The following is a 41210-nucleotide window of genomic DNA, read 5'->3' on the forward strand; positions in this document are numbered from 1 at the left end:
CACCGCCCCCGTCACCACCGCCAGAGCTCACCGTTCCACCCTGAAAAATAACGCGACCGTTAGTGTCCAAATAGTCAATGCGATCCTGCTCGGTGACAATCACCGTCGGCGTTCGTTGTCCACTGAGCACGCTATCAATCCAGTCTGCGTAATCCGCAATTTCAGTGTACGCTGCGGTCACTGCTGAAGTCGCATCACCGCACTCAGCAGGGCCAAAACTGGTGATCCCTACCTGCTTGAACATGCCGTTATCATTCCAGTAAATTGGTCCTCCAGAATCACCCTGGCATGTTCCTGCTTTCAAACCATTAACAATAGAAGTCGCACCACTAAAACAAATTTGCTTATCTGTTAGGAAGTTACCGTTGGTAAAGTTGCTAGCGCAGGTCGCGTTGGAGACCCAGAATAGGTCTGCACGTTGCAAAATACTGGTGCCGCTTACTCCCGACTCTACATCTCCATGCCCTAACGCAACGAATGAGGCCAGTCGGCTTCTATATTGACTCGACTCTGTAGACGTAGCACGCGAAACCGAGCTTCCCCCGACACAGAGCTCTCTAGACGAATAATTGCAATGTCATTGGGGAGCAGTTTAGTGATATTGTTTTCAAAGTTAGGGTGGAAGAACACCGCTTCAGCACGCTGTTTTTCAGCGTTAAGAAATTGGTTCTCGTTCTCCAGACCGACAACAGCACTGGTAAACAATACAGCGCCTTCGTCATAACTATTAAAGCTCGATAGACAATGTCCCGCAGTCATCACATGGCGGCTATCGAGCAGCGTACCCGCACAGTACGCACCCGAGGAATAACGTCCGTCGTACTCCAACGAATCTATAAAAAGGCTAACGAAAGAGGGAAAGTCTGAGATCGAAGCGTTGGTGCCATTCACAATCATTGGGGCGATATCAACTTTTGGGGCCATCTCACCTTCAGAATTAACATCAACTTCTGCTTGCACTAAACTCGCCACCAAACCTAGCGGCAGCACCAATGTTGTCAGTAACCATGGTTTCACGTTTAGATTCATTCGGAATCTCCTTTTCTGAATAATCTGTGGGAGTTAACGTGATTTAGCTCTCACTTTCAGTATAGAGTGTTACGAACGATCTCGTCGGTTCGATTAGGTGTGTCTTAACAATGAGTCAATGATGATCAACAACGCCGAGCAAATAGCTCGGCGTTATCTCTAAAGAAAATTTCTTGTTAAAACTAACTAGCGCTCAGCCTTCGTCTCGACCAACCAACATAAGCAAGCAACGCTGTGAAGATCCAAGGTAAGCTTCCGCCGCCACCGTCACCATTCTCGTCTAACGTGTTGGGTTTTGGTGATACTTTTTCACCAAACTCAACACGCTCTTCCTCTGTAAGCTGGTAAGTTGGCTCCTCGCGCTCAGCTAACACACTTTCAATCCAATCGTAGTGCTGTGACACTTCGGTAAACACAGAAGTTACCGGAAGATCAGGGTCGCCACATTTTGAAGGGCCAAAGCTGGTGATCCCAACTTGCACTAAATGTCCGTTATCGTTCCAGTACACCGGTCCGCCGGAATCTCCTTGGCAAGTACCACCATTCAACTGAGTTACGTCACTATAGCGGCCAGAAAAACAGATATAGTCATCGCGTACGCCGTTCAAACCGAAAATATCGCATTGGCTATTGCTAACATAGTTGAGTGCCACCTCAAGTAGCTGCGTAGAATCATCTTCGTGAGAACGGGTATCACCATGCCCTACTGCCACAAAGCTTGCTGGCTGGTAGCGATAATCGCTTTGGGTAACGTAGCTGACAGGTTCGCCAAGTGAGGCTGGCGTTTCTAATTTCAAAATCGCAATGTCATTGCGCCAAAGATAATCTTCTCCGTCTCGGTAATCTGGGTGGAGATAGATTTCAGCAACGCGTAATCGCTCGGCACTGGCGGCATTATCGGTATTCTGAAGCTTGGTTACCGCAACAGTAAACAATTGGTTCCAGCGAGCGGCATTATCATTTCCGTAAAAACAATGCGCTGCGGTCAATACATAGTCTTGACTGAGTAAAGTACCCCCACAAAGCGGCCCTTCAAGCGAGTAATCGGTATAGGCAACGGGATCGGAAAATAAAGACACAAATGAACGATAGTCATCGATATCGGCCACATTTCCATTAACGATGTAAGGTGCTAAAGACGTACTATTTTCACTAGCCGTCATTGAATCTGCGTTAGACTGAAGTGAGAAAAAACTGGTCGATAAAACCGCAGCCACGATTGCACTACGGGTAAATAAACATCGAAACACGAAACGATACTCCTTGTTATGTGTGTCGTGAGGCTGCATATAGCGCAGCATTCCATATCTAGATGCAATAGTAACGTCCTTATTAACCACGTTTTTTTGCACTTCTCACAGCATGACAAAATTCATACAAAAAAGCACCACTGGATGACAGTGGTGCTTTGGGGTGACTCTCAGATTTAAAAAATTAAACCTAGCCGTCAATCTACACTGAAGCTCAATTAACCTCGGTAATAGCGTTGAGGCACAAACGGCATTTTCTCTACCGTCATAGCAAGCTTCTTACCGCGTACTTCTGCAAACACTTCCGTGCCAATTGCCGCAAACTCAGTCTTCACGTAACCCATAGATACAGGTTTTCCAGCCGTTGGACCGGCTGTACCACTGGTTACGATACCAATCTCGTTGTCGTCAGTATCAAACAGCCTCGCACCTTCGCGCACTGGCGCTTTAGTTTGACCAATCAGACCAATACGCTTGCGAGCCACATCTTTAGTTTCGATTTGGTTTAGAACGATATCTGCACCAGGGAAGCCACCTGCGCGCTCGCCGTCATGACGACGTACTTTCTGAATGCCCCACAGTAGGCTTGCTTCAACTGGCGTAGTCGTTGTGTCTAGATCATGACCGTACAAGCACAGACCACACTCAAGACGCAGCGAGTCACGAGCACCAAGGCCGATCCACTCTACTTCTTCATATTCTGTTAGTGCTTGAGCAAGCGCTTCGGCATTTTCAGACGGCACTGAGATTTCGTAACCATCTTCACCCGTATAACCAGAGCGGCTAACAATGCACTCAACGCCATTGATATCCAATTTACGAACGTCCATAAACAGCATCTCAGCCACGTCAGGCTGAATACGAGCCAAAACCTCAGCCGCTTTAGGCCCTTGCAGCGCGAGCAGAGCGCGATCTTCGATCACTTCCATCTCGACACCTTCATCAAGGTGCGCTTGAAGGTGAGCAATATCTTGCTCTTTACATGCCGCGTTGACGACAACAAACAGATGATCGCCTAGGTTTGCCACCATAAGATCGTCCATGATGCCGCCTTGCTCATTAGTAAAGAACGCATAACGCTGCTTACCCGCAGGTAGGTCAATAATATCGACAGGAACCAATGTTTCGAGGATTTTAGCGGCGTTTGCACCGTGCAGACGAATTTGTCCCATGTGCGACACGTCAAACAATCCAGCAGCATCACGACAGTGAAGGTGCTCCTTCTTAACACCCAATGGGTATTGAACTGGCATATCGTAGCCAGCAAATGGCACCATCTTAGCGCCAACACTTACGTGTAATGCATGCAAAGGTGTTTTCAATAGATCTTGGGTTGCTTGTTCTTGAGCCATTGTAATCTCCATTGGGTTGGACCACATTTCAGCGAGTCCTGCTCCTGTTGTAAGGTGAGTGGTTCACTATCGTTATCTGCGCAAGTTTACTGACTTGCACACGCTCGATGGATTCAATCAGTATCCATTAAATGAGTAACCTGATGGTGAAGAGTTCACCACCAGGAAACCATGTTTCCTATAGTGAACAAGGATGCGGGTATTTTTCTCATTTAACAAGATACAAACACCGCAAAATGTGACATTTAACATCCCATTCACAGAATTAAAGTCAATAAAAAAGCGCTATTTCGACGAGTTTACCGTCAAAACCGCGCTACTTCAGAGCATATTCACAACAAAGCAAACGTTTGCTTTCATTATAAGAAACTCAACCAACTGATGATTATTTCGCCGTCACCCAAAGAATATGGCGTCTTCTTCACTGGTTGAGATAAGCATGTGGCCCATATTTGCATCGTAGTAAACACTGTCCCCTTCATTCATGGACATCGGTTCATAGAACTCGGAAAAAAAGGTCACTTGACCCGACAGAATCAGCAAAAACTCTTCGCCATCATGCCTTACCCAATCGCTGTATTCTTCAAAAGCGCGAGCTCTCACCGTGCTTTTGAATGGCATCATCTTTTTATTCGATAATTGTGTTGCCAGTAGCTCGTGCTCATAGGTTGGAGTTGGGTGGGGTTTTCCCTCTCCACGCTTAGTAAAATCACGGCGACCTGTAGCCACTTTTTTCTTAGGTGGTTCAAAGAGTTGCGGCATGTCTATATGCAGGCCTGATGCCAGTTTTTGCATCGCCTGAAAGGTTGGTGAGATCTGCTCGTTTTCAATCTTGCTCAGTGTCGAGCGCGCAAGCCCTGTTCGCTGGCTCGCTTCCTCAAGCGTGAGTCCCATCTTAGATCGAATGTCCTTGATGCGTTCACCCAGTTTAAGAGGCTCGATATTTTCGTCCACTGACTCACGAGCCAGCGTTAGGGACGGATACTCATCATAGATGTCTTCTGACATGCGTTCCTTCTTTTTCATGACTTCCTGTTTTGCAAATTCATTGTTGCATGAAGCGACTTCTATATTAAAGACCAAGTATAAAAATAAAGCGTGCTCTCGGTAACATTTTCGGAAACCGTGTTTCCTATAGGAAATTTCTGATTGATTGTTTGAGCTGACAGAGGTATGTTATCGGCTTGTTAGATGAAGAGATGCACTTGCGCGCTGGTGAGCCAACGGACACCCCCTACTCGACAGCCCGTTTACTGAATGATTTTCGTCCTACTTATTGGGACATATTCGCGCCGCTGTTTTGAACAGTTTACCTGTTCTTACAGTACTAAGACACGACGCAATCGACACCATGAAAAACACAAACGTCGATTGAACAATGGAAGGTTTACCGCCATGAATGCTCAGTACTCAAAAAGCTATCCAAATCACAGCCTAGAAAACTTCTTCTCAACCAATTTGTCTGCGACAGACGATGCTGTGTTCACCGGAATCCAATCAGAGTTCGCTCGCCAGAATGACCAGATCGAGCTAATTGCTTCTGAAAACATTGTTTCTAAAGCAGTTATGCAAGCACAAGGCACTTGCCTAACCAATAAATACGCAGAAGGTTACCCTAACCGTCGTTACTACGGTGGTTGTGAGCACGTTGATACCGTCGAAGCTATCGCTATCGAACGCGCTAAATCTCTTTTTAAGTGCGAATACGCAAACGTTCAACCGCACTCTGGTGCTCAAGCCAACGGCGCAGTAAAACTGGCGCTACTTCAACCTGGCGACACTATCATGGGCATGTCTCTTGATGCTGGTGGTCACCTTACACACGGCGCTCGCCCTGCGCTTTCTGGTAAATGGTTTAACGCCGTTCAATACGGTGTGGACAAAGAAACCCTAGAGATTAACTATGATGACGTACGCGCTCTAGCAATTGAACATAAGCCAAAAATGATCATCGCTGGCGGCAGTGCGATTCCACGCGTTATCGACTTTGCTAAATTCCGTGAAATCGCGGACGAAGTTGGCGCGATCCTAATGGTCGACATGGCGCACATCGCAGGTCTGATTGCGACTGGCGCACACCCTAGTCCATTACCGCACGCACACGTTGTTACTACAACAACACACAAAACACTGCGTGGCCCTCGTGGTGGCATGATTCTGACGAATCACGAAGACATCATTAAGAAAATCAACTCAGCGGTATTCCCTGGCCTTCAAGGCGGTCCGCTGATGCACGTAATTGCAGCAAAAGCAGTCGCGTTCGGTGAGGCGCTTGGCCCACAATTTTCAACGTATATCGATTCAGTGATCGCGAACGCAAAAGTACTTTCTGAAGTATTGCAAACTCGCGGTTGCGACATCGTGACTGGTGGCACTGACACTCATCTTATGCTGGTTGACCTACGTCCAAAAGGACTTAAAGGCAATAAAGCGGAAGAAGCCCTAGAGCGTGCAGGCATCACATGTAACAAAAACGGCATCCCGTTCGACACAGAAAAACCTATGATTACTTCTGGTATTCGTTTAGGGACGCCAGCTGGAACCACCCGTGGTTTTGGCACCGAAGAATTTAAACTCATTGGTGAGTGGATTGGTGACGTGTTAGACGGCCTAGTGGAAAGCCCAGAAGGCAATCCAGAGATCGAGAAACGCGTACGTAAAGAAGTGAAGGCGCTGTGCGCTCGCTTCCCACTCTACACTTAAAGAACAAAACATCCTTAATTTTTGGAGATAAAGCAATGGACAACACTTTGAAGTTTTCTGACAGCCACGAATGGGTACGCGACAACGGCGACGGTACTGTGACTATCGGTATTTCAGAGCACGCTCAAGAAATGCTAGGTGACGTAGTATTCGTTGACCTACCAGAAGTAGAAGACGAAATCGAAGCAGGCGAAAGCTTCTCTCTAGTTGAGTCTGTAAAAGCAGCGTCTGACATCTACGCGCCAGTAACTGGTGAAATCGTTGAAATCAACGAGGAACTAGAAGACAGCCCAGAGCTTATCAACGAAGAGTCTTACGAAGGTGGCTGGATTGTTAAGGTGAAAATGTCTGATGCTTCTGAGCTAGACAACCTTAAGAGCGCTGAAGAATACCTAGCGTCTATCGAAGACGAATAAGCAATACGTACTATAAGCTGCCCGCGGTTGGGCAGCTTATTTTTTAAAGGTCTCGCAGAAGATCTTTGAGAAGGTAAGGGAACCATGACTGAATTACTCAACAGCCTAAGCACACAAAATGAATTTGTTGCTCGCCACAATGGGCCAAACAAATCTGACCAACAGAAAATGCTGGACGCGATTAACGTTCTAAACCTAGACACGCTTATCGACGAGACTGTTCCAGCGCAAATCCGCCTAGAACAACCGATGACGCTGGATGCTCCGATGAGCGAAGCGGACATGCTGGTAGAAATGAAAAAGTTCGCGGATTTGAACCAAGTAAAACGCACATTTATCGGTCAGGGTTACTACAACACCTTCACACCAAATGTGATTCTGCGAAACGTACTGGAGAACCCAGGTTGGTACACAGCGTACACGCCATATCAGCCTGAGATCTCACAAGGTCGTCTTGAGTCATTGCTGAACTACCAGCAAATGGTCATGGACCTAACGGGCATGGAGATTGCGAACGCGTCTCTGCTTGATGAAGCGACTGCAGCAGCCGAAGCGATGACGCTGTGTAAGCGTGCTGGTAAGAGCAAGAGCAAGGTGTTCTTCGTAGCAGATGACGTTCATCCGCAAACACTGGAAGTGGTGAAAACTCGTGCTGAGTTCATCGGCTTTGAAGTTCAGGTAGGTTCTTTAGAATCTCTGCCAGAGCAAGATGTATTTGGCGCGCTCGTTCAATACCCAGGCACAACAGGTGAAGTTCGCGACCTAACGGACATCATCGCTGCGGCTCAAGCAAACAAGACGCTTGTTACTGTTGCCACTGACCTACTCGCTTCTGCACTGCTTAAGCCAGCGGGTGAGATGGGCGCAGACGTGGTTATCGGCTCTGCACAACGCTTTGGTGTACCAATGGGCTACGGCGGTCCACACGCTGCATTCATGGCAACCAAAGATAAGCACAAACGTACTATGCCAGGTCGTGTTATCGGTGTATCTATCGATACCAACGGCAACCAAGCACTGCGTATGGCAATGCAGACTCGCGAGCAACATATCCGCCGCGAGAAAGCGACATCGAACATTTGTACTGCGCAGGCGCTGCTAGCTAACATGGCGGCGTTCTACGCGGTATACCACGGTGAGGAAGGTCTTAAGACTATCGCTCGCCGCACGCACCACATGACGGCAATTCTAGCGGCTGGACTAACGAAAGCTGGCTATGAATTGGCGCATAACAGCTTCTTCGATACCATCACCGTTAACACTGGTGACAACACAGACAAGCTAGTTCAAAAAGCGCTAGCGTCTGACATCAACCTTCGTCAGTTAGAAGGTCAAATTGGTATCAGCTTCGATGAAACCACTACTATCGAAGACATCAACGTACTATTTGCTGTGTTTGAAGTAAAAGAAAGCGTTGAAACTCTATATACAGAAATTGCTGATAACGAGTTTGCAGCGATTCCTGAAAGCTGCCGTCGTACCTCTCGATACCTAACTCACCCTGTGTTTAACACTCACCACAGTGAAACACAGATGATGCGTTACCTAAAACAGCTAGAGAACAAAGACTTCTCACTCACGCACGGCATGATCCCGCTTGGCAGCTGCACTATGAAGCTAAACGCTGCCGCAGAGATGATCCCGGTAACGTGGCCAGAATTTGGTTCCATCCACCCATTCGCACCACTTGATCAAGCAGCAGGCTACACAGCCCTAGCGGATGACCTTAAGAAGAAGCTGTGCGAAATCACAGGCTACGATGAGTTCTCACTTCAGCCTAACTCAGGCGCATCAGGTGAGTACGCTGGCCTAATCGCAATCCAGCGCTACCACGAAAGCCGTGGCGAAGGTCACCGTAACGTGTGTCTGATCCCAAGCTCTGCGCACGGTACTAACCCTGCAACGGCGTCTATGGTGTCAATGAAAGTGGTTGTCGTTAAGTGTGACGACAACGGCAACATCGATACTGATGACCTAGCAGCGAAAATTGAAAAGCACCGTGACAACCTATCAAGCATCATGATCACCTACCCTTCTACGCACGGCGTATACGAAGAGCATGTGAAAGAAGTATGCGAAATGGTTCATGAAGCTGGCGGGCAGGTTTACCTAGATGGTGCAAACATGAACGCTCAGGTTGGCCTAACGAACCCAGGCTTCATCGGTTCAGACGTATCGCACCTTAACCTACACAAAACCTTCTGTATCCCACACGGTGGTGGCGGTCCAGGTATGGGTCCTATCGGTGTGAAATCACACCTAGCGCCATTCCTACCAGGTCACATCGAGAACGGTGTTGAAGGCGAAGACTACGCAGTGTCTGCTGCTGATCTTGGAAGCGCTTCAATCCTACCAATCTCGTGGGCATACATCGCGATGATGGGTGAAGCAGGCCTAACAGATGCAACCAAAGTCGCTATCCTAAACGCGAACTACGTGATGGAGCGTCTACTTCCGCACTACCCTGTTCTTTACCGTGGCACCAACGGCCGCGTAGCACACGAATGCATTATCGACATTCGTCCACTGAAAGAAGAAACAGGCATCAGCGAAGAAGACATCGCTAAGCGTCTAATGGACTACGGCTTCCACGCACCAACCATGTCGTTCCCGGTAGCGGGCACACTTATGGTTGAGCCTACCGAGTCTGAAGATCTGGAAGAGCTAGACCGTTTCTGTGAAGCGATGATCGCTATCCGCGAAGAAATGACTCAAGTGAAAGACGGCGTATGGCCACTAGACAACAACCCACTAGTGAACGCACCACACACGCAAGTAGACCTTTCTAAAGAGGAATGGGACCGCCCATACTCTCGCGAACTCGGCTGCTTCCCATCTGCTCATCAGAGAACATGGAAGTACTGGCCAACGGTTAACCGTGTAGACAACGTTTACGGTGACCGTAATCTGATTTGTTCTTGTCCTTCGATTGAGAACTATGAAGATTAATGAAGTTGGTTAACTTCTAGAAATTGAAAAGCGAGCCTGAATGGTTCGCTTTTTTTGTTTTTGGGGTAAACAAAGAGTCTCAAATACACAACGAATCCGATGCAATCATCAGCTATCAATCTCACTTAAACATTGCATCATCTTGCCATGTAAACCCGACTGCAGTGTGTCCCAATTAAACTGGTTGATATGCTCAATAGCATATAATGCTTTTTCAGAATCTTTTGGCTTCTTGTTGGATCCGCCAATAGTCAGGTGGCGTGTCTTCCCAGTGCTGAGAATCAAGCCCTCTCAAGTAGCCGTAGCAATACAGATACTGCATATAGCCTGCATTAAACGGTTTATCCGGTTGACCCTTAGGAATTAAATGTGGCAGGTAGCTATGGTGGAAATCGCTCTCCGTTTCCTGAGCTTGTCGATAGATTTGGGCAATATTGTCGCGGCGTTGGTACTTGATCATAGTTTGTATAGAACGCCCCATAATATTAGTAAATGAAGGTGTTGTATCGCTCCACTTTGCACCTAAACGAGTGTTACTGATTACCCATACTTTACTATTGATTTGAGTTTCTTCTGTAACCTCAAGCTGTTCAATCAGTTGTCGTCTATTATCTACAGCTTCTGAAACATCAAAATAGTTGGGCATAAAAAACACTTGGGACACTACACCGCCATCAACATGCATCTCGTCGTACACAACCCCATCAATATTTACCGAAATTAACACTGGATTGAATACACCAGGTATGGCCGCCGAAGCGATGATGACATCCTGAAACAGATTAACGGCCGTATCTCCTTGATGTAGGGCGATTTCTCCCATGTTCCAGATAACAGAGCGCTGAGCATCTAAGTGGGTTGTTTTTACTAGAAACAGTCTTCCCCGTAGATGTTGTTCTCGTACTTTATCCAGTATATCTCGGTCTATAAACGCTCTTACCATCTCTTCAAACGGCGTGGTATCAATGAGTGATGGGCTATGAGTTAGAGCCCATAAGCCTCTCTTTTTGTATATGTCCTTGTCTGTTGTCTGGGTATACAGTTCTCGCAGTTCCGGATCAAAATCTTCTCCCAAAAAAGCATGCAAACCGATGATCGCTCCAGTACTGATGCCTGTCACTAAGCGGTACTCGGGTCTCTGCCCACTGTCTGACAACCCATTTAGTAAACCTGCACCATATGCTCCCTCAGCACCACCGCCTGAGATACTCAGATGGTCAATAGTTCTAGTTTTATCACCCAAATCGTTCAAGAGGCTCTTATCCAGTTGTATGGGACGTAAGTATGTTCCCTGCCCATCAACATCATAACTGTGGGTTAGATCTCCCCAAGTACGGATACTGGGATCAAACATCGCCTCGCTTGAGAGTGCGATGTCCGGTGTGAGCGCATTTCGCTGCAAGCTAGGCGCACAGGCTGTGAGTAAAGCACAACTCCCGGTGACGAGAGCCAATCTGACTAAAAATCCAAACTTCATCAAAAGCGCCTCCCCACAGATAGAAAGACGGATTTGCGCTGACCAAAACCGGCTTCTGCCAATACATCCCAATCACGATTGAGTGAGTACTGAAAACCCGCCAGTGCATTCCATTTTTGCTCGGTGCGTTGGCTAACTTCAAATCGTGTATCGTCGATTAAAAAGTTCAAATCACCCAAATCAAGCCCAAGTGCTTTGATATCCCCAGAGAGTTGCTGCTGAATATCTTGATACATGGCACCCACAAATACCCTGAGCTCTCGACCATTATCATACTGCCAACGATGGCCTATTCTGGGTGCGGCGACAAAGGTCTTAATACTGCCATCGATGACATCAATATCGGTATAGGTATAATTCAAATCCAGAAGTGCAAACCAGTTATTAATACCTCCTACCACCGTAGTACCGACACCATAAGTAATACCACTCATATCCAGAGTGAATTTAGCATCCTCTACCGGATTCGCTAGGCCATCTAAGGAAATAGAATCAATGTCTGCGGTACTTTGCGCCTGTGTATACCCTAGAACTCCATACACATTCATAAAGGGTAGTAACCAAACATCGGCACGCAGGGTGACATTAGAGCCTTCAAACTGTGCCTGTTTCGCGTCAATATCAATGATATTGCCAATCCCACCAACCAGATTGATATTATCGATAGTGACCGGGTTACTGATGTCCATATAAGAGAGCGACAAACCATAAGGCTTGGGTAGCGTATAGCCACGCTGCGCCGCTTGTTCTCCCCAAATTGGGAACATTGAATCCTGAGCAAAGCTGGTTGGTGACAGCATTAAAACTGTCGCCAAAACGATGAACGGTTTCATTTTATTACCTTTCTGATATCTTAATTTCAAACGTGAACGGTCTAACGATGACCGTTACAAAACTTGTAAAAACGTATTTATAATTAGGGCATTAGCAATATCGATAAAGAAACCACACACTAAAGGTACAATAATGAATGCCTTATGTGCTGCACCATACTGTTGTGTTACTGCCGTCATATTAACAATGGCAGTGGCTGTTGAGCCCAATGTGATTCCACCAAAGCCGGAGCTGATAACCGCAGACTCGTAATCTTTGCCCATAAATCGGAATACAACGAAGAGAGTGAACAAAATCGACGCGACAACCTGGAATAGCATGACGGTACCAATGAACAACATGGTGCTTTGTAGTTGCCAAAGCTGTAGCCCCATCAGTGCCATGGTCAAGAACATTCCCAAACAGATATCAGAAATCAATGTCTGACCTAGCTGCGCGTTTTCGCTAACTTTCTTTTTCAGAACCAGAAGTTTAAAGTTACCAATAAAAATACCTGCGACAAGGCACGCCACGAACATTGGCAGCTCCAATCCCATCTTGCTAAGTCCAACATCAATAAAGTAACCAAGGATCAAACTTAGATTTAGCATCAACCACGCGTAGAGGTAACCAAAGTGATCAAGCTTGACAGTTTGGTCGTGGCAAATACCGATATCCAGTTGGGTATCACCTTTTGAGTGAAGGCGATGTTTCTTGATTAGATAGTTAGCAATCGGACCACCAATCAAACAGGCAAAGATCAATCCGAGAGTATTGCTTGCCAATCCTACTTCAGCTGCGCTGTCCAGCCCCATATCATTGAAGGTCGGCGCCCAAGCATCGTCGTTCCCACACCACCGATGAGTGATATAGAGCCTGCCATCAAACCTAATACAGCTCTAGGCCAAGCATGGTAGCAACGCTCACTCCAATACCGTTCTGAATAGCGATATAAACAACACTTAGTCCAGTAAGAATAAATAGTGGCTTACCACCTTTTAGCAACGTGGAGAAATTGGCACTTAGGCCAATACCAGCAAAGAAATAAAGCAGCAATGCATCACGCATCCCTAAATCAAAGCTAATAGTGGTATCAAAAAAGGCATAAATAACAGCAACCACAATAGCACATGCGAAACCACCAATCACTGGCTCAGGTATGCTGTATTTTCTTAATAACTCGTACTTTTTTGTCATTAGCTTACCGACAAAAAGAAGAACTATAGCTAGAGTGAACGCAAGGAAGCTATCCACTTCGATAATATTCATTATGTTTACCTTGGTGTTTCTGTGTTTTAAATTAATAACTAAGAGAACGTAGATGCCATCACGTAATAGAATGTTAAATAGAGTGAAAACATGAAAGCAATATAAATGTATTTTTTAACACTGTGACTTTTCATAAATAAACAACTAACCTGAATGCTAATTGAAAAAGAGGCCTGAAAAATCAGGCCTCAACAACATTAGAATCCAAATGAGTATTTGATTAGCGATAGGTTGTCACCATGTTCACGCTTGTATTCATAAGCCAAGCTGTGATTGTTCATAAATGTATAACCTAAGCTTGCTTTAACATCCCAACCACGAAGGCTTTCATTACCTTGGTTAGTTTTTAGATCGTTGTAACTGTAGCTGTACGTTGGTGCTACGCTAGCCCAAAATCCTGACGATGTGTTGTAAATCGCATTCAAAGTTAAGTCACTGTAATATGCGCGGTTTGACATTTCATTATGAGTTAGTGAGCCCAAAGAAAACTCAGGTAAGAAAGCAAAGCCAATGTTGTTCCCGAACATGTAATGTACTGACAGCTCAGTTGATTTTGCCTTCAAGTTCTCATTTTTGTAGTTCTTGTCGTAATCATAGGCAAGCGTCCATCCTAAGCCTGACTTGCTGATTGCGCTAAGAGAAATATTGTGATTATCAAAGCTATCCTCTGAGGTGTACTTACCCAGTAGAGACCAGTTCCTTGACATTTGGGTATCGAACTGAGCGGCTAGGTGCGCACCATCAGACCCGTAACCAACCGAAGCACCAGTATAGAGCTCGTAAGGATTCGCAAAATTCACTCGTTCTGATGCAATTGCAGAAGCAGACATTACGATAGAAGCGGCAATAATAGTTAGTTTAGACTTTTTCATTTGTGTATCTCTTTTAAGTAAATATTGAATTTGTGTTTTGTCTGATTCCCTTCAATGAGGATAAGTATACGCATCCCTACTTATAGAGGAATGAATAGGAGCTATTCATTTTTGAACAATGACTTTTTAATGCCACTAAGTAGTGGCTTAAGAATCAACTCTATCCATAAACCACAGATATAAAAAGAAGCCTGGGTGTATTACCCAGGCTTTCATCTATAGTTTTTATTACTATCTCACAGGAGACTTAATTCTAAAAAATAACGCATAGTTTAGTGGAATTACTATTAACGTTAATGCCGTGGCAAACAGAAGGCCAAACATAATAGTCACCGCCATACTTTTGAAGAATGGATCGACAAGTAATGGTGCTACCCCAAGGATTGTTGTCGCAGCACCAAGGATCACGGGCCTCGCTCTACTCATTGCTGCAGATATAATGGCCTCATAAGGTTGTGTGCCTGCCAATATCTCTTTATCTGCTTGATCGACAAGCACTATGGCATTTTTTACCATCATGCCAATCAGGCTCAAAAAGCCCAATGTAGCCATAAATTCAAATGGTGTCTGGAATACGACCAGTCCTACGGCAACACCACATACGGCTAAAGGTACAGTAAACCAAATTACCAATGCTTGACGAATGCCGTTAAACATAAACACGACAGCTAAAATCATCGCCGTAAAACCATAGGGAGCAGATATCTTGAGCCCTTCGTCTGCTTCTTTAGCTTGTTTGTACTCACCAAACCATTCAAGCTCATAGCCTACCGGCAGAGGTATGCTCTCTATATCTGTACGAATCATGTCTAGCGCCTCCGAAGTCAGAAAACCAGCAGCGGGGTCGGCTTGTGCATGATAGTTGGAACTCGATCAATTCGACGCAGCATGGCATCTTGCCATTCAACGGTGGAGGAATCTATCAACTGCCCAACCTGAACAAACTGACCGATTGTACCACTATGAACCTTGGTGTTTTCAATCACTCTTTCATGATGACGCTCTGACCCAGGAGAGCGAACGACAATGGGAATAAGATCATTCCCCTCTCGGTAAACACCAACATTGCGGCCCGAAACAGTTTGTTGGATAGCTTGATTCAATTCGACTGCCGTTAGACCAAACGTCTGCAACTTTTCTTCTGAGTACACAGGCCTAATTACAGGAACTTGTTGACGCCAATCATCCTGAACAGCGACCACTGCGGGAGACTGCTCCATGATCGCTTTGGCTTGCTCAGAAAGTTGTCTAAGGACTTCACTGTCTGGCCCTTTGAAGCCCACTTCTATTTTTTTGCCTCCACCAGGCCCCAACATAAATTTCCAAACACTGATCGAAGCGTCTGTATAACGTTCATTAAGTTCAACTTGCAGCTCTTCAATTAAAGTTTCTATAACGCTGTAATCATCTACATCCACCAGCATCTGTGCGTAGCTCGCATTTGCAGGTTCTGGTGAGTACGTCAACATAAAGCGAAGCCCTCCTGAACCTATGAAGCTTGTTGTGCTGGTAATATTCGATTTCTCCCACACATCCTTCTCAATCTTTTGCAATATGCTATGGGTACGTTCAATGTCGGTACCTTGCGGCAATCGAATATCAATAGCAAATTGCGGCCTCTGAGATTCCGGCATAAAACCTGGAGGAACGTGACCAAATGTCACTACTCCAATGGAAAATAGACCAACGACAACGAGTAAGCTCTTTTTCTGATTATTAAGTACGAGTTCCAATACACGTTTGTAGTTCTGACTAATTTTTCCAGGCTTCGAGTTTTTCTTGGCATTGACCTTCAAATAATCATGACACAGCATTGGAGTGACAGTGACTGCAAGCACCCAACTCAGCAACATCGAGTAGAGAATTACCCAGAATAACGAACCAGCGTACTCACCCATATTTGATGGTGACAGGCCTATAGCACTGAAAGCACATATACCAACGATTGTCCCCCCAATAAAGGCCACTTGGTTTCGTTGACGATATCATCAACAATTTTTTTACGGTCTGCTGTTGGATTCTTCTGCATGCGGCTTAATACGCCGTCAGTCACGACAATAGCATTATCAACCAACATGCCCAGTGCGATGATTAGCGCCCCTAGGGAAATACGCTGCATGGCGATATCATCTATCAACATTACAATCAGCGTACCAGCCACGGTCAGAACAAGCACGAAGCCAATAACTAATCCCGTTCGGACCCCCATAAATAGCAACAGGACAACAAACACTATCACTACTGCAGCAATCAAATTGTTTATAAACTCGGAAACTGACTCTCGAACTGAGTCCGATTGAATCGACACTTCATGCAGCTCGATCCCATGTGGTCGCTGACTCTCTAACTCTGCAATTCGTGCTTTTACAGCATCCCCCATTTCGACAACATTACCACCGGCGACATTCGATATACCTAGACCGATTGCTCGCTTTCCGTTATACCTCATCAGCACGGAGTAAGGCTCTTCATAACCACGTATCACTGTGGCAATGTCAGAAAGCTTCATAATGGTGTTGTTTTCACCAATCGCCACTTGAAGGTTCTCCAGCTGTTTAAATGAATTAACACTGGACACAGGCGTAATCGCAACACGCATTGTATTGGCATTGAGGCTACCAGCGGTTGAAACCAAGTTTTGACGCTCGAGTACGCTATATATCTTCTCTGCAGACACTCCAAACTGAGCAAGGCGATCACTCGATATTTCCACGTAGACGACTTCGTTCTTCTCTGCCAGAGTCGCTGTCTTAGAGACACCAGGCACCAAGGCAAGCTCACGACGCAAAGAATCTACATAGTCTTGCAACTGCTTGTCGCTATGACCACGACCAGTAACTGCATAGAACTGTGCATAAACATCGGCGAAGTCATCGTTGACAATGGGAGCACCTGCTCCTGGTGGTAATGAGCGTTCAGAATCACCTATCTTCCTTCGGACTTTATCCCACACTTGTTGCAGTTCAGCCTCATTTTTTGAAAACGTCCTTTTTATCTCTACCGTTACCTCTGACATGCCTTGCTTCGATACAGAAGTAATCTCTTTTACCTCTTGAAGTGATTGCAGTGCACCCTCTACTACATCAGTAACCTCATCTGATACCTCTTGTGCTGTTGCTCCCGGGTATGGCGTCACGATAACAGCTTGGCGAATAACAAACTCTGGGTCCTCAAAGCGGCCTAGCTTGAGATAACTGATATATCCACCAATTAAAGTAAGCGCAATAAGCACCCAAACACTTGTACGTTTAGCGATTGTTACGTTGGCGATACTCATTAGTTGGCAACCTCATTCATCATTGGTCGAACCTCTTGCCCGGGCGATAAGCCAACGTGCCAGCAGTAATCACTCTTTCTCCAGCATTGAGCTGAGACGTCACTTGCACGCGCTCCCCTGACATACCTCCAGTTTCAATTGCTCGACGCTCAATCGAGTTGTCTTCCTTTACAACCCAAACGTACTGATTACCCAAGTTATCTGGTGAAATAGCTGAAAGTGGTACAGTGATCATGCCCTCCTCTTGTTCGCTGAGCACCGACAAAACGCGCACTGACATTCCCGGTAGAAGTAAACCTTGTTGTGCTTTTTTAAACTCCAAAGTGACACCATAGGTTCTCGCTGCAGGATCCGGTTCGGTTTCAAACGTCTTCACCTCTAAGTCAAAGGTTTTGCTTGGAAACAGAGACGTGGTAGCAAATACCTTTCTCGGGCTATTTGGCTGGGTCATAATTCGCTCTGGAACCTGGATTACCACTTCGAGTTGCTCTAAGTCATGGATATAAAGAATCGATTCATTGCCTTGAATAAGAGTATGATTGTCAACATATTTCCGCCCGACTACACCATCGAATGGCGCTTTAAGCACAGTTTCGTCGAGTCTACGTTCAGCTTCTTCGAGTTTGCTTATCGCTAATTGATAACGGAGCTTTATCTCATCCAACTGACTCTTTGAGATCGCCTGCTTACCGTTATAAAGTTGCAACGCGCGCTTATATTCAGTTTGTGAGTTTGAGGCTTCATTCTTGGCAGCTTGTAGAGCAATCTCTGCATCCACTGGATCAAGTTTTGCGATAATCTGCCCTTTTGAAACGCTATCCCCTTGCTCAACCATGAGCTCTACCAAACGGCCTGCACTACGAAATGAAAGCTCTGCACGGTGTGAAGAACGAACCACACCATTGAAATAAAGGTCGGCAACGACTTGAGGGGTAATAGTTTCGATAATAGCTGGACGAACGACGGGCACTTGTTCAATGCTTTGTTCACTTTTGCATCCGGTTAATAAAACCGATGCAGAAAGTCCAACTGTCAACAAAAAAGGCTTGGTATGAAAGTAATCTGACAACATTGGGCGATTCACGGAGCTCTCCAAGATTTCTTAAAGATGATTAAAAATGTGATAGATGGTCTCTATCTGTTGGTTGAGAGTTTAAAGAAATCGCCCTATCTCTCTAGGTTTAGCTGTTATTCATTTTTGAACATTGGCTTTCCCCAATTATGAATAACTCTTATTCGTTCTTTTCCGCTTAGTAACGAAGTAGGTTATCGATGAAGATTTATTTCTATAGAGAGGTATAAATGAGCGACAAAAACCCACTACGGCAAAACGACTATCAAGAATCGATTTGCCTCAATAATCGCCCCTATTGTTTGTTGGACATAGGCGATGGACCATGCACCATCGTTCTAGTAACAAGCATTGATGAGCACAAAACCAACGCTAAGCCAGACACTGGGAGGAAAATTCTATTCGATATATCTGAAAGTTGGGGACATGACCCTGAGAAGTTGCGAGCTGGAGATATCGAGTTATTGTCTAACGACATACATTTACTGCTGGATGTGTTCTGGCTAAACAAGGTTGAGTTTGATACGACAGTTGCAGGGCTAGATCTTTCGTCGATAACAAAGCGACTGACTGCTTGTCGATGTTCAGCAAGCTGAGTTGAGGTTAGGTGTTACAGGAGCGCTGGAGTTTCTTTGTGATTCAGCGTTTCTGCTATTTGGCATTGTCGTTAAACACGACTTGTTATAATTCCCTCCATTAGACAGTCGAAAATCCCAAGTGAAGCGAGCGTTCGTTACTTCATAAATCAACAAACAACCACAAAGCTACCTAGTGGTCTTAGCACTGTACCAATAATAAAAAGTAACAAGTGAGTTAAAGGAATCACCTAAGGCTGTATGCCAATAGTCTGCTCGGCTATATCTGGTTGCAGTACGTCATTAAAAAAACTCTGCATTGTTTGATGCAGATACTGGTTTAATGGATAGCCGCGCTTCGCCTGCAAATAACCACCTACAACTGAGACACTCCTCAGTTCTTTGGGCATCAGAGGAAGAGGATAACATTGGAGTTCATCATTATGAGTAAGTAAATAACTGCTATTGAACTTAAATGCGTCCGAGTTAACAAGCTTATCAACCGCAATGGAGATACTGTGAGTGCTTAGCACTATATTGGGTGTGTATCCTCTAGAAGTGAACAAACTATTGGTATAAGGGTCTTGATTTGGATTGACACTTTCCGAGAATAGCTTAACCAGAGGAAGTTTATGGATAACATCCCAGTCTGATGTTTTACTTAGCACTGGATGGTTTTTTCTCGCTACTAAGTTAATCTTAATATCTGATAAGTGATGGGTATATATGTCTTGTGGAATTGGAAATGGTTCATAGTGAACCATGTAGTCTATATTTCGGTCTAGTATTTGTGAAAGCGTGTCTTGTTGCCAATATACTAAAGATAGGTTTGCTTTAGGTAGCGCTTGAACTAGTGCCTGATATATCCCTCGCCCAAAAATCTCAAGCAAGGTCAACTCAAAGGCAATCACGACCGTCCCTTCATAATTATCAGGGTCGAAGCTGCTGTAGGCTTCAAGTACCTCGCTAAACGGCGTCAACATGTTCTCCGCAGCTTCGGCTAATTTTTCTGCAAGTTCAGAGGCTCAACACCATGCGCCTTTCGAATAAACAGCTGATCTCCAAAAGTCTCACGCAGTTTTGCCATGCCACGACTCACGCTGGTTTGGGAAATCCCCAGTATTTCACCTGCTTGAGAGACGTTTCTTGTCTCAACTACCACTTTCAAAAGAGTCAGCAGATTTAAATCGAGATTTTTAATTGATTTGCTCATCCTTGATGCCTTTTAAAGTCCCACCCGTCAAACATAAAAGTATCACTTGGCAACTTTGCCAGCAACACACATGTTAGGATGTGAGACTCCATAAGAAACCGCATCAGAACCAAATAAATATTCTGATACGCTTCGTTAGACTAGCGCTTCATCTACTCGCCTTTACCAAACCGATAGACCAATCGGCCTGTCGCAACAGTTTCACTCGCTTTTGCTGAAGGACGCCCTGCATAGCGCCATTCTGCTTGTAGAGCCCAATTTGGATGAAGTGTATAGTGCAATCCTGCACCAGCATTTAACTGTAACTGTTTGGTTTTGTTATCCTCATTTTTCATGCTTTCACCAACGCCTGCCGTAACAAACGGGCGTAGTTTGGAATCACTATTAAAATAATAAAGGCCATTTGCACTGTAGCTTTCATACGTCACCGCTCGCATTGTATTTCGGTCATTTAGAGACGCTCGAGTGTAAGTTAAGTGTCCAGAGAGAGCAGGGCTAAAGTGCAAGCCTACAGTAAACGAGGCACCCGTACCTGAGTCTAGTTCCCAATAGTCAGATGGAACTACATAGCTAGCACCTGCCGAGACTCCAACGATGCTATAAGTCACAGGGTCTTCGCTGCTTTGCGAGTGGTAACTTTTTCTGGTTCTCGAGAAGCTAGGAGTCGTATCGAGTGCGTACTGCACCTCAAACCTAAATTGACGCTCAGAACCACCATTCGGCGTGTTGACGTTTTGTACCCCAACAAATCCAGTACCTGCTTTTACAATCTCTCTTCCCGCCAAATGGTTAACACCGCTCCCAAGGCTATCAACAGGGTCAAGCAAGAACAAAGATATATTTCCCAGTGACTTTGACCCCCAAACACTGCCGCCTGTCAGTCGGATTTCCTGCTCTTTATTGTAGGCCCACTCTCCATATACCCAGCCAAGGATAGGCGTAACAAAAAGATCTTGAATGGAAGGAACCTCCGCGAAGGCCTCAATGCCATACTCCCAATAGAAAGTTGACATCATTGCGGAGTATACAAATGAGTCCCACTGACGATAGCCAGATTTGCGAGCAGCTTGATAATACACCCCTCCAAAATAAGGGTGACCAATATAATTGATTAACCAGTCGTCACGGTCCCAAGTTGGGCCACTGCTAACATTATCAACCCACTTACCAAACAGATCGTCCCCACCCTTTTCCCAGTTGGTAATGGATTCCGGCATCAAAGCCAAAGCACCAGCGACACCAACACCATACGCAGCAATTGACTTTGTTTGCGACCATAGCCTAGCGCTATCTTCACCATTTTGCGGAGAGAATAGAGACACACGATAAGGGTTACTGTAAACGTGGTTGGTGTCTGTAAGCTCTTCCCATGCTGTATTGGACTTATCTGGATGGGATCTGATAGTAAAATCTGAACTCTGAGGCTGAGATATCTCTGAAAACTCGGTAAGGGATGCTTCCCAGTGTTCTACCATTTCAAATTGCTGTTGGTCGATATCTAGTGATAATGAGTCAGATAAAACAGGAGCACTTAGCATCACGGATGCGGCGAGCACGGGTCTGATTAGGATATTCATTTTGATATTTCTGCTTCTGATATATTAAATTTATGCCCATCCTTTGCGAGTTATGAAATTTGCATTCCTTAAATTTCGTCATCTAGCGTTTCTCAGTCTATGAAACGAGATATTTTGTTTAGAAGGAGTGTAAATTCGTTGCAGAAACAAATGAACGTTTATCAGAAATTCAAAATTGATGTATCAGAACACTAAGATTGCCGGAAGTGAACATCTGGCTTATTGTATGAAGGGATTAGAGCTTTGCGAGTTTAGCTTTTTGATGAGTAGACTAACCCTATCAATAACTTAAAAAACAGAGCCACGTTGCAACACTTATTTATCAGCCATGTAGTGCGGTTCAATACAGTATTGACGAATTCAGGCATAACCTTTAGCTTCACTTCAATTGCTCTGTAAATAACCACTGGTCAATGAAATCACTACCGACGCAACTTCCTATCTTTATTCAAGTAGCGAAACTTGGCAATTTTGCCAAAGCCAACACAGAACTTAGTATTTCGCTCCTGCGGTGAGCAAGGCCATCAGTAAGCTTGAGCAAGAGCTAAAACAAGGAAAAGTCATACCTTTACTTAAAGATTGTCAATAGCAAGACTGGTAGATCCAAATACGTAAAGGTTAGCGTTTACTAGTCAGGTTTGCCAGCATACTGCCACCTTTACTAACGGCGAGTAATAAACCTAAAGCGCCAGTCAGCAACCCAAAAGCCATCGGGTGCCTACCAGCAGCGACAACAATAGGTATTAAAGGGATTAATGGGCCGTGTGTACCTACAAGGTTAGCGGTGGGTAGTAGAAAGCCAGAGAAAAGAATAATGAATACAGAGGCTATGAGTAATTCATAACGCACATTTTCTAAAACAAAGCCCTCATTGAGTCCCAAAGCCCCGGCAAAGGTTGCAGCAATAGCCCCCACCATAACCACTTTACCAATGGTCGCCGCCATCGCAGGGATAGTGTCTTCTAGCTCAAATCGATAGTCTTTAAATGGTAAATTTGGACGCCAGCGTTTCGGCGCCATGACTTGCAATTCGTGTTCTAAATATTGCTCTCGGGATGAAAATTCTGATCTAGGTTTATGTTGTTGTTCATAGGTGAGTTCATCTTGGTTGGCTTGGGGGTTTTCTGTTCCTGCGTGTACGGCTTCTAAAGTACTGCTCATTGTGATTCCTTTCGTTCACACTCTATGGTGTGTTGTTCCAGCAAACGTTATTGGTTTACTGCACAAAGGTCTAGCGAGTAGTTTCTAACTACTTTCTACTACAAAGATCTGTCGGATTCTTCGTTATGAAACCCTTGATATACAGTTGCTAGTACCATATACCAAACGAAAAAAAACAAATAGTCTCAGGCAGTTAGACATTAGTCGTAGACTACAGTTACTAGTATGAACTTTACCTATTTGGATGGAACGGAATCAGGAAGTTACCAGCATATTGGTAGTCTCAGTGAAAAATAGAAAAAGCGAACCGGTCAGGGTTCGCTTCTTAGTTTCGAGCCATCAAGGTCTCACACACTAAAATTAGTTCGTGTTGGCTGCGGCGTGCTGTTCGACCATAAAGGCAAGCATTTCATCGCTTAAGCAAGATTTGCTGACGTATTGGCGCTGTTTACCTATATGAATAATGAGTCCCAACTCACTTTGTTGCAGTTGGTCGATATCACTCCAGGCAATGGTGTTATTGACCTTGCCACTTTTATACGTCACGCCTTTGGCATCAACCTTGAGCTCCACTTTACTGCCAGCACTCGAACCAATGTTCTGACGCCACACCCACCAGCCTCTTTTAAAGTAAACACTTAAAGCCTCGACAAAACTCAACACAATAAAGAACCACCCCAAATAGCCGTTAGGCAGTAACTCAAACTTAACCAACACCGAGCCAAAGAGAAGAAACAGCGCGGCTTTATAGTAAGATTTAGGGAATTCAGTTGGAGTACTGGTTTGATCGTAACACTCAGCAAAAAACGCTTTGTTGAGGGTGTATTCTGCGGTGAATTCTTGTTTATCGGGCATATGGGGCTTCTTTGGGGCTTTCTGTGAATGAGTATCCAATGCTGCGACGTCGCAACTCGGTTATTGTATATCTTCTACAGCGTTTTCTTTAGTCATTTTAAACCACGTGTGTAAATCAATGATTCCCACGGCGTCGAGCTCTTGTTAGCTACCAACTACTATGTCGTAGGACACCATGTTAGAATTTCATCACTCGAACACGACCGTGATTAGAATGAGCACATGCGAAAACTGCACTCTCCCCTAATACTCACTTCATCGGAAACACTTCTTTACTATATACCGTACTTAGAAAGTAAGGGGATACGCTGGAGAGAGATCGCTTCAGACTGTGGCTTGCCTAGTGACGATGTGATCAACGAGTCGTGGCTACCAATGAAAGAGCTAGCGCTTTTTTTAAGCCGAATCGCTCCTCTTTGTGAGGACGATATGCCCTTGATAGTGGGACAAAACATAGCGCAGCAAGTCATAGAAGGGAAATGGGGACTTATTGAAAGCGGTCTTGACTTTAAGCAAACTATTCAATCACTTATGCGTAATGAACATCGCTTCAGCCGTCAAAACACTTACTGGCTTGAGAAGGTGTCTGGTGTTTGGAGTTGGTGTCACCGAGGTTTACTTAAACCTAGTTTTCCTGGTTCAAACATTAATGAGTGGTTTCGGGTTTCCCTATTACTTCATATTTGTCGTCATTGGCTTGGAAATGACTGGAAGCCAGCGAGCTTAAGTCTAATGAGTAACAAGAATCAGGGCAGAATATACGCAGACATCCTGTTACCGGATACAGAAATTCGCTACGAACAAGCGTATTTTAGCTTAGAGCTCACTGACGTAGAAAACCTAGAACCTATGGCTAACCGAGCATTGAAGTCCAGAGACATAAGCGAAATTCTACTTTTAGCTGAGAGTTACTGCCATATACCCCACTTTACCGCAGATTGGGTCGCGAGTTTATTTGGGGTCACACCAAAAACACTCTATCGCTACTTTAAAGATCACGACACCTCTTTCTTGGAAATCAAAAAGCACGCCATTCTTAAGCGCAGTAAACAGTTACTTTTAGATACTGACGAGTCTGTAAGTAATATCGCCTATCGAATGGGATACGATAATGTTTCTAACTACAACCGCGCCATCAAAGCCATGTGTGGTTTAACACCAGCGCAATTAAGAAAAGCCAGAACTGAGTGATCCCTACATACCATTCATATTCTCGCTTTAACTCACCACCCAATCTATTGTCAATGCGACTCTACCTGTCCATCGCTTAAAACTAATGCCGCTTTCTTGTAGGCACTCCATCATTTTTCGCTGACAAAACCATCATCAAATGTCCAAAAATGACCTGTTCAATGTCCAAAAATGACCTATTTAGTTCTTTGAAGACCTCTTAACATACCCTCATCGGAAGGAGTCTTTACGCCAACATAGTTGCTGTAATTTACGCAAAAGGATTTTATATCTCTCACATCTAAAACTTAGAGAATCATAGATGACAAATACAAGATCAATCCTTGTTCTATCGTTGCTAGCAGCGTCGGCTCCAGTATTGGCGGCAGACAAAACGCCTGATCCTTCAGATCTCACTGAAACCAACACATCGGCCTATGTAGGTATGAGTAATCAAGGTGGTGTGAAAGGTTCAATCTCCGGTGATATGAAGTTCGATAACGGTCAGCAAGGCATGTTTACCCTCGAAGCTGCGATGGATAAGGATGGCAAATATACTGACAGCAGATTTCAATACTTTCATGTATTTACGACAGAAAACACAACCGTTCCAAAGATCGCCGCATCACTTGATGTTCTAGATAACGCACTGTTCACCTCTGCATCACCAGGTGTGACACTCGCTATTAACTCTGGCGTTAAAGGGTTGAATATATTTCCTCGTGCGGGTGTTCTTGGTGGCAAATTTTCGGATGAAGTAAAGTCTTTCGCTAGCCTATCTGACCAAAATGCTATTGGTGGCTCTGCCGCTCTCTATGTTTTCTATACCGCTGGTCACGACGGTACTTACTTTGGTTTGTATCCGGAATACAACTACTTATCTGGTGATGTAGACATGTCTGTTCTCAATACAAACTTTCTCATGTCTACGCCTTTCAGCAAAGACCGAACACGCTGGGGCCAAATTAAAGTCACCAACACCAACACGACGATTAAAAATAGCTTTGTCGATAAAAGCATCAACGAGACGGTCGTTTGGGCAAACTACAAATTCTATTTTTAATTCATACAGACTTGCACTGAAAAAATCCTTCGTTTCAACAATAAGCCTTATAACCCACGCACCTTAGTCTCAATTAGGTGCGAGGTTAACTGTGTGCATCAGATGACAAAAAGCAGAATTTCGATGAAAAGCAAACCAATACATCAAAGACATGACTCAACGTGCAAAACCTTCTCTAAAACCTCTGCGCTCGCGCTCGCATTGAGTTTTTCGCCAGCTTTAAGTGCGCTTGAGGTCCTTGACCGAACAGAGGTGGACATCTCAGGTAAGGTCGTTGGTGCGTTAATTGCGGATAGTGACGTATCTGGGATGGGCGTAAACAATACCCCTAATGGTCTGTATGGTCGCAATACAGACCCAAGTGTACACATCGACAGCACGCTCACTCGCTTAAATTTCGGTACCAACACCCAGTTTGAAGGAAACGAGTCGATCCGCTCGTTCATTTCATTCGATTTCAATGGTGCCAACAACGGGAACATGGAACTGCGTATGCGCGAGGCGCTCGTTGATTGGCAAATAGGCAATGGGTCACTGCTAATCGGCCAAACCTGGTCAACGCTTATGGATATGAACCGTCTTCCGGACACAGTACTTGAACCGACACTAAGCGGCGTTGTATTCACTCGCCAACCTATGATCCGTTGGTCGCAGAGCTTTGGGAATTTCCGCTACGACCTAGCACTTGAGAGTGGCTCAAACCGCGTTCAGATAGATGACAGTCACGATTTGGACACGCGTTTAGATAACACTTCCAGATTCCCTGATTTCGTCATTGGCGTGCAAAACAGCACCGATGACTATTGGGTTAGAGCGTCTGCAGTGGTGAACCACATCACAACCAAAGTCGACCAAGGTCAGTTTGCAGGCGAGTCTTTTAGCGATAACGGATGGGCCTATCAGGTTTCGGGTGGGATTAAGTTTAACCCTAAAGATCACTTCTCAATTGCTTACTACAACAGTTACGGCAATGACCGCTACGTACTCGGTGTGAATAACACGGGTCCATTGTTTGAGCCGAGCACTGGGGAATTCCACCTACGTGAATCTCAATCACTGTGGACATCTTTAGGTCATTCATGGACCGATTCCTTGAAGTCAACCTTCGCCTATGGCGTCTGGCAGGCGGAAGAAATCGAATGGCAAAGTGACACTTTCACTAAAACACAATTTGCCTTAGCCAATATCAAATGGACTGCGCGTGAAAACCTCGTTCTAGGCCTGGAGTACAACTACACCATCTATGAACGTTCAACGTCAGATGACCGCGACAATCACCGAGTGATCTTCGCCGTCGATTACACATTTTAATCAAAGATTTATAACTTCTTGCTCGTCTTCCAATGAACTCGAGTTCTAGACGAATTCACACTATTTAGGAAACTAACATGAAAACATTCAAGTCAAATAAACTGTATACCACCATAGCGCTTAGCTTGGGGCTTTCATTTTCTGCAGCATCTTTAGCAGAGAGTCAAATAAACCCTAACGGCCCAACGCTAGCTGAGCAAACGAATTTAAGTACAGCGATATCAGTGGACGATATTAATAATATCAGTCGTTTTTTTAATCAGCCGCAAAATAAGGTAAAGATTCAGTTCCCGTCAGCACAAACCGAATTCGCTTGGGTAAACATGTCAAAGTTTTACCCAACGTCACAGGTGCCACGAGATGGACAAGTGTCGGAACTCCCTTATGCAATCAATGCTGACATTAACAACGTCAAATATATGAACTATCGCTCTGAAAAAGAGATCTCCGTAGATGAGCATTTCGACACCAAACCCATTGATGCGATGGTTGTGATAAAAGACGGAAAGATTGTTTTCGAGCGATACAAAACCATGCGCCCTGAAGACAAGCACCTTTGGATGTCGGTTTCTAAGGTAACGGGCTCAACCTTACTTGCAATGCTTGAGCAAGAAGGAAAAGTCGATACTCAAAAGCCCGTCAGCCACTATCTACCTGAGTTGAAAGGCTCGGTTTGGGACACAGTAAAAGTTGAAGAGTCACTGGATATGGCATCGGGCCTCAATGGTACAGAGCACGATGAGCCGACGCCAGATTCTCGCACTAACCCAGACCAGATTTGGTTCCGCTGGGCGGCTACGGATATGGTCGGTATGGTACCAGATGTTCGTAATCGTCAAGAGTCTTGGGTTGACGTACTGAGTTCAATGGAGCGCAAAACACCTGGTCATCAAAAGTTTGAATATAACTCAATCAATACGTTTGTGATCAACCGAATTGTCGAGCATGTCACCGACAAACCGCTTTCTGAACTATTCGCAGAGCGTATTTGGAGCAAGCTAGGTACCGAGCACGATGCATACTATATCGCTAGCCCTTCAGGCAACACGCTTGGTTTTATGGGTGTGAACTCAACGCTAAGAGACCTTGCGCGCTTTGGCATGGCATTCACTCCGAGTGCTAAACAGATTGCCGGTGAGCAAATCGTCTCTGATGAGATCATGGCGAAGATCCACGACCGCAAATACATTGCCCAATACCCTGATGGCTACTTGGGCAAAAAACTGACTAAAAACTTCGCTGACGACGCTGGCAAGATCAGTAACCGCTACCAGTGGGATGCGGTCACTTCTGAAGGTGACATGTATAAAGCGGGCGTTGGTGGTCAAGGTCTTTATATTTCTCCATCAACCAATACTGTCGTAGCTTGGTTCGCGACAGGTGATGGTGAAAACCAAGAAGAATCTATGGCTCGAGCAATCGTTCAGTCAATTAACTAACATTCCCCTTCTAGCCCCGGAGCACTTGGTTTCGGGGCTAATTCCTTGAATAAGGTGACACTATGAAAGTTCTCTTGTTTTTGCTCATCGCTGTCGTTGCTGTCTTCTTAGTCAAAGAGATAGCCAGTTCCTCATCTGACGAAGCGACCACGCCTGAAGCCATGCTCCACCAAAGTACCGCCTTTTCTTTATTCAATTAACGACTCTAGTGAGCCATCATATCGTTGGAGAATACCATGTACGCTAATACCGACTTTTTGATCGACGTAATTACCATTTTAGGGATCAGCGCTTTCGCGTTGTCTGCCGTTCTTGCTGCTAGGGAAAAGAAAGCCGATCTGTTCACCGTCATCGTATTAGGCATCGTGACCGCTGTGGGTGGAGGGACAGTAAGAGATTGTATTCTGAACGTTCCAATGTTCTGGGCTGAGCATACTTACTTTATCTGGGTGGCCATTGTCAGCAGTACACTGGGGTTTTTCTTCGTCCCACTTTTAGAAAAGCGACTCGTTAACAAGGCAAACCTCTATATCGACTCTATTGCTCTCGCAATGTTCTCTATTCAAGCAACTGATAAAGCATGGAGTCTAGATTTTGGTTTGCCCATAGCCCCCATTCTAATGGGTATCATGACAGGCGTTGGCGGTGGCGTCATAAGAGATGTGCTTATACAAAGACCAAGTTTGCTGCTCAACAAAGAGCTTTATGCCACACCAGTAGCAATTGGTTGTGTTATCCATGCATCGGTGCTTTACTTTGCGCCCGCACTGTCTGATATCAGCGCGTTAGTTGCCATTGGCTTGATCATTTATCTAAGGCATTTATCTATCAGCAGGCAGTTACAAGTGCCAAGTTGGGCGGTTTTAAAATAGTGTGTCATCGACTGCGACATTTAGTCATTGCAACCCAAATCGGTTTCAGCGCAACGGCTCTAACATAGATTTCCTGCTAATCCGTTATTTTTAGCACTGGCACTTTATGATCAATAACGCCATAATCCGCCCCACTAAATTCTCTACAACCCAATCAATAAAGTAGTACCACAGCAATGACAACAAACTCGAAAGTCGTTATCGGCCTACACAACCCTAAAAGCCCAACCAATGTCGGCGCAGTCATGCGCGCAGCTGGGTGCTACGACGCGGGTGAAGTACGTTATAACGGTACACGCTATAGCCGAGCCGTTCGGTTTCAAACCGATACCCAAAACATTCATGAACGGATTGCTTTGGTGGAAAAGGAAGATCTCACCGCTGACTTGGCCGAAGATGTGAAAATCGTTTGTATTGAGTTTGCTGTAGGTGCGAGCTCTCTGCCTCACTTTGAACACCCTGAGAAAGCCATCTATGTATTTGGCCCAGAGGATGGCTCCCTGCCACAAGAACTGGTCGATAAAGCTCATCATGTGGTTTATGTGCCGACGAATGGCTGCATGAATCTCGCTGCGACGGTGAACGTGGTTTTGTATGACCGCCTAGCAAAAACTTTAGGTACGATCGATGACCACCAACAAGTCATCGCAAATCGCGACAATAAAAACCGCTTAAAAGTGAAAACGGTTTAAATCACTATTCTCGTTATAGCTGCCCTATCCTTGTTATAGATATCTCTGCGCGGCACAGTTTGCTACACTCCGCCCACTGATAAGTGAGACCCTTAAAATGATGACTGACGAAGAAAGAATTGAACTGCAACAAAACAACCCACTGCACGGGCTAAAGCTTGAAACCATGTTGCAAGAGTTGGTGGATTTTTATGGCTGGGACATTCTCGACACCGCAATGCGCTTCAACTGCTTTAATACTAAGCCGTCGATTGCGAGTAGCGTGAAATACCTTAAGAAAACGGATTGGGCGAGAGAAAAGTTAGAAAACTTCTATCTATACCGTTTTAAGCATATGCCAAGAGCAAGCGCTGAAGAATACAACATTCCACCAAGAGCACGTACCTTCCCGCACGGCCTTGAACCAAAAGAGCCAATGGCACTGACTATTGAATCGATTCTTAAATCACAAGCGAAAGCGGCGACAGCATTTAAGAAACGTTCAGGACGCGGACGTCCACCGCGTCGATAACGCATTGCTAAATGTCCGAAAAAAGCCTTACTTCACTGTTAAGTAAGGCTTTTTGTGTTTTGATAGAAGCGGTAGATTAGAAAGCGGGCTAGCTACCCACCACTCGCTTCATTCTATTGACTGCGCTTTTTCTTCTTTTTGCCAGTACCCGCAGGTTTCGCTCGTGGCTTCATTGGCGCAAAGTACGCTTCACTTTGATCGTCTTCGACTTCAAATCCTGCGACTTGCTCCCTTTCTAGGCGCAGCTTGTTTTTCTTCTCAATCACTTTGAAGTGATGATAGTCATCATAATCAATCAGCGATAAGCCCAAACCTACCTCACCAGCACGGCCGCTTCGGCCGATACGGTGCATATAGTCAGCAGGGCTGCGTGGAAGATCAAAGTTAATCACCACAGGCAGTTTTTCGATATCTAGACCACGTGCAGCAATATCGGTTGCAATGAGCACTTGGATTTCACCCGATTTGAAGCCTTCCAACACGCGAGTACGCGCACCTTGCCCTTTGTCTCCGTGGAAAACCTCTGCAGTGATACCGCGTTTTGATAACTTTTGAGCCAAGTGGTTACAGGCATTTTTCGCATTCACGAAAATCAGTGTCTGACGCCATTGGTGCTGCTTAATCAAATGCGCCAGTACCGCCGTCTTTTGGCCTTTGTTCACGCTGAATACGCGTTGTACCAAGGTACTGGCTTCAGCGCTTTGCAACTGAACTTCAATCGGGTCGTTCAATAGACCTTGTGCCAGGGTGGTCACTTTTTCAGGGAAAGTCGCAGAGAACAGCAGTGTCTGCTTTTGCTCTGGCAGCAGTGCTAAGATCTTGTTGAGCTCTTCGGTAAACCCCAGGCTTAGCATTCTATCCGCTTCATCCAGAACCAGTGTTTTTACTTGGTCTAACTTAATCGCATTGCTGGAAACCAGATCCAGAAGACGACCTGGCGTTGCCACAATCACATCCGCACCACCACGAAGTGCCAGCATTTGAGGATTCACCGATACACCACCGAACACAGCTACCGTTTTGATCTTGTCTCTAAGATGATAAGAGTAAGATTTCACATTGTAAGCCACCTGTGAGGCCAGTTCGCGCGTTGGCACCAAAATCAGATGCGACACATAGTTGCCTCGACGACTCGCTGAGCTCTCTTGTTGATACACCTTTTGAAGGATCGGCAACGCAAAAGCGGCCGTTTTACCAGAACCAGTATTAGCACCACCAATAATATCTCTCCCTTCAAGTACATGAGGAATAGTATGAGATTGAATTGGGGTCGGTTGGCTGTACTCTAACGCTTCTAGGCGCTCGACTAAGGTTGGAATCAAACCAAGTTCGGCAAATGTCGTTTGCTGTGTGTTATCTGTCATTACGATGAATGGCTCAGTGCTGGGTAAAGGGCGTGTATAGTATGCTATTTGCCGCCAAGATGTTAGCAATATTCCGTTCTCAGCCTAAAACCAAAAAGCTCTCGCGGATGCGAGAGCTTTATTTTGGAGAGAACAGGCTTACAAATGTTTGAGCGAAACCCCCTCGCGATTAAACAGGTGGATCTTCTCTGGCTCTGCTTTCAAATAAATTTCTTCGCCCTTGTGGAAATCCAATATGCCAGGAAGCTTGGCCACGACGGCTTCTTCATGCCCTTCTACTTTGACGTGAAGTAACGTAACTTCACCCAACGACTCGACAAACAGCACCTTACCCGACATCAATGCATCCGAAGGCTCGGCAACGAGAAAATCTTCAGGACGAATACCAAGTTGCAGCTCGGTGCCTGCTAGAGACTCCTCGGAGCGTACAGGCACTTCAATGTTAAGACCGCTTTCTGCGGTCACCAGTGACGTTTCACCCGCTTTCTCCATTCGTGCTTTGCTGATGTTCATTGCTGGAGAGCCGATGAACTGCGCAACAAAAACATTGGCGGGGTCGGTATAGAGCTCTAGCGGCGTCCCCACTTGCTCTATACGACCAGCAGAGAGCACAACAATTCGGTCTGCTAATGTCATGGCTTCAACCTGATCGTGTGTTACATAGATCATGGTTGTCTCAGTCAGCGCTTCTTTAAGGTTGGCAATTTCGATTCGAGTTTGAACACGCAGCGCAGCGTCTAAGTTAGATAATGGCTCATCAAACAAGAACACCTTTGGTTGCCTTACGATTGCTCGGCCAATCGCCACACGCTGCCTTTGACCACCAGAGAGCGCTTTTGGCAAACGATCCAAATAAGGTTCAAGCTGGAGCATTCGCGCCGCTTCCATCACTCGTTCGTGAATGGCGTCCTTTGACTCTTTCGCAATACGCATTGCAAACGCCATATTGTCGTACACGGTCATATGTGGATATAGCGCATAGGTTTGGAACACCATGGCAATACCGCGCATCGCAGCAGGCAGTTCATTCACTCTGGCGCCTTCGATACACACTTCTCCAGAAGTAATATCTTCAAGCCCTGCAATCATTCGCAATAGTGTCGATTTGCCGCAGCCCGATGGGCCAACGAACACGATAAACTCCCCTTGCTTAATATCGAGGTCAATCCCTTGCAGCACCTGAGTTTCACCGTATGATTTTTTGACGTTTGTTAAAGATAATCCTGTCATTTCACTCATCTCTTCTTAGAATCAGTCACATCGTTGAATCAGGTACTGTTTATTTAACAGAACCAGAAAGTAGCCCACGAACTAAATATCGTTGCAGCACAAAGAACACACATAACGGCACCGCGATTGAAACGAACGCCGACGCAGTCAAAATCTCCCAATTGCCACCTCGCGATCCCAATAGCTCACGTAATCGTGCCGTCAGTACCATATGCTCTTCTCCTGTACCTAAGAACACCGTAGCCACGAGCAAGTCATTCCAAACCCATAGAAACTGGAAAATGGCGAACGACGCTAAGGCGGGAAACGACAGTGGTAGAACGATTCGCATGAAGATCTCAAAGTCCGTTGCACCATCAACCTTGGCCGATTCAATGATTTCTCGAGGTAGGCTGGAGATATAATTGCGCAGCAAGTAAATCGCCAACGGCAAACCAAAGCCGGTGTGCGCAAGCCATATTCCCAGGTAGGTTTTCGCCCCCACGCCAAAGAAGGCACCGATATCGTTGTAGAGCCTAAGCAGAGGGATTAATGACATCTGCAATGGCACCACGAGTAGGCCGACGACCATCGCGATCAATAGATTTCGGCCCGGCATCTTCATCCACGACAAAGCGTAAGCCGCATAGGCTGCAATGAGGATCGGTATAATGGTGGCAGGTATGGTGACCGTCAGTGAATTAATAAACGAACGCCCTATCCCTTCAGCCGTTAATACCTCACGGTAGTTGTCTAAACCAAACTTTGGCGGCACAACCGCAGTGTAAAAAATGCGTTTGCCGCGTTTACCAGTAAAAGGCTCTGGCGAGGTCATCTTGTAGTGACCATCGTCGCTAACTGTCAGTTTTGCACCTTTACGCATCTCTGCGACTTCGCCTGGCAAAAACTTAGTCGGCTCTCGAGACGAAAAACCAAACGCCATGATCTCTGTCGGTGCGTCGTTTACCAGTAACTGCCCCGACAGCACATATACATCCCCTGACTTTACTTGCGTATCCGGATTATCCGTACGAGCCACTAGATTTTGCTCTGATGCCGTAAGTGACGTCCACCAGCCTGATAGCGCTAACTGGTCTTTATCTCTAAAGGACGAAATAAGCAGACCCGCGGTCGGTAGCGTCCATAAGATGACGATGAGCAATACAGATAAATGCACCAGAATCGTCAACGGCGAGCGACGAAGTCGGCTGATACTAAACTTAGCGTTTTGTGGCTCTGTTGATGAAGGCGTTGCAACTTTAGTCGTCATTATCGATCCTCCATCTGCGCACTGGCTTGACGCATGTTCCAAACCATAACGGGAATCACCGCGACCATGATGATTACGGCAATCGCCGCACCACGCCCAAAGTCACCGCCGCCTCTAAACATCCAGTCAAACATCATGTTGGCAAGCACTTGAGTGCTCCATTGACCATTTGTCATTGCTAGCACAATATCGAAAACCTTAAGTACTAAGATGGTGATCGTCGTCCATACTACGGCGATGGTTCCCCATATTTGCGGGATCAAAATCTTGAAGAAGATCTGCACACCATTTGCACCATCAAGAATGGCGGCTTCCACCGTTTCCTCTGGCACACCTCTAAGTGCTGCAGCAAGAATCACCATTGCAAAGCCAGTCTGAATCCAAATCAGGATCACCATTAAAAAAAAGTTGTTCCAAAAAGGAATGGTTATCCAGGCCTGTGCGGTTCCGCCAAATGCTTCGACAATCGCATTGAGGATGCCGATTTGCTCTGAGCCGGGTGCGCGATAGTCATAGACGAACTTCCAAATGATCGATGCACCAATAAAGGAGATTGCCATCGGCATGAAGACCAGACTTTTAGCGATATTTCCCCAACTCACTCTGTCGGTAAGCGCGGCGATGACCAGACCGAAAAACGTTGATGCGGCCGGTACCACAAGCAACCACAGCAAGTTATTGAACAGAGACTCTCTAAACTCAGGATCCTTAAACAGCCAGGTGTAATTGCTCACGCCAACGAATTGATCGCCATTTCGGTCATGCAGCGATAGATACAAAGACTCAAAAACCGGATAGATAAGATAAAGCACTAAGAAAGCCAGTGCAGGGCCTAAGAATAACCACGGGCGAATCGCCGCAGCGCGTCTTAGGTTCTTGGCCATGGTTTGATTGGAAACATGTCTGGTTGGAAAAATAACGGTGAGCAGGAAGTTGCTACCAACAAAATAGACAACGCAGCTAGCGACGCCCAACACCATGATAAATAGAGAGGAATAAAGCTGTTCCATCACTACCTCGCTCAATAAATGCCTAACAAAGGTGTGAAATGTGAACATCGATAGACGCTGTAATTACGGCGCCTATCGACATCACGTTAAAGGGCCTTATTACTTAAGTGCATCCCATGTTTTTTGGATATCGTTAGCCACATCTTCGGCTGATTTACCACCACTGTAGTCGACCATTCCTGTCCAGAATGCACCTGCACCAATCTTACCGGGCATCAAATCAGAACCATCGAAGCGGAACGTCGTCGCATCAAGTAGAATCTCACCTTGCTTCTTAAGCGTATCGTTACCATAAGCATCGATGTTGACACCTTTATGTGGGGTTAAGAATCCCGACTGTGCCATCCAAATTTCGTGGGCAATTGGAGACTGTAGGAAAGCCATAAACGCTCTCGCTGCTTTTGAATCTTTGGTAATGCTCCACATGGTGCCCGCGCCCAATACCGGTTTACCTAGATCTTTTGACTCATAAGCCGGGAAGTAGAAGAAATCGACATCCGTGCCGAGCTCAGTGCCTTCAGGGAAGAAGCTTGGAATAAATGAAGCTTGACGATGCAGATAACACTTAGCAGGCGACGTAAACAGGCCTTTTGGCGAGTCTCGGAAATCTGTCGCTGCAACAGCGCGTGCACCACCATCCACAAACTTATCGTTACGTGCAAACCAACCGAATTCTTCAATCGCGCCAACGACTTTCGGATCATTGAACTTAAGCTCGTTTGTCGTCCACTTGTCATAATCAGATGGCGATTGAGTGCGAAGCATCATATCTTCTACCCAATCCGTTGCAGGCCAGCCCGTTGCACCGCCCGAACCGAGTCCGATACACCAAGGTGTTTCGCCATCTTCCACGATTTGCTCAGTCAACGCTTTCAGCTCTTCCATCGTTTGTGGCACTTCATAACCCACATCTTCAAAGTTCTCTGGGACGTACCAAACCAACGACTTCAAATCGACCTTATAGAAAAATCCATACAAGTGATCTTTACCGTCTTTATCTGCAAACGTGCCCAGATCGACCAAGATGAGCCAGCAGCATAGTTATCATTTATCCATTCCCCCATCTTTGGATCCAGCGGGGTAAGAAAACCTTTTGAGGCTAAATCCGCAGCCAGTCCAGGCTGTGGGAAGATGGCAATGTTTGGAGCACTCCCCGCTTGAACATCGATGGCAATTTGCTGCTCAAAGGAATCGGAACCTGAGTAGTTCACCTTAGCGCCGGTTGCGGCTTCAAAATAAGCAATGACGCTTTCAACAAGCTCTTTATCTTCGGTTAGCCAAGGGCCAAAAATGGTGACAGTTTCACCTTTTAGATCCATGTTTTTGAGCGCTTCGTAGCTTTGCCAGTTGAAACGGGCATCTTCGCCTGGTGCGAATTTTAGATCAGCAGCAAAAACAGCAGAGGTAGAAAGGGTTACAGCGATGGCACTAGCAAGTAGGGAGGTTTTCATCAGCAAGACTCCATGTATTGAGATACTTTTTATTTGTCTTTAATGTCCTTGGCTTTTCGGATTACTGCACATACAACTAAACAACTTAATCGGTTAAGCCAGTAATAACTACCTTAAAACCTTATTGACAATTCGACCACTTTCTAACCAGTTCTTGTGCCATCGATCATGTTTTATGAACTCAAGCTTTCAATAGGATGACAAAGATCAAACTATTCAGTGCGGCTAAAAAACTCACACTTCCAATCCTTCTTAATCGTTTTAGAATTAGTAAAAATCGTTCGTCACTATTGACCAAATAGCTATTAGGGATTGCTATGCAGCGCAAGAAGCCCACTCTCAAAACGATAGCAGCGCATCTGGGTGTCTCAACGGCGACTGTCTCAAATGCCTTCAATCGTCCCAGCCAACTTTCTAAGGGACTGAGAGAGAACATACTGCAAGAGTGTGAAAAGCTTGGTTACACAGGTCCAAGCAGCACAGCACGTAGCTTACGCACGGGAAAAACGGGTGTGATTGGCGTGTTGCTGGCGGATAACTTGGCATACAACTTCACTGACCCTGTAGCGACCGAATTTTTAGCCGGCGTCTCAAAAGCGTTGGACGAAGCGCATGTGAATATGTTGCTGCTTCCTCCTAGCAAAGAGAACTACCAAAACACTCAAGTTGAGACGATTCCCGATAGCTTTATCGTCTACGGCAAGCCTGTAGATACCAGCATTGTTGATCTGATCTTGAGGCAGCATAAGCCTGTCGTCGCGGTCGATTTTTCAATACCGGATATTCCATCTATCAATATTGATAACCACAAGGCGAGTTACGATATTGCCAAACACGCCATTCACAGCCCAAGTGACAATGTGTTGATTTTGGGGCTCAGACTAGAGCCGTCGACATCCCTGTCACTGGCCAACCTTGACAACCTTTACTCCAGTGAAGAATCGGTTTCACGCTGTCGCTTTGAAGGCTACAAGCGAGCGTTAGAAGAAAATCATATCGCACTGCCGAATGAGAACATTTGGCAAATCCATGACTTGGAAGAATCCAGTCTAAAAACCATGCTACGAGGCACACTAACGGCGCCAAAAAAAAGTCGACGTTCTGCTTTGCATGAGTGACAAAATCGCCCTCGCCGCGCTCGCGGTATCACAAGAGCTTAACCTATCGACTCGAATTGTTGGCTTCGACGGCATTCCACAAGCCGCCGAATCCGGACTAACAACCGTTCAACAACCCATTGCAAAAAAAGGCCAAATCGCTGCGCAGATGGCGCTTGGCCAACTACCCTACGAATCTATTCAGCTGGAAACGGAGCTTATTATTCGCAGCAGCAGTTAGAACTTACCTCACTTGCTAAGGAGAACACTTCCATGAGTACGGAACAACTGGAGCAACGTTGGTGGCATGACGCCGTGGTTTATCAAATCTATCCGAGAAGTTTCAATGACGCCAATGGCGACGGTATCGGAGACATTCCCGGCATTATCGAGAAGCTAGACTATATCCAAGGATTAGGCGTCAACGTGATTTGGCTGAGTCCTGTATACAAGTCGCCCATGGATGACAACGGCTACGACATCTCGGGTTATAGAGAGATTGCCCCAGAGTTTGGCACCATGGCCGACATGGAAACACTTTTAAAAGAGGCCGATAAACGAGGTATAAAGATTGTCATGGACTTAGTGGTCAATCATACCTCTGATGAACACCCTTGGTTCGTTGAATCCAAAAGCAGCAAAGATAATCCAAAACGCGACTGGTACATCTGGAAAGATCCTAAAGAGGATGGCAGCGAGCCCAACAATTGGGAGTCCTTCTTCAAGCCCAAGGCATGGACTTTAGATGAAGCAACCGGTCAATATTACCTGCACCTCTTTAGTAACAAACAGCCAGACTTAAACTGGGCAAACCCGGAAGTCAGAGAAGCTATCTACGACATGATGCACTTCTGGCTCAAAAAAGGCTTGGGTGGCTTTCGAATGGACGTCATCAACATGATTGGCAAGCCATCTGATTTTCCAGACGCCACTATTTTTGATTCTGGTGTTGCCGGTTGGGAGCATTGGTCAAACAACCTATTGGCTCACCAATACCTTAGAGAAATGCATGAGAAGGTACTGAAGCATTACGACGTACTTACCGTTGGCGAAACACCATTCACTACCACACTCGATGGCCGCTACTATTCCCATCCAGCTCGCAATGAAATCAGCATGATCTTTCAGTTCGAACACGTCAGCATAGACCGTGAAGAGCACAACGCGGTGAAAAAGGACTTTGATCTGGTTCAGTACAAGGAGATCATGTCTCGCTGGCAAGAAGATTTATATCAGAAGGGCTGGAATAGCCTCTACTGGAGCAATCACGACCAGCCTAGAACCGTATCTCGCTATGGTTCAGATTCACCTGAGTATCGAGTAATCAGCGCAAAAATGCTCGGCACTGTTCTCCATATGATGAGTGGTACTCCGTATATCTATCAGGGTGAAGAAATCGGGATGACCAACAAACACTTCAACAACATTGAAGAGTTTAACGACTTAATGGCGAAGTTCCATTACCAAAAAATGTTGCAGCGCGGTATATCCAATGAGGACGCCATCGCCTTTCTGAACGATTTTTCTCGTGATCACGCTCGAGTACCCGTTCAATGGGATAGTAGCGAACATGCAGGCTTCACAACCGGTACACCTTGGCTGCCTGTGAACGAGAACTACGTCGATATCAATGCAGAGCAAGCCGTAAATGATGAATCGTCAATCTATCACCATTACCGCCAGCTCATCGCCCTACGTAAAAGCGACGAGTTTGGCAAAGTGATTGTGTACGGCGACCACACGTTACTCGACCCTCTAGATAGCGAAGTGTACGCCTACATTCGCTCAATCGATGGCAAATCGCTACTCACTATCGCGAACTTCACCCCTCAAACCGTTCAGAGAACTTACCCTCACAGTGTCAAACAAATGGTGATCAACAATTACCCTGGCGCATTAAGCTCAATGCACAATATAGAGCTCAAGCCGTATCAAGCGTTTGTGGTTGAGATTTAGTCTCTACACATCACATAACGAATAAGCGAACCACGTATGGTTCGCTTTTTTCATCGGCGCGAGCTCACCTTTTTTAGTCATGCATTTACGCCGATACCACATCAATATGTATTCACTCTCATAATTTATAGAAAAAACTCCTCCTCCAATCGCTATATTAAAAACCGTCCTCTCAATAGATTTCCCACCAATTTCTTACACTTTCCTCTGTTAATCACAAAAGAGGAAATAACATGTCTGATTTTTATATCATTGATACACAGCACGCTCACTTGCCATCTATTGTCGATAATAAGGAGGCTCTATTGCGTGAAGTGCATAATTATATTGAAACGACTGGTGAACGAGAAATATTTGAGATTATTATCAATAAAAGGAGTGAACAGCTTGCTAATTCTGAGCTATCTTCTTGTTCTAGTGGGAATTTAGATAGCCAATATCAATCTGAAAACATGGTAACACTAATAACGAACACTGAGTTATTTGGTGTGCCAAATTTCTATCGCTATATTGAACAGCAATCTCAGTCACTGTTTGGCGGTCTACTGCCATTTTGGGCTGAATATCAACGCTTCATACTCATGCTAGACGCTCAGCAGGTTGAGAAAATAGTGCTCAATGAAGAACTGAAAGTCTTAGCCAAGGCCGAATTAGAAAACGGATTTCACGCTGAGCTTGTGAAGAACATAGAGGCAGACTGCAGGAAATTTCTGACACACTTCTCCGATCAACCTCTAAGACTCTCCAACGCCAATGCTCTAATGAACTTGGAAACCTTCGTGAAGCAGCAGCACTGGTATGAAATGCTATCTGAGCTGGATTTATCCGCTCGAGGTGAGCATTTTATTCTTTACCAGATCGATGAACATGGTAGAAAGACCTTACTCTCATCTGCAAAGATCCAGCGCTGGAACAAAAAAGACGACTGGTTAGCG

35 protein-coding genes and 4 pseudogenes are annotated in these 41210 nt (G+C 45.5%); 16 read left to right on the plus strand and 23 right to left on the minus strand.

All coding sequences use genetic code 11. From position 1 onward, the window contains the following. From TZ48_RS25985 to TZ48_RS18335, 5 genes and pseudogenes are all read right to left on the minus strand, one after another. On the minus strand, positions 1–487 hold a 487-nt coding region (locus tag TZ48_RS25985; protein ID WP_162674651.1), incomplete at its 3' end, for a trypsin-like serine protease. Further along, positions 466–1029, minus strand: a complete 564-nt coding sequence (locus TZ48_RS25990; RefSeq protein ID WP_112480197.1) for a trypsin-like serine protease — start codon at positions 1027–1029, stop codon at positions 466–468. The genes TZ48_RS25990 and TZ48_RS25985, both read right to left, overlap by 22 nt. 182 nt (positions 1030–1211) lie before the next feature. After that, positions 1212–2279, minus strand: a complete 1068-nt coding sequence (locus TZ48_RS18325) for a S1 family peptidase (protein WP_162674647.1) — start codon at positions 2277–2279, stop codon at positions 1212–1214. Between the two features lie 218 nt (positions 2280–2497). Continuing rightward, entirely contained in the window at positions 2498–3631 is a 1134-nt protein-coding gene (gcvT, locus tag TZ48_RS18330; RefSeq protein WP_112480199.1) for a glycine cleavage system aminomethyltransferase GcvT, read from the minus strand. Positions 3632–4016: 385 nt separating this feature from the next. Beyond that, positions 4017–4639 (minus strand): annotated as a pseudogene (locus TZ48_RS18335) (helix-turn-helix domain-containing protein). Between the two features lie 387 nt (positions 4640–5026). On the opposite strand from TZ48_RS18335, the gene TZ48_RS18340 reads away from it, so the two are divergent. The 3 genes from TZ48_RS18340 (at position 5027) to gcvP (ending at position 9699) form a co-directional block, all read left to right on the plus strand. Beyond that, the gene (locus tag TZ48_RS18340) at positions 5027–6334 is read left to right on the plus strand and encodes a serine hydroxymethyltransferase (protein ID WP_112480200.1); all 1308 of its coding nucleotides are present in this window, start codon (positions 5027–5029) and stop codon (positions 6332–6334) included. Between the two features lie 35 nt (positions 6335–6369). Further along, positions 6370–6750, plus strand: a complete 381-nt coding sequence (gene gcvH, locus TZ48_RS18345) for a glycine cleavage system protein GcvH (RefSeq protein WP_042470057.1) — start codon at positions 6370–6372, stop codon at positions 6748–6750. Between the two features lie 84 nt (positions 6751–6834). Beyond that, entirely contained in the window at positions 6835–9699 is a 2865-nt protein-coding gene (gene gcvP / locus TZ48_RS18350; protein ID WP_112480201.1) for an aminomethyl-transferring glycine dehydrogenase, read from the plus strand. A 214-nt stretch (positions 9700–9913) separates the two neighbouring features. Here the strand turns inward: gcvP and TZ48_RS18355 are convergent, their stop codons facing one another. The 7 genes and pseudogenes from TZ48_RS18355 to TZ48_RS18380 form a co-directional block, all read right to left on the minus strand. Further along, complete coding sequence (locus tag TZ48_RS18355) at positions 9914–11176, minus strand: patatin-like phospholipase family protein (protein WP_112480202.1); 1263 nt, start codon at positions 11174–11176, stop codon at positions 9914–9916. Next, a complete protein-coding gene (locus TZ48_RS18360; protein ID WP_112480203.1) occupies positions 11176–12009 on the minus strand; it encodes a hypothetical protein in 834 nt (277 codons plus the stop codon). The genes TZ48_RS18355 and TZ48_RS18360 overlap by 1 nt, the downstream gene beginning before the upstream one ends. A 54-nt stretch (positions 12010–12063) precedes the next feature. After that, positions 12064–13258, minus strand: a pseudogene (gene gltS / locus TZ48_RS18365) (sodium/glutamate symporter). Positions 13259–13455: 197 nt separating this feature from the next. Continuing rightward, entirely contained in the window at positions 13456–14130 is a 675-nt protein-coding gene (locus TZ48_RS18370; RefSeq protein ID WP_112480204.1) for an oligogalacturonate-specific porin KdgM family protein, read from the minus strand. Between the two features lie 231 nt (positions 14131–14361). Further along, positions 14362–14937 carry an efflux RND transporter permease subunit gene (locus TZ48_RS26475; RefSeq protein ID WP_420822962.1) on the minus strand — a complete coding sequence of 192 codons (576 nt, stop codon included), beginning with the start codon at positions 14935–14937 and terminating at the stop codon, positions 14362–14364. Positions 14938–14954: 17 nt separating this feature from the next. Continuing rightward, positions 14955–17407 (minus strand): annotated as a pseudogene (locus TZ48_RS18375) (efflux RND transporter permease subunit). Positions 17408–17426: 19 nt separating this feature from the next. Next, positions 17427–18491 (minus strand): efflux RND transporter periplasmic adaptor subunit, encoded by a 1065-nt coding sequence (locus tag TZ48_RS18380; RefSeq protein WP_112480205.1) that lies wholly within the window; start codon positions 18489–18491, stop codon positions 17427–17429. A gap of 218 nt (positions 18492–18709) precedes the next feature. Here TZ48_RS18380 and TZ48_RS18385 point away from each other — a divergent pair, with 218 nt between their 5' ends. Continuing rightward, positions 18710–19075 (plus strand): hypothetical protein, encoded by a 366-nt coding sequence (locus tag TZ48_RS18385; protein WP_112480206.1) that lies wholly within the window; start codon positions 18710–18712, stop codon positions 19073–19075. A gap of 230 nt (positions 19076–19305) precedes the next feature. Here the strand turns inward: TZ48_RS18385 and TZ48_RS18390 are convergent, their stop codons facing one another. The 5 genes and pseudogenes from TZ48_RS18390 to TZ48_RS18405 all read right to left on the minus strand — a co-directional run bounded on the left by TZ48_RS18390 (position 19306) and on the right by TZ48_RS18405 (position 23860). Then, positions 19306–20037: a LysR substrate-binding domain-containing protein gene (locus tag TZ48_RS18390; protein ID WP_239670958.1), complete on the minus strand. Its 732-nt coding sequence runs from the start codon at positions 20035–20037 to the stop codon at positions 19306–19308. A gap of 17 nt (positions 20038–20054) precedes the next feature. Then, positions 20055–20267, minus strand: a complete 213-nt coding sequence (locus tag TZ48_RS25405) for a helix-turn-helix domain-containing protein (protein ID WP_239670959.1) — start codon at positions 20265–20267, stop codon at positions 20055–20057. 152 nt (positions 20268–20419) lie between these two features. Beyond that, positions 20420–21844, minus strand: coding sequence for a DUF3943 domain-containing protein (locus TZ48_RS18395; RefSeq protein WP_162674648.1), 1425 nt, complete (start codon positions 21842–21844; stop codon positions 20420–20422). A gap of 624 nt (positions 21845–22468) precedes the next feature. Continuing rightward, positions 22469–23005 (minus strand): annotated as a pseudogene (locus TZ48_RS18400) (DUF3360 family protein); the annotation flags it as partial. Between the two features lie 360 nt (positions 23006–23365). Beyond that, complete coding sequence (locus TZ48_RS18405; RefSeq protein ID WP_112480208.1) at positions 23366–23860, minus strand: YcxB family protein; 495 nt, start codon at positions 23858–23860, stop codon at positions 23366–23368. Between the two features lie 222 nt (positions 23861–24082). Between TZ48_RS18405 and TZ48_RS18410 the strand changes: the two genes are divergently transcribed. The 8 genes from TZ48_RS18410 to TZ48_RS18440 all read left to right on the plus strand — a co-directional run bounded on the left by TZ48_RS18410 (position 24083) and on the right by TZ48_RS18440 (position 30918). After that, entirely contained in the window at positions 24083–25051 is a 969-nt protein-coding gene (locus tag TZ48_RS18410) for a helix-turn-helix domain-containing protein (protein WP_112480209.1), read from the plus strand. 301 nt (positions 25052–25352) lie between these two features. Then, positions 25353–26093, plus strand: coding sequence for a hypothetical protein (locus TZ48_RS18415; RefSeq protein ID WP_112480210.1), 741 nt, complete (start codon positions 25353–25355; stop codon positions 26091–26093). A 123-nt stretch (positions 26094–26216) separates the two neighbouring features. Next, positions 26217–27404 (plus strand): DcaP family trimeric outer membrane transporter, encoded by a 1188-nt coding sequence (locus TZ48_RS18420; protein ID WP_112480211.1) that lies wholly within the window; start codon positions 26217–26219, stop codon positions 27402–27404. A gap of 77 nt (positions 27405–27481) precedes the next feature. Then, the gene (locus TZ48_RS18425; RefSeq protein WP_112480212.1) at positions 27482–28843 is read left to right on the plus strand and encodes a serine hydrolase domain-containing protein; all 1362 of its coding nucleotides are present in this window, start codon (positions 27482–27484) and stop codon (positions 28841–28843) included. Between the two features lie 62 nt (positions 28844–28905). Beyond that, the gene (locus TZ48_RS24470; protein WP_162674649.1) at positions 28906–29043 is read left to right on the plus strand and encodes a hypothetical protein; all 138 of its coding nucleotides are present in this window, start codon (positions 28906–28908) and stop codon (positions 29041–29043) included. Positions 29044–29079: 36 nt separating this feature from the next. After that, entirely contained in the window at positions 29080–29715 is a 636-nt protein-coding gene (locus tag TZ48_RS18430) for a trimeric intracellular cation channel family protein (protein ID WP_112480213.1), read from the plus strand. Positions 29716–29891: 176 nt separating this feature from the next. Beyond that, the gene (locus TZ48_RS18435; protein WP_112480214.1) at positions 29892–30407 is read left to right on the plus strand and encodes an RNA methyltransferase; all 516 of its coding nucleotides are present in this window, start codon (positions 29892–29894) and stop codon (positions 30405–30407) included. Positions 30408–30504: 97 nt separating this feature from the next. Beyond that, on the plus strand, positions 30505–30918 hold the full coding sequence (locus TZ48_RS18440) for a VF530 family protein (RefSeq protein WP_162674650.1): 414 nt from the start codon (positions 30505–30507) through the stop codon (positions 30916–30918). 113 nt (positions 30919–31031) lie between these two features. On the opposite strand, the gene TZ48_RS18445 is transcribed toward TZ48_RS18440, so the two are convergent. From TZ48_RS18445 to TZ48_RS25410, 6 genes are all read right to left on the minus strand, one after another. After that, positions 31032–32282 carry a DEAD/DEAH box helicase gene (locus TZ48_RS18445; protein ID WP_112480215.1) on the minus strand — a complete coding sequence of 417 codons (1251 nt, stop codon included), beginning with the start codon at positions 32280–32282 and terminating at the stop codon, positions 31032–31034. A gap of 138 nt (positions 32283–32420) precedes the next feature. Beyond that, entirely contained in the window at positions 32421–33512 is a 1092-nt protein-coding gene (locus tag TZ48_RS18450; protein ID WP_112480220.1) for an ABC transporter ATP-binding protein, read from the minus strand. A gap of 49 nt (positions 33513–33561) precedes the next feature. Then, on the minus strand, positions 33562–34761 hold the full coding sequence (locus TZ48_RS18455; protein ID WP_112480216.1) for a carbohydrate ABC transporter permease: 1200 nt from the start codon (positions 34759–34761) through the stop codon (positions 33562–33564). Beyond that, the gene (locus TZ48_RS18460; protein WP_112480217.1) at positions 34761–35771 is read right to left on the minus strand and encodes a carbohydrate ABC transporter permease; all 1011 of its coding nucleotides are present in this window, start codon (positions 35769–35771) and stop codon (positions 34761–34763) included. Before TZ48_RS18460 ends, TZ48_RS18455 begins: the two co-directional genes overlap by 1 nt. A gap of 99 nt (positions 35772–35870) precedes the next feature. Then, a complete protein-coding gene (locus tag TZ48_RS18465) occupies positions 35871–36794 on the minus strand; it encodes an ABC transporter substrate-binding protein (protein WP_239670960.1) in 924 nt (307 codons plus the stop codon). Then, positions 36719–37222 carry an extracellular solute-binding protein gene (locus TZ48_RS25410; RefSeq protein WP_239670961.1) on the minus strand — a complete coding sequence of 168 codons (504 nt, stop codon included), beginning with the start codon at positions 37220–37222 and terminating at the stop codon, positions 36719–36721. The genes TZ48_RS18465 and TZ48_RS25410 overlap by 76 nt, the downstream gene beginning before the upstream one ends. 317 nt (positions 37223–37539) lie before the next feature. On the opposite strand from TZ48_RS25410, the gene TZ48_RS18470 reads away from it, so the two are divergent. The 4 genes from TZ48_RS18470 to TZ48_RS18480 all read left to right on the plus strand — a co-directional run. Then, entirely contained in the window at positions 37540–38340 is an 801-nt protein-coding gene (locus TZ48_RS18470; protein ID WP_239670962.1) for a LacI family DNA-binding transcriptional regulator, read from the plus strand. Next, positions 38333–38560 carry a substrate-binding domain-containing protein gene (locus TZ48_RS25415; RefSeq protein ID WP_239670963.1) on the plus strand — a complete coding sequence of 76 codons (228 nt, stop codon included), beginning with the start codon at positions 38333–38335 and terminating at the stop codon, positions 38558–38560. The genes TZ48_RS18470 and TZ48_RS25415 overlap by 8 nt, the downstream gene beginning before the upstream one ends. 32 nt (positions 38561–38592) lie before the next feature. Continuing rightward, complete coding sequence (locus tag TZ48_RS18475; RefSeq protein WP_112480218.1) at positions 38593–40275, plus strand: glycoside hydrolase family 13 protein; 1683 nt, start codon at positions 38593–38595, stop codon at positions 40273–40275. Between the two features lie 233 nt (positions 40276–40508). Further along, a partial coding sequence (locus tag TZ48_RS18480) for an acyl-homoserine-lactone synthase (RefSeq protein WP_239670964.1) occupies positions 40509–41210 on the plus strand: 702 nt, incomplete at its 3' end.

It is taken from the genome of Vibrio variabilis (assembly GCF_003263785.1).
GTDB classification, from domain to species: Bacteria; Pseudomonadota; Gammaproteobacteria; order Enterobacterales; family Vibrionaceae; genus Vibrio; species Vibrio variabilis.

Coding starts and splice junctions, on each gene's coding strand:
- TZ48_RS25990 (WP_112480197.1), bottom strand. CDS start 1,029: ATGAATCTAAACGTGAAACCATGGTTACTGACAACATTGGTGCTGCCG.
- gcvT (WP_112480199.1), bottom strand. CDS start 3,631: ATGGCTCAAGAACAAGCAACCCAAGATCTATTGAAAACACCTTTGCAT.
- TZ48_RS18340 (WP_112480200.1), top strand. CDS start 5,027: ATGAATGCTCAGTACTCAAAAAGCTATCCAAATCACAGCCTAGAAAAC.
- gcvH (WP_042470057.1), top strand. CDS start 6,370: ATGGACAACACTTTGAAGTTTTCTGACAGCCACGAATGGGTACGCGAC.
- gcvP (WP_112480201.1), top strand. CDS start 6,835: ATGACTGAATTACTCAACAGCCTAAGCACACAAAATGAATTTGTTGCT.
- TZ48_RS18355 (WP_112480202.1), bottom strand. CDS start 11,176: ATGAAGTTTGGATTTTTAGTCAGATTGGCTCTCGTCACCGGGAGTTGT.
- TZ48_RS18360 (WP_112480203.1), bottom strand. CDS start 12,009: ATGAAACCGTTCATCGTTTTGGCGACAGTTTTAATGCTGTCACCAACC.
- TZ48_RS18370 (WP_112480204.1), bottom strand. CDS start 14,130: ATGAAAAAGTCTAAACTAACTATTATTGCCGCTTCTATCGTAATGTCT.
- TZ48_RS26475 (WP_420822962.1), bottom strand. CDS start 14,937: ATGATTCGTACAGATATAGAGAGCATACCTCTGCCGGTAGGCTATGAG.
- TZ48_RS18385 (WP_112480206.1), top strand. CDS start 18,710: ATGAGCGACAAAAACCCACTACGGCAAAACGACTATCAAGAATCGATT.
- TZ48_RS18390 (WP_239670958.1), bottom strand. CDS start 20,037: ATGTTGACGCCGTTTAGCGAGGTACTTGAAGCCTACAGCAGCTTCGAC.
- TZ48_RS25405 (WP_239670959.1), bottom strand. CDS start 20,267: ATGAGCAAATCAATTAAAAATCTCGATTTAAATCTGCTGACTCTTTTG.
- TZ48_RS18395 (WP_162674648.1), bottom strand. CDS start 21,844: ATGAATATCCTAATCAGACCCGTGCTCGCCGCATCCGTGATGCTAAGT.
- TZ48_RS18405 (WP_112480208.1), bottom strand. CDS start 23,860: ATGCCCGATAAACAAGAATTCACCGCAGAATACACCCTCAACAAAGCG.
- TZ48_RS18410 (WP_112480209.1), top strand. CDS start 24,083: ATGCGAAAACTGCACTCTCCCCTAATACTCACTTCATCGGAAACACTT.
- TZ48_RS18415 (WP_112480210.1), top strand. CDS start 25,353: ATGACAAATACAAGATCAATCCTTGTTCTATCGTTGCTAGCAGCGTCG.
- TZ48_RS18420 (WP_112480211.1), top strand. CDS start 26,217: ATGAAAAGCAAACCAATACATCAAAGACATGACTCAACGTGCAAAACC.
- TZ48_RS18425 (WP_112480212.1), top strand. CDS start 27,482: ATGAAAACATTCAAGTCAAATAAACTGTATACCACCATAGCGCTTAGC.
- TZ48_RS24470 (WP_162674649.1), top strand. CDS start 28,906: ATGAAAGTTCTCTTGTTTTTGCTCATCGCTGTCGTTGCTGTCTTCTTA.
- TZ48_RS18430 (WP_112480213.1), top strand. CDS start 29,080: ATGTACGCTAATACCGACTTTTTGATCGACGTAATTACCATTTTAGGG.
- TZ48_RS18435 (WP_112480214.1), top strand. CDS start 29,892: ATGACAACAAACTCGAAAGTCGTTATCGGCCTACACAACCCTAAAAGC.
- TZ48_RS18440 (WP_162674650.1), top strand. CDS start 30,505: ATGATGACTGACGAAGAAAGAATTGAACTGCAACAAAACAACCCACTG.
- TZ48_RS18445 (WP_112480215.1), bottom strand. CDS start 32,282: ATGACAGATAACACACAGCAAACGACATTTGCCGAACTTGGTTTGATT.
- TZ48_RS18450 (WP_112480220.1), bottom strand. CDS start 33,512: ATGACAGGATTATCTTTAACAAACGTCAAAAAATCATACGGTGAAACT.
- TZ48_RS18455 (WP_112480216.1), bottom strand. CDS start 34,761: ATGACGACTAAAGTTGCAACGCCTTCATCAACAGAGCCACAAAACGCT.
- TZ48_RS18460 (WP_112480217.1), bottom strand. CDS start 35,771: ATGGAACAGCTTTATTCCTCTCTATTTATCATGGTGTTGGGCGTCGCT.
- TZ48_RS25410 (WP_239670961.1), bottom strand. CDS start 37,222: ATGAAAACCTCCCTACTTGCTAGTGCCATCGCTGTAACCCTTTCTACC.
- TZ48_RS18470 (WP_239670962.1), top strand. CDS start 37,540: ATGCAGCGCAAGAAGCCCACTCTCAAAACGATAGCAGCGCATCTGGGT.
- TZ48_RS25415 (WP_239670963.1), top strand. CDS start 38,333: ATGAGTGACAAAATCGCCCTCGCCGCGCTCGCGGTATCACAAGAGCTT.
- TZ48_RS18475 (WP_112480218.1), top strand. CDS start 38,593: ATGAGTACGGAACAACTGGAGCAACGTTGGTGGCATGACGCCGTGGTT.